The following is a 57,671-nucleotide window of genomic DNA, read 5'->3' on the forward strand; positions in this document are numbered from 1 at the left end:
ACTCACTTCATCATCGCTCAAAGGTTGAGGCATAAATTCCTCAAGCACAGTGATTTCTGCTTTTTCCACATCAGCTAAGTCTTGACGACCTGCTGCTTCATATTGGCTTACAGAGTCGCGACGTTGTTTGACCATTTTGGTTAACACGCCAACAATGTCGTCATCGCTCAGAGTGATCTGCTCATCGACTTCACGTTGTTTAATTGCGGCCAACACTAAACGGATAGCGCCAAGGCGTTGTTTATCCTTGGCTTTCATCGCTAGTTTTTGCTCTTCTTTGAGATTATCAATCAGAGCCATAACAAATTCCTTAGTTTAGGAAATTGTTATTAGTACAGACGAACGCGACGTGCGTTTTCGCGAGCCAGCTTCTTAGCGTGACGCTTTTGAGCAGCTGCTTTAGCGCGTTTGCGAACGGTAGTTGGCTTTTCGTAGTGCTCACGACGACGCACTTCAGAAAGGATACCTGCTTTTTCGCAAGAGCGTTTGAAACGACGCAGAGCTACGTCGAACGGTTCGTTTTCACGTACTTTAACTACTGGCATATGCCTTTCACCTCAGGGGTTAATTCGTTAATGCTGATATTTTGGTGACCCGAGCAGCAAGAACTCTTGTGCGCCAAGTCGATAATCAGCCAGATCAAAATGGTGCGGAATTTTAATCCGATCGTCCTTCCTTTGTAAAGCACTTTGTCGCTTACATTCTGGACAAGGTTTGTTTGTCGCGCCAAGGCGAGGTAACATGACGCCATATTTGATTTTTAATGGCAGCGTGCTGAGAAAACTATGCGCATTATTGGTATTGAAACCTCTTGTGATGAAACGGGTGTAGCGATTTACGATGACGAAAAAGGACTGCTGTCTCATAAGCTCTACAGTCAGGTAAAACTTCACGCCGATTACGGTGGTGTCGTGCCGGAGTTGGCATCACGTGACCATGTTAAAAAGACCATTCCACTTATCAAGGCGGCGATGGAAGAGGCGAATGTGACGCCACAGGATTTAGACGGTGTTGCTTTTACCGCAGGTCCCGGTTTGGTTGGTGCTTTGTTGGTTGGAGCAACGATCGGACGTAGTTTAGCTTACGCATGGAATGTACCAGCAGTACCCGTTCATCATATGGAAGGGCATTTGCTTGCCCCTATGTTGGAAGATAATCCACCGCCATTTCCTTTTGTCGCTTTACTGGTATCGGGTGGCCACACCATGCTGGTGGAAGTAAAAAACATTGGTGAATACCGTATTTTGGGTGAGTCAATTGATGATGCCGCAGGCGAAGCCTTTGATAAAACGGCTAAGTTGATGGGGCTGGATTACCCTGGCGGACCTCTACTGGCGAAGTTGGCGGAAAAAGGAACCGCTGGGCGCTTTAAATTCCCTCGTCCAATGACTGATAGACCAGGACTTGATATGAGTTTCTCTGGTTTAAAAACGTTTACTGCTAACACGATTGCTGCCAATGGTGATGATGAACAGACGCGCGCGGATATTGCTTATGCGTTCCAAGAAGCGGTATGTGACACGTTAGTGATTAAGTGTAAGCGTGCGTTGGAAGAGACTGGCTTAAAACGAGTAGTGATTGCAGGTGGTGTGAGTGCCAATAAGCAGCTGCGTGCTGATTTGGAAAAGCTTGCGAAAAAAATCGGCGGCGAAGTCTATTATCCACGCACTGAGTTTTGTACCGATAACGGTGCAATGATCGCTTATGCGGGAATGCAGCGTTTGAAGAATGGCGATGTATCAGAGCTTGGTTTACAAGCTCGCCCACGTTGGCCGATTGATCAATTAACCCCCATTCAAAAGTAAGTACTACGAAGTTGTATTGAAACGGTCGCATTTGCGGCCGTTTTTTCTAAACAAAATAATGAATTAGCTAATACTTACATTCTGCTCAGACTTGTCAGTTGAGTTCTTCATGATAGATTCATTATCTGTTTTATTGATGGATGTATAACTAAAATGAATTCGTTGTTTATTGATGGCCAAAAAATGGCTTACCTTGATGCTGGGGAAGGGGATGTGCTGGTATTTGGGCACAGTTATTTGTGGGATCACCAGATGTGGGCTCCCCAAATTGCTGAATTGAGTCAACACTATCGCTGTATCGTGCCGGATTTTTGGGCACATGGTGATTCAGATGCTGCACCAGCCGCGATGAGTAATCTCAAAGATTATGCTCAACATATTCTGGCACTGATGGATCATTTACAGATTGAGCAATTTTCAATCGTAGGTTTGTCTGTGGGCGGTATGTGGGGAGCTGAGCTGGCTGTGCTGGCCCCGGAACGCGTTAAATCATTGGTGATGATGGATACCTTTGTTGGCCTTGAACCAGAAGTGACGCATAAAAAGTACTTCTCTATGTTAGATGCCATTACACAACTTCAAGCCGTACCTGCGCCAATCGTTGATGCTGTAGTGCCGATGTTTTTTGCATCAGGCACCCTGAAAAATGAGTTGCCTGTGGTTACGCAGTTCCGTTCTACACTTCAAAAGTTATCCGGTGAGCGCGCAGTTGAAGTAGCGCGTTTAGGGCGAATGATTTTTGGGCGTCGTGATTTGATGGATGAGATTGAAAGCTTAACTTTGCCTGTACTCATCATGGTGGGTAGTGAAGACACACCTCGTCCCGTGCTGGAATCCTATCTGATGAAAGATGCGATTCGCGGAAGTCGACTCGAAGTCATTGAGGGGGCAGGACATATCAGCAGCCTAGAGCAAGCTGATCAAGTCACGCATCATCTGAGTACATTCTTCGCAATGGTGTATTAATTAACCCATTTTTGAAAAGCCGCTGAGTATTTACGCTTATGCGGCTTTCTTTTTTACACTTTGGAAATCAGCGTTAGGATTGGTGGCTTTTTTTCTCACCCACCTTTGGCTCAGTGCCTGCAAACAGACGCTTTACGTTTTGGTGGTGACGTAGCACGATTAAGCAGCACAACATAGCAACAGGAAGTGTGTATTGTGGCTTAATGAGCCAAGTGTAGAAAGGTGCAAGCAGCACAGTTACCAATGCAGCGAGCGAAGAGTATCGAAACAGAACAACCACGACTAACCACGTCGCCATCACCATTCCAGTTAAATCGAGTCCAATCGGAGCGATTGCCCCTAAAGCCGTGGCAACCCCTTTTCCGCCTTTAAAGTGAAAGAAAATCGGGTACATATGGCCAAGACAGGCTGCGATAGCGACCAAACCCAGCATGAAAGGTTCGATGTTGAGAAAGTAACCGCCCCACACAGGAATGGTGCCTTTGAGCATGTCACACAACAAAACGGAGATTGCCGCTTTTTTCCCGCCAATACGCAGCACATTGGTTGCACCGGGGTTTTGTGATCCTACATCGCGCGGATCGGGCAGACGCAGTACACGACAGATCAACACCGCACTGGAAATCGACCCCAGTAGATAGGCAAAAATGATCATGCTGAGCGCCAGTGGAGTCATAACAGCCTCAAAGTGCGTGTTTCGAAAAGGAATCTCGAATAAGTGTTTGTATTCCCTGCCTAATAAGAAAAAATCTTTTAGGATTTAGCATCTTGAACAGGTTTGGGTATATCATATCGCGATTGAGTGGATAGTACGATTTTTTCATTGGTTTGGGTATCCGACCTGTGAGTAGGAAGTCATTGAGCATGGATAAAGTCTTTATTGAGCAGTTGGAAGTGATCACCACGATCGGTGTCTACGACTGGGAACAGCAGATCAAGCAGAAATTAGTGCTGGATTTGGAAATGGCGCACGACAACCGTCCTGCGGGTAAAAGTGATGACGTGGTAGATGCTTTGGATTATGCCCAAGTCAGCCAAGCGGTGATTGAGCATATTGAGCAAGGTCGTTTTCTGCTGGTTGAGCGAGTTGCTGAAGAAGTCGCAGAACTGATCATGACGCGTTTCTCTGTGCCTTGGATCCGTATCCGTTTGACTAAACCGGGTGCGGTGCCACAAGCCAAAGGTGTGGGTGTGATCATCGAGCGAGCGCGTGGATGATCACCGCTTATATTGGTGTGGGATCAAATCAAGATCGCCATCAGTCGATTGAAGCTGGAGTGCGAGCGCTGACTCAGCTTGCGAGCACTTCACGCATCTCAACCATTTATGAGTGCCCGTCAGTAGGTTTTGCCAGTCATCCCTTTTTTAATTTGATGGTAGAGATAGAAACGAAATTATCTCTATCAGAGCTTATTGCACATTTGAAAGCGATAGAACTGCAGTATGGTCGTTTGCCAAATGCGCAAAAGTATCAAGATCGAACACTGGATCTTGATATTGTGTTGTACGGAGATTGTGTATCGGAGAGGGCCCCCGTGTTACCTCGCCCAGATATCTATCGTTACCCATTTGTGATTCAACCTTTATACGAGCTCTGTCCACAGCGAGTGATTGCTGGCGATGGTCGAACTGTTGAACAGATTTGGCAGCAAGCGCAGGATTTAGCTTCACTCACCCCAGTACCCATCTGGTTTTCTATTAATGAGAAGAAACAATCATGAGTTATTTTGAGTCGTTCATTCTGGCTTTAATTCAAGGCTTTACCGAGTTTTTACCAATTTCTAGCTCAGCTCATCTTATCTTGCCTTCGGCGATTTTAGGTTGGGCAGATCAAGGCTTAGCCTTTGATGTGGCGGTGCATGTCGGGACTTTAGCGGCAGTCGTTATCTATTTCCGTAAAGAAGTGGTCTCTTTGCTGAGCGCCTTTTTTGCCTCGATTTTCAAAGGTGATCGTAGTAAAGAAGCCAAATTGGCATGGTTGATTGTATTAGCAACCATCCCAGCTTGCGTATTTGGTTTCCTTATGAAAGACATTGTCGAGCTGTATTTGCGTAGTGCTTGGGTTATCGCAACAACGACCATCGTGTTTGGCCTGTTGCTGTGGTACGTCGATAAAAACTCCGAACTTAAAGCTGATGAATATCAAGCGGATTGGAAAAAAGCGCTGTTTATTGGTCTTGCTCAAGCGGTGGCGATCATTCCGGGTACATCGCGCTCTGGTGCAACCATTACGGCGGCGCTTTATCTTGGCTTTACTCGTGAAGCTGCGGCGCGTTTTTCGTTCTTAATGTCGATCCCAATCATTGTTTTGGCGGGCAGTTATCTTGGCCTTAAACTGGTTACGAGCGGTGAGCCTGTTCATATGGGATTCCTGCTGACAGGAATTATTACTTCATTTATTAGTGCTTATATCTGTATTCACTTCTTCTTGAAGCTGATTTCGCGTATGGGCATGACCCCATTTGTGATTTACCGTTTACTGCTAGGTGCAGGTCTGTTTGCATTTTTATTGACTCAATAATCACGCCATGCGGCGCTCATTTTCCGGGCTTTATGGTATAAATGGGCAGCATTAAAATGAGTAACCAGCGTTACGATAGCGTTACGCCGGGTGTGATTGAAAGATGGATAGGTTATGCGAGTGTTTGCTTTGACCCTGAGCCTATTATTGGTCTGGCTGCTTTACACCCTGATGTGGGGTAAAAACGGTGTGATGGATTTTCGGGCTGTGAACGCAGAAATTGAGGTACAACAACAGGTGAATGCCAATCTTCATCTGCGTAACCAAGAAATGTTTGCCGAAATAGACGATCTGCGCCAAGGGTTAGATGCGATTGAAGAACGTGCCCGTAATGAACTGGGTATGGTCAAAGAAGGGGAAACCTTTTATCGCATTATTGGTGAGGAGTCGCGCCAATGAAAAAGATGATAGCGATAGTGCCAGCTGCTGGTGTTGGCAGTCGTATGAAAGCGGATCGTCCTAAGCAGTATTTAACCTTGCTGGGTAAAACAGTGCTGGAGCACACGATCGAGCATCTTTTGGCTCACCCGCAGATTGAGCAAGTCGTGGTCGCCCTAAGTGTGGATGATCCTTACTTTTCAACCTTATCACTCGCCCATAATCCACGAGTGATTCGTGTGGATGGTGGAAAAGAGCGTGCTGACTCCGTCTTATCTGCGCTCAACTATATTTGCCAGCATCAGCTTAGCGAATGGGTGCTCGTGCATGATGCCGCGCGCCCTTGTGTGACCAATGCCGATATTACTCAATTGATCTCGACGGCTTTAGATCACCCCGTTGGGGCGATTCTCGCAGCCCCAGTGCGTGACACCATGAAGCGAGGTGATAGTACACAGCAGATTGATCACACGGTCGATCGTACCGCATTGTGGCATGCACTCACGCCACAAATGTTTCGTGCTGCGCCACTGCGTAGTGCCTTGTTTGAAGCTTTACAGAATCAGGTGACGATTACCGATGAAGCTTCAGCTTTTGAATGGCGAGGCGAAAAGCCAGCCTTGGTGACGGGTCGCGCTGATAACCTCAAAATCACTCAACCTGAAGATCTCGCGTTGGCCGAGTTCTATTTAAGTCGCAATAAGGAAAAATCATGATCAGAATTGGCCACGGCTTTGATGTGCACCGTTTTGGCGGCGAAGGCCCAATCATTATTGGTGGGGTGAAGGTACCTTACGAACAAGGTTTAATTGCACATTCCGATGGTGATGTCGCACTGCATGCCTTAAGTGATGCTTTGCTTGGTGCAATTGCAGCGGGTGATATTGGTCGCCATTTTCCAGATACGGACGATAAATGGAAAGGGGCAGACAGCCGCGAGCTACTCAAAGATGTTTACCGTCGTGTGAAGCAGCAAGGCTATGTGCTGGGTAATGCTGACGTCACCATTATTGCGCAAGCGCCGAAAATGGCACCTTATATTCAGGCTATGTGTGCAGCGATTGCCGAAGATCTGGAAACCGATCTGAGCAACATCAACGTCAAAGCCACGACAACAGAAAAATTAGGTTTTACCGGACGTAAAGAAGGTATTGCCTGTGAAGCGGTTGTACTTTTGCTCAAAGCTTAACTCAACCAATAAAAATTTTTGGAATTAAGATGACTGATATTCTCTCTCCTCTGGCTTATTTGTGCGGTAAACCGACTGCAAAAGCCAAACTCAAAGCGCTGCCAGAACACTTCCAAGTGAATGAAGTATTGGGCTATTCCTTGACGGGACACGGCGAACACTTGATGGTGCGTATTCGTAAGACAGGGGAGAACACCAGCTTTGTGGCGAATGAATTAGCCAAAGCTTGTGGTGTGCCTTCACGTGCTGTGAGCTGGGCTGGCTTAAAAGATCGACACGCAGTCACCGAACAGTGGTTGAGTGTGCACCTGCCAAATGGTGAAACACCGGATTTCTCCGCTTTTCTCGCGCAATACCCCAGCATCGAAATTCTCGATGTCACACGTCACGATAAAAAGCTGCGCCCGGGTGATTTGCAAGGCAATGAGTTTATCGTCACCTTATCGGAAGTTACCGATGTTCCTGCTGTATTAAGCCGTTTAGAAACGGTCGCTGAACTGGGCGTTCCCAATTATTTTGGTAGCCAACGTTTTGGACGTCATGGCAATAACCTCAGTGAAGCACGTCGTTGGGGGCGTGATAATGTACGTTCACGTAACCAGAATCAGCGCAGTCTGTATCTTTCTGCAGCTCGTTCATGGATTTTCAACCAGATTGTCTCTAAGCGAATTGAGCAAGGCTGCTTTGCTCGCTTTATTGAGGGTGACATTGCTTTAGCAGAACAGCAAATGTTCAACGTTGAAGGCGATCTAGCGGTTTGGGATCAGCGCTTGCTGGCTGGAGAAGTGTCCATTTCTGCCGCTTTGGCTGGAGATAATGCACTACCGACTCTTGGAGCTGCTTTGCAGCTTGAGCAAGCAGAATTGGATGCCGAGCCAAATTTAATGGCATTGATTCGTGGTAATCGTATGCGCCATGATCGCCGTGCGATCGCTCTCAAAGCACAAAACTTAAGCTGGCAAGTGCAAGAGGATCAAATCACTCTGCGCTTCTCATTGGATGCAGGCAGTTTTGCGACTTCGCTAGTGCGCGAATTGGTCGAGGAGATCCCTGTCGTTCGTCATTACGAGCAAGGGAATGAGCAAGAAAGCCGCGATTCTGAGAGTGAAGATTAAGATGAAAATTCTACTCAGTAATGATGATGGGGTTTACGCACAAGGCATTCATACTCTGGCAGATGCACTGTGCGATTTGGCGGAGATTGTGATCGTCGCACCGGATCGTAACCGCAGTGGCGCTTCCAACTCGTTGACGTTGGAGCACCCATTGCGTGTGTCTCAAATTGCGGCCAATACCTACTCGGTACAAGGAACACCAACAGACTGCGTGCATTTCGCACTGAACGAACTAATGAAAGATGATTTACCTGATTTGGTGCTGAGTGGGATCAACCACGGTGCCAACTTGGGTGATGATGTGCTTTATTCGGGAACGGTTGCCGCTGCGATGGAAGGGCATTTTCTTGGCGTACAGTCGATCGCGTTTTCTCTGACAGGGTCGACTCATTTTGCCAGCGCTGCTCATTTTGTTCGTCAATTTGTAGAGCAACATTTGGCCAAGCCAATTCCGACCAATCGCTTACTCAACGTTAACATTCCGGATCTGCCTTTAGAGCAAATTCAAGGTATTGAAGTGACTCGCTTAGGTGCTCGTCATCACGCAGAAAGCATGATAAAGCAGAAAGATCCGCGTGGGCATGATATTTATTGGCTTGGTCCTCCGGGCAAAGAGCAAGATGCAGGTCCGGGAACCGATTTTCATGCTATCGAACGTGGTTTGGTGTCACTGACGCCGCTGCAGGTTGACTTAACCGCGCATGAGTCACTGCGCAGCATGGATCACTGGTTAAAGGAAAAGGTGAATGGCTAACCCAAAAGCCGACAGACTGATTCAATTCTTAACTGAGCAAGGGATCACCTCTCAACCTGTGTTGACGGCAATCCATGCACTGCCACGCGAATTTTTCGTGGCTCCCGCTATGATGCACCAAGCCTATGACAACAATGCGTTGCCGATCGGCCAAGGCCAAACCATTTCGCAGCCTTACATCGTGGCGAAGATGACAGAGTTGCTGGCTTTGACCCCGGAAACCAAGGTGTTGGAAATCGGGACAGGTTCTGGATATCAAACTGCGGTTCTCGCAAAACTGGTAAACCATGTTTTTACTGTAGAGCGGATCAAAACCCTGCAATGGGATGCGAAGCGACGCCTCAAGCAGCTCGACATCTACAATGTATCGACTAAGCATGGTGATGGTTGGCAAGGATGGCCTGCCCGCGGCCCATTTGATGCGATTTTGGTCACGGCAGCGGCGGCGAAAGTGCCACAAGGACTATTGGAACAGCTTGCAGATGGTGGTCGCATGGTGATCCCTGTGGGTGAGGATGAGCAGCATCTCTACAAAATTGTGCGCCAAGGTGATCAGTTTATCTCTGAGCGGGTTGAAGCGGTTCGCTTTGTTCCTCTCGTTGCCGGGGATTTAGCCTGATGACACCTTACTCTTTCCGTCTGGTACTCTTGTTGCTCAGCAGCCTTTTATTTGGCTGTGCGGCACAATCACCTGCGCCAGTTTCCGGATTGGGTAAAGATTACAACACGATAGAGCGTGGCAGTTATCGTGGAAGTTACTACGAAGTAAAAAAAGGCGACACGCTCTATTTCATCGCTTATCTCACAGATAGAGATGTAAATGATCTGATCAGTTACAACGATCTCGCTCCACCTTATACCATTCATCCTGGGCAAAAACTCAAACTCTGGTTACCGAATTATACTCCACCAGCCTATGGCGGCACTGGCGGTGCCGCTACTGTGGCTGCGGCTTCAAGCTAGGTTCTGCGGCTGGCAAAACGGCTGCAGCGACCACTGCAGCTCAGTCTGTGAGTAAAAGCTCTAATGCCAAAAATGCACAAAAAGGCTCAAACAATAGTCAAAATATGACTAAAAAAGATCCAGTTAAGGCGGTTGATCAAACAAAAACAAAGGAGTATGTTGAACCTGTCGGTAAACAAAATGTTAATGTTAATGTAGCAAATGCTAAACCTTCGAATGAGAAGATAGCGAAGTGGCTATGGCCGACAAAGGGTAGAGTCATAAAGAATTTTTCTACGGGTGATCAAGGCAACAAAGGGATAGACATCGCTGGTCAACGTGGTCAGGCTGTCGTTGCTACTGCAGAAGGAACCGTAGTGTATTCGGGCAATGCATTACGTGGTTATGGCAACCTAATAATCATAAAACATAATGAGCACTATCTAAGTGCCTATGCCCACAATGATCAGCTGCTAGCAAAGGAAGGACAAACAGTGCAAGCAGGCCAGAAAATCGCCACCATGGGAAGCTCTGGAACCAATAGTGTACGCTTGCACTTTGAGATCCGTTATCAAGGAAAGTCAGTGAATCCAAAACGCTACTTACCTTAACTCATATTGCTTAGGTCATACTGCAAAGGTTGTATCTCGCAATGACTCGCAAAGTTGCCAGGGGGAGGCCGCTATGAGTGTCAGCAATACCGTAACCAAAGTAGAAGAGTTCGATTTTGAAGATGAAGCACTGGAAGTGCTAGAAGCGGATGATGAGCTCTCGAGTGATGAAGAATTAGTGACCGCTGAAGGGGCAAGTGATGAAGTTCGCGAAGAGTTTGATGCTTCTGCGAAAAGTCTCGATGCCACACAAATGTATCTCAGTGAAATTGGTTTCTCACCTCTACTGACTGCCGAAGAAGAAGTGCTTTATGCTCGTCGTGCTTTACGTGGCGATGAAGCTGCACGTAAACGCATGATTGAAAGTAACTTGCGTTTAGTCGTTAAAATTTCACGTCGTTACAGTAACCGTGGATTAGCACTGCTCGATCTGATTGAAGAAGGTAACCTGGGTTTAATTCGTGCGGTTGAAAAATTCGACCCAGAACGCGGTTTCCGTTTTTCAACTTACGCGACATGGTGGATCCGTCAAACCATCGAACGTGCGCTGATGAATCAAACGCGCACCATCCGTCTACCGATACATGTTGTCAAAGAGCTGAACATTTATCTGCGCACTGCGCGTGAATTGTCACAACGTCTTGACCACGAACCTACGCCAGAAGAAATCGCGCTTGAGCTCGATAAACCGGTTGATGATGTAACGAAGATGCTGCGTCTCAACGAACGTATCAGCTCTGTTGATACACCGATTGGTGGCGATGGTGATAAAGCACTGCTGGATATCTTGCCGGACTCCAATAATGCGGATCCTGAGTTTTCGACTCAAGATGATGACATTCGTGAATCTCTGCTCAACTGGCTTGATGAACTCAATCCAAAACAGAAAGAAGTCCTTGCTCGTCGTTTTGGTCTGTTGGGTTATGAGCCATCCACTTTGGAAGAAGTGGGACGTGAGATCAATCTGACTCGTGAGCGTGTACGCCAAATTCAGGTAGAAGGATTACGACGTCTGCGTGAGATCTTGGTGAAACAAGGTTTGAATATGGAAGCACTGTTTAACGTCGAATACGACGTCAACTAACCCTTTTTATTCCTTATTTGAACATAAAGGCACTCCTAAGAGTGCCTTTAGTTTTTCTGGTGCAGAGAAAAGCAGGATCAAAGCATTTTTTTCAAGCGATACAGCGCATCGAGTGCCTGACGTGGCGTGAGTTCATCTGGATCCAGTTCTGCTAATGCTTGTTCAACAACACTTGGTTCCGGAATTAAGCTCAGTTGGTTGGCAATATCCACTCGGCTTGGTTTACGAGTCTCGGCAGGTTGTGAGCTTAGCAGCTCAAGTTGCTGAAGTTTGGCTCGCGCATTTTTGATCACAGGTTTTGGTACACCCGCTAGCCCAGCTACCGCCAAACCGAATGATTTGCTGGCTGCACCTTCTTGCACCGCGTGCATAAAGGCGATGCTGTCGCCATGTTCCGCCGCATCAAGGTGAACATTCGCTAAATGTGGCAAGCTGTTAGGCAATTCTGTCAGCTCAAAGTAGTGAGTCGCGAATAGGGTGAGTGCACCAATTTCACGAGCTAACCATTCCGCACTAGCCCAAGCCAGTGACAGGCCATCATAGGTACTGGTTCCTCGGCCGATCTCATCCATTAACACCAAACTGTGACTGGTGGCGTTGTGCAGTATGTTGGCGGTTTCCGTCATTTCCACCATGAAGGTTGAGCGACCAGAGGCGAGATCATCCGAAGCACCGATACGGGTAAAAATGCGATCCAAAGGACCAATTTGCGCGGATTCTGCAGGTACATAGCTGCCGATATGCGCCATGAGTGCAATCAACGCAGTTTGACGCATGTAAGTCGATTTACCGCCCATGTTGGGGCCAGTGATGATCAGCATGCGTCGCTGTGGATTAAGCTCAATCGGGTTGGCGATAAATGGTTCATTCATCACTTGCTCAACCACTGGGTGACGCCCGCCAAGAATACGGATTCCAGCCTCTTTCACCAAAGTGGGGCGGCAGTATTCCAAGTTTTCCGCGCGTTCCGCGAGGTTTTGCAGTACATCCAATTGGGCAATGGAAGCGGCCAGTTGTTGTAATTGCTCAAGATGAGGCAACAGCAAATCGAACAACTCTTCCCATAACTGTTTTTCCACCGCTAAAGCACGAGATTTAGAGTTGAGTACTTTATCCTCATGCTGTTTGAGTTCTTCGATGATGTAACGTTCGGCATTCTTTAAGGTTTGCCGACGCACATAATGTGGCGGCACTAAGTGGCTTTGACCACGGCTAACCTGAATGTAGAAGCCATGCACATTGTTATAGCCAACTTTTAGGGTGTCGATCCCGTGGCGATCGCGCTCTTCGGCTTCCAAGCGCTCAAGAAACTCGGTCGCACCATTGGCTAAATCGCGCCATTCATCAAGTTCCGCACTATAACCATCGGCAATTACACCACCATCACGAATTACGACAGGTGGGTTTTCTTTAATCGCGCGCTCTAATAAATCGCACAGCTCATCCATAGGTTGAGCATGAGTGCGCAGTTGGGTGAGGCGAGGCTGCTCAAGCTCAGTCAACAAACTATGCAGTTCTGGCAACTGCTGCATGGCGTGGCGTAGGCGTGCTAAATCTCGCGGACGAGCCGAGCGCAGGGCTAAACGGGCGAGAATACGTTCAATATCGCCAATTTGTTTGAGCACGGGATGCAGCTCGGCGTACAAAGCGGCTTCTTTCAGCTCGCCAATTGCATCTAAGCGCTGATTGAGTGTCGCAGTATCGCGCATGGGTTGGTGGATCCAACGTTTGAGCATGCGGCTGCCCATTGGCGTTGCACAATGATCAAGTACATCAGCGAGCGTGTTATCCGTTCCACCAGCTAAGTTATAAGTGAGCTCAAGATTGCGACGCGTAGCAGCATCCAAAATCACCGATTGATCTTGGCGATCCCAAGTCAGTGAGCGGATATGCGGTAGAGCCGTGCGCTGAGTATCTTTGACGTATTGGATCAAACAGCCTGCCGAGCATAAGCCTAATTGTGCTTGCTCAACGCCAAAGCCGACTAAATCACGAGTACCAAATTGTTGATTGAGCTGCTGTTTCGCGGTAGCTAATTCAAATTCCCAAATTGGACGACGGCGGTTGCCTTGGCGATTCGCCATTAGATGCACAGGTGCGAAATCTTCAGGGAACAAGAGTTCACGAGGCGAAGTGCGTTGCAGTTCGGCGGCCATCTCTTCTTCGGTTTGCGGTTCACTGAGCTGGAAACGGCCGGAGGTGATATCCATGGTCGCATAACCAAAGCGGCCATTGTGATGATAAATCGCGGCGATCAGGTTATCGACCCGCTCTGAGAGCAGGGCTTCATCGGTGACAGTGCCTGGTGTGACAATGCGTACCACTTTACGCTCAACCGGACCTTTGCTGGTGGCTGGATCGCCGATCTGTTCGCAAATCGCGACCGATTCGCCCATTTGTACCAATTTTGCTAAGTAACCTTCTACCGCATGAAATGGCACACCCGCCATCGGGATGGGTTCACCCGCTGAAGCGCCGCGCTTGGTTAAGGAAATATCCAGCAGTTCAGACGCGCGTTTTGCATCGTCATAAAACAGTTCGTAAAAGTCACCCATGCGATAAAACAGCAGAATGTCTGGGTTTTCCGCTTTGAGTCTTAAATATTGCTGCATCATCGGGGTGTGGTGCGAAAGAGACTCGCTTGGTGAAGCGTTCGAATTCATCATAGTGTTATATCGCTGGTTATCATCATCTGCGGGTTGCTTTATCGAGTTACAAGGCGAGTAAAGCGCTGCATGGGTCACTTAAAAACGGTTACAGAGAATAGCAAACCTGACTAGGACGGGGCAATTGAGCTGTTAATTCCTGTTCGGTTTAACTTTCTGCTCAATTTGAAGTGTGAAAAAGGTGTTCCCTAGTAAGGAAGAAGAGATGACCTTACTTGCCACCGAGTTAAGGCGGCAAGTGATCTGTACCTAAGCTAAATGAAGAACGTGATATCGATACCAAGGCGGCATTTACTTCGCTCGCCTTTGTTGTTCAGGGAGATTAGGAAAATAATCCCGAGGAGAGATAACGATCGCCGCGATCGCAAATAATGGCCACTACGATCGACCCCGGATTCTGCTGTGCAATTTGTAAGGCAGCAAATACGGCACCGCCAGAGCTGACGCCTGCGCAAATGCCTTCTTCTTTGGCTAAGGCGCGAGCGGTCTGTTCTGCATCGAGCTGAGTGATATCGAGTACCTGATCGACACGAGCGGCTTCAAAAATCCCTGGCAAATAGGCTTGTGGCCAACGTCGAATGCCGGGTATTGCACTGCCTTCCGCGGGTTGTAAACCTATGATTTGGATGTGTGGGTTTTGCTGCTTCAGGTAGCGAGATACGCCCATGATGGTTCCAGTGGTGCCCATACTAGAGACAAAATGAGTGATCTTGCCTTGGCTTTGCTGCCAAATTTCCGGCCCTGTCGAGCGAAAGTGCGCGTCTGGATTATCCAAATTGTTGAACTGATCCAATACCTTGCCTTTACCTTCTTGTTGCATCTGTAACGCTAAATCGCGTGCACCTTCCATCCCTTGTTCTTTGCTGACCAAGATAAGCTCAGCACCATACGCTTGCATCGAATCTTTGCGCTCTTGGGTTGCGTTATCGGGCATGATCAGAATCATCTTGTAGCCTTTGATGGCGGCAGCCATGGCCAATGCTATGCCAGTATTGCCACTGGTTGCTTCGATGATGGTATCTCCGGGCTGCAAAGTGCCACGTGCTTCAGCCTGCACAATCATATTTAGGGCGGGACGATCTTTGACTGAACCTGCTGGGTTATTTCCTTCCAGCTTGACCAATACAGTGGAACTTCCAGTGTTTAAACGCTGCAAGCGTACTAGTGGTGTTTGGCCGACATAATCTTCAAGGGTTGGAAAATCAGACACGAGGCGATCCTTCTACGTAATTTCAACAGGGTCATTTAAACAGGTAGCCAAACAGGCGGTGACGCTTGTTTGAAGGTTGATTGCGTGAGCTTTAAGCAAATTTGGGTCAGGCTCATCTTTTCTATGCCAGCAGTATAAGAATGACTCAATCGGAGGCATACAATTTATTGCTAGAAATTATTCCAAAACGTTCTATTAATGTTCTTTTTTATAAACGAAATTCCTCATAATCTAGCGTCAAAAGGAAGCCGTATTGGCACTAATGATTTTGGAGTAGATCAACATGAACCGAATTAAATCGACCTTAACCGCTTTGTTGCTGGCAGGCTCATTCCAAGCTTCAGCCGCTGATCAAACCATTCTTAATTCATCTTATGACATCGCTCGTGAGTTGTTTGCGGCTTATAACCCAGTGTTTGCAGAACATTGGCAACAAAAAACAGGGAAGACGGTCGAAATTAAGCAATCGCATGCTGGCTCATCGGCTCAGGCTCGTTCTATTCTGCAAGGCTTAGCGGCTGATGTGGTGACGTTTAACCAAGTAACGGATGTGCAAATTTTGCACGACAAAGGCAAGTTGCTCCCAGAAAACTGGCAAACCTTGCTGCCTAACGCCAGTTCACCTTACTACTCAACCACGGCATTTTTAGTGCGTAAGGGGAACCCAAAGAACATCCAAGATTGGAATGATCTGGTGCGTGATGATGTGAAAAGTGTGTTCCCAAACCCGAAAACCTCAGGTAATGCTCGTTATACCTACCTTGCAGCGCTCGGCTATGCTCAAAAATCTTTTGGTAAAGATAACCAAGCTCAGCAAGATGAGTTTTTGAAAAAGTTTCTGGCTAACGTCGCGGTATTTGATACTGGCGGCCGTGGTGCAACCACTTCATTCGTTGAGCGTGGTATTGGCGATGTGCTGATCACGTTTGAATCTGAAGTGAATAACATTCGTCAACAATATGGTGTGGATGACTACCAAGTTGTGGTACCAAAAACCTCGATCTTGGCTGAGTTTCCTGTGGCTGTGGTTGAGAAAAACGCCAAACGTAATGGTACGACTGAAGTGGCAAACGAGTATGTTTCTTACCTGTATAGTGAGCCGGCACAGCGTCTATTGGCGAAGTTTAACTACCGTATTCACGATGCCAAAGTACAGGCAGAGTTTGCAGATCAATTCCCGACTGTTGAGTTGTTGACCGTTGAACAGATCATCGGTGATTGGGATCAAGCGATGAAAACTCAGTTCGCCAATGGCGCTAAGCTGGATCAACTGCAACGCCGCTAATCTTCTCTAGGTTGTCCAATGGATGGACAACCTTTGCTTTTCTTTGATGTATCGAAAGAGGTTTTATGGGTCAAACGCTTGCACACTCTCGCCCGCGCCAGCAACGGGTTTTACCCGGCTTCGCTTTGAGTTTGGGTGTCTCTTTGCTGTTTGTCAGCCTAATTCTGTTGTTGCCAGCAACCGGACTCATCATGCAAACCAGTAACATGACCTTTAGCGAATATTGGCAAGTGATTGCTGATCCTCGCGTGGTGGCGAGTTACAAAGTGACTGTTGGCTCGGCTTTAGTGGCTTCACTGTTTAATGGCTTATTTGGTTTGTTGCTTGCGTGGGTATTGGTGCGTTATAGCTTTCCTGGTAAGCGTATTCTGGATGCTTTAGTCGATCTTCCTTTTGCTCTACCTACTGCAGTTGCAGGGATTACCTTGGCAACGCTGTACTCTAGCAATGGCTGGATTGGTAGCGTACTCGCTGAGTTAGGAATCAAGGTCGCTTATACGCCACTGGGTATTATTGTCGCGATGGCTTTTACCAGCATTCCGTTTGTCGTTCGAACTGTTCAACCTGTTTTGGAAGAGATTTCCCGTGAGGAAGAAGAAGCAGGCATGACCTTGGGCGCTTCCGATGCCGCCGTGTTTTGGAGGGTGATTTTACCCTCATTAAAGCCTGCGTTATTGGTAGGAACTGCGTTGTCATTTACTCGCAGTTTAGGTGAATTCGGTGCGGTGATCTTCATCGCAGGCAACATGCCTTATATCAGTGAAATTACTTCACTGATGATCTTTGTTCGTCTGCAAGAGTTTGATTTCCCAGCCGCGAGTGCGATTGCTTCTGTTGTGCTGCTGACCTCACTCTTGTTACTGCTGATGATTAACCTTTGGCAAGGCGCTTATCTGCGTCGCATTCACGGACGATAAGGAATCAGTTTATGGCGCATTCTCAGCCTTTACGCGTAGGTGAAAAGCCGTGGGTGAAATGGAGTTTGATCTCATTGGCTCTGTTGTTGGTGGCAGTACTGCTGCTTATTCCACTGCTGAGTATTTTCCAACAAGCGTTTGCCAATGGTATCAGCGCTTATTTTAGTTACTTTAATGACCCCGATACGCGCCACGCGATTGGGTTAACGCTGGTGGTGGCTCTACTGACTGTGCCAATCAATCTAGTGTTTGGTGTTCTTTTGTCATGGTTGGTCACTCGTTTTGAATTTGTAGGCCGCAAATTTTTGATCACCTTGATTGATATTCCGTTTGCCGTTTCTCCGGTCGTTGCGGGTCTACTTTACCTGCTGCTCTACGGGACTAGTGGTTGGTTGGGTGAATGGTTGTATGAACGCGATCTGCAAATCATGTTTGCTTGGCCGGGAATTGTACTGGTTACAGTCTTTGTGACGTGTCCGTTTGTGGCGCGTGAGTTGATTCCATTGATGCAGCAGCAAGGACGTTCGGATGAAGAAGCCGCAGTGATTTTAGGTGCATCATGGTGGCAGTTGTTTCGTCGTGTCACACTGCCCAATATTAAATGGGCGCTGATTTATGGCGTGATCCTCACCAATGCCCGTGCAGTGGGGGAGTTTGGTGCGGTAGCGGTTGTTTCAGGCAACATTCGTGGTGAAACCAATACCTTACCTTTGCATGTACAGCTCTTGTACGAGGATTATCAGTCGCAAGCTGCCTTTGCTAGCGCTTCGCTACTGGCATTTATCGCACTATTAACACTATTACTGAAAGCTTTGGTCGAGTGGCGTCAAGAACGTCTTCAGGCGGTCGAGCATAATGAGCAGGGAACCTTATGAGCATTCGTCTAGATAATATCTCTAAACATTTCGGCCAATTTCAGGCGCTCGCCCCGCTTTCTCTCAAAATTGAAGATGGCGAAATGATTGGTTTGTTGGGGCCATCTGGCTCAGGAAAAACCACTTTGCTGCGTATTATTGCGGGGTTGGAAGGTGCGGATTCCGGCACAATCCATTTCCGTGATCGTGATGTGACCAATGTGCATGTGCGCGATCGCCGAGTCGGCTTTGTGTTTCAAAACTATGCGCTGTTTCGCCATATGACGGTGGCGGATAACGTGGCGTTTGGCTTGCAAGTGATGGATCGCGCTCAGCGCCCTAATTCAGCGGAAATTCAACGACGAGTAAAGCAACTGCTTGAAATCGTACAGCTTGGTCATTTAGCGCATCGTTATCCCGAGCAGCTTTCTGGTGGTCAAAAACAGCGTATTGCTCTAGCCCGTGCGCTGGCAACTCAACCGGAAGTATTGCTGTTGGATGAACCGTTTGGGGCTCTGGATGCCAAAGTGCGTAAAGAGCTGCGTCGTTGGTTACGTAGTCTGCATGACGAGTTGGGCTTTACCAGCGTATTTGTGACTCACGATCAGGATGAAGCGTTGGAATTGTCGGATCGCGTGGTAGTGATGAGTAATGGACGAATTGAGCAGATCGATTCGCCCGTTGAGCTTTACGCTCAGCCCAATAGCCGCTTTGTGTTTGATTTCTTCGGTAACGTCAATCAGTTTGCGGGCGAGTGGCAAAATGGCCAGTGGGTCAATGGTTCTGCTTTTATTCAGCCGCCAGAAAGTGAAGCTACGCGTCAAAGCGGTTTGCTCTATGTGCGTAGCATGAGTTGGCGCTTTCTGATAAAGAGAACAGCCAAGCTTCTTTACCGTTTGAAGTAGTCTCAATTAACCCGGTTGGGGCTGAAGTACGCGTTGAGTTAGCGCCCGTTGGCTGGCAAAGTGAAGAGCTGTGGGAAGCTAAACTCTCCCATCGCTCCCTAAGCGAAAGACGTTTGAACCGTGGCGATCAAGTCTTTGCGACACCTCAAGTCGGATATTTTTTTGCTAGTGAAGGGCAAAAAAGCCCAAGCGTACTGCGCTGGCCATTCTTGGCGCCGGGCAGTTTGATGTTTGAAATTTGATTGAGAAAGAGTGCCAAAGGGCACTTTTTCTGTTTGGGGTGATTGCAATTACAGCCTAATTCGGTAGTTTAGCCAGCAGTTTTAGCGAGCAAAATGCAATACAAATGAGAGGCTAGCGCATGAATACACTGCACTCCATGAGTCAACAGTTGGGGCTTTTATTGGCCAAGGAACAACAGATCCTGACTACTGCCGAATCTTGTACTGGTGGTGGTGTGGCTTATCTGGTGACTGAGATTGCGGGAAGTTCAGCATGGTTTGATCGCAGTTTCGTGACTTACAGTAATGAAGCGAAGCAAGAGATGCTCGGTGTTCGGCAAGCGACATTAGAAAAGTTTGGTGCTGTGTCCGAACCGACAGTCGAAGAGATGGCTGCTGGGGGCACTATTGCATTCACGCGCAACACTGTCTGTTGCAATCAGCGGCATTGCAGGCCCGGGTGGCGGCAGCGCAGAGAAGCCTGTCGGTACGGTCTGTTTTGGTTTTGCCAGTGTGCAAGGTTGGTTAAAAGTTGAAACATGTCATTTTGCAGGAGAGCGAGACAAAGTTCGTCAGCAAGCCATCGAACATGTGTTGCAAAACCTAATCCAGCACCTCACTTTGCGTGACGTTCAAAACGTTAACTGATACAAACTTTTTTCTATACAGGGGTGGACACTGTACAAATCAACAGTATAATGAGCCCCAATATGACAAATCAGCGTCGACCCGATTTCGACACAATTACCTATCACCTGAGAGTGACTATCCGGAGAGAGTAATGGACGAGAACAAACAGAAGGCACTAGCGGCCGCCCTCGGTCAAATTGAAAAGCAATTTGGTAAAGGTTCCATCATGCGCCTAGGCGACAACCGTGCCATGGACGTAGAAACCATTTCGACCGGTTCTCTATCTCTTGATATCGCTTTGGGAGCGGGTGGCCTGCCAATGGGACGTATCGTTGAGATCTTCGGCCCAGAATCTTCAGGTAAAACAACGTTAACTCTTGAGCTGATTGCCGCTGCGCAGCGTGAAGGTAAAACCTGTGCCTTTATCGATGCTGAGCACGCGCTGGATCCGGTTTATGCCAAGAAACTGGGTGTTAATATCGATGAGCTACTGGTTTCTCAGCCAGATACCGGCGAACAAGCACTAGAAATTTGTGATGCACTGGCTCGCTCTGGTGCGGTAGATGTGATTGTTGTCGACTCTGTTGCGGCTTTGACACCAAAAGCAGAAATTGAAGGCGAAATGGGCGACAGCCACATGGGTCTGCAAGCGCGTATGTTGTCGCAAGCGATGCGTAAACTGACGGGTAACCTGAAGCAATCCAACTGTATGTGTATCTTCATCAACCAAATTCGTATGAAGATTGGTGTGATGTTTGGTAACCCTGAAACCACAACGGGTGGTAACGCACTGAAATTCTATGCTTCTGTTCGTCTTGATATTCGTCGTACTGGCGCAATCAAAGAAGGCGAAGAAGTCGTGGGTAACGAAACCCGCATCAAAGTAGTGAAGAACAAGATTGCTGCACCGTTTAAAGAAGCCAACACTCAAATTATGTACGGCCAAGGTTTCAACCGCGAAGGTGAGTTGATCGATCTTGGTGTGAAACACAAAATGGTTGAAAAGTCAGGCGCTTGGTACAGCTACAACGGTGATAAAATCGGCCAAGGCAAAGCGAATGCATGCAAGTATCTGAAAGAAAATACAGAAATTGCTAAAACGCTAGATAAAAAACTGCGTGAAATGCTGCTTAACCCAGAGAACATGCAACTGACTGGTGAAACTTCTTCTGCCGCTGATGATGTAGAATTTGGCGCAGTACCAGAAGAGTTTTAATCGACTGGCTGAACTCAGAGAGTTTCAGCGTCTAAATATCGATTTTAATGAAGCCCTGCAATGCAGGGCTTCTTTTTGGCAACAAGTCGAGTGACTCCCAAAGGCCGAAATCTCGATAAATAGGAGAGAGTGTTGAATTTGGATTTAGCAGCTTGTCGACAAAGTGCCTTGCAACTACTTAGTCGTCGTGATCATAGCGAGTATGAGTTGCAACAAAAATTAGCGCTCAAAGGCCACCAAGCTGAAGTGATTGATGAGGTAGTGAAATACTGCTTAGAACTGGGATATTTGAGCGATGTTCGTTACGCAGCAAGTCAGGCTCGGCAAATGGTTCACAAAGGTTACGGTGAGCAGCGCTTGCGCCAGCAACTCAAAGAGAAGCGAGTCGCTGAAGACGTGATTGAGCAAGTGCTTGCGGAACAAACAATAGATTGGTTTGAGCTAGCTAAAGAAGTGGTACACAAGAAATTTAAAAGCGGCATCAGCCTTGAACGCTCACAATACGCCAAGCAAGTACGTTACTTGCAGTACCGTGGTTTCAACTTTGACCAAATACGATATGCACTTCAAGCCAGTGAGAGCGATGAGTAATCGCTTTCACCCCTCCACATTCCCCTTGTTAATCCCGATCTAGATTTTATGCATCTTAGTTGAGCTGTCGCTCGACACACATTCAGTTTGCGGAAGAGAAGAAACTAGGCGAACTCTTATCCTTGCTTTACAATAGCGCAAAATTCTAACTTGAGTATTTCAGGAAGAGCTGCATGTTTATGAGCACGGATGAGGTGCGCCGCGCGTTCCTCTCATTCTTTGAAAGCAAAGGTCACCAAATTGTAGAAAGTTCTTCTCTGGTGCCTGCTAACGATCCGACCCTGCTGTTTACCAACGCAGGGATGAACCAATTTAAAGACTGTTTCTTGGGCTTGGAAAAGCGCGCCTACACTCGTGCGACGACGGCTCAACGTTGTGTCCGCGCTGGCGGTAAGCACAACGACCTGGAAAACGTCGGTTTCACCGCGCGTCACCACACTTTCTTCGAAATGCTGGGTAACTTCAGCTTCGGTGACTATTTCAAAGAAGATGCGATCCAGTATGCATGGGAGTTTCTGACTGGCGTACTGCAACTGCCGAAAGAGCGCTTGCTTGTGACGGTTTATGAAACCGATGATGAAGCATTTGATATTTGGAATAAAAAAGTCGGCATTCCTGCGGATCGCATTATTCGTATTGGTGATAAAAAAGGTGGCAAGAAGTTCGACTCTGACAACTTCTGGCAGATGGGTGACACTGGTCCTTGCGGCCCATGTACCGAAATCTTCTATGACCACGGCGACCACATTTGGGGCGGACCTCCGGGTTCACCTGAAGAGGATGGCGATCGTTTCATCGAAATTTGGAACAACGTTTTCATGCAATTCAACCGTCATGCTGATGGCACGATGGAGCCGTTACCTAAGCCGTCTGTAGATACGGGTATGGGTATTGAGCGTATCTCTGCGATCATGCAGGGTGTGCATTCAAACTACGAAATCGATGTATTCCAAACTCTGATCAAAGCGGCAGCTGACGCGATTGGTTACCAATATTTGACCAATCAATCACTGCGTGTTGTGGCTGACCACATTCGCTCTTGCGCATTTTTGATCGTTGATGGTGTGATGCCTTCTAACGAAGGTCGTGGTTATGTACTACGCCGCATCATCCGTCGTGCTGTCCGTCATGGTAACAAGCTGGGCGCACAGGGTGCTTTCTTCCACAAATTGGTAGGTCCATTGGCGGAAGTGATGGGCACTGCTGGTGTTGAGCTGAAGAAACAGCAAGCACTGGTTGAAAAAGTACTACGTATCGAAGAAGAGAACTTTGGTCGTACTCTTGATCGCGGTATGAGCATTCTGAATGAAGCTCTGGATCAATTGTCAGGTCAAATGCTAGATGGCGAAACCGTCTTTAAACTGTACGACACCTACGGCTTCCCAGCAGATTTAACCAATGATGTAGCGCGTGAGCGTGGCTTTAGCATTGATGAAACTGGCTTCGAACAAGCGATGGAAGAGCAGCGCCAACGTGCTCGTGAAGCAGGCCAGTTTGGTACTGACTATAACTCACTGATCAAGTCAGCAACCAATACTGAATTCTGTGGTTACACTGCTAGCCGTGGCCAAAGTGTGGTGCGTGAGATCTTTGTTGAAGGCGCGGAAGTTTCTGCACTTTCAGCGGGTGATAAAGCGATCATCGTATTGGACAATACCCCATTCTATGCTGAATCAGGCGGTCAATGTGGTGATACTGGCGTTTTGAAGACTGAAGCGGGTGTTTTCCATGTGGAAGATACTCACAAGTTGGGTAACGCGATTGCTCATCACGGCGTTTTAGCACAAGGCGTGTTAGCGAAAGGCGATCAAGTTGACGCGATTGTTGATGAACAGCGCCGTGCCGCGATTTCACTCAACCACTCAGCCACTCACTTGTTGCATGCAGCACTCCGTAAAGTGTTGGGTGAACATGTTGCACAGAAAGGCTCTCTGGTTCGTGCTGAAACACTGCGTTTTGACTTCTCACATCTGGAAGCGATGACCGCTGCAGAGATCAAAGAAGTTGAGCGTTTAGTGAACCAAGAAATTCGTCGTAACCACAGTATCGAAACCAACATCATGAATATTGATGAAGCGAAAGCGAAAGGTGCGATGGCTCTGTTTGGTGAGAAATATGACGACCAAGTTCGTGTGCTCTCGATGGGGAATTTCTCAACTGAACTGTGTGGTGGTATTCATGCGAGCAACACAGGTGATATTGGCCTGTTCAAAATCACCTCTGAAGGTGGTATCGCAGCAGGTATTCGCCGTATTGAAGCGGTGACTGGTGAAGGTGCGCTTGATTATATCGAAGCACAGCAAGCACAGCATGACGCCAAAGTTGTTGAGATGGCCGCTAAAGCCAAATTGCTAGAGAAAGAAATTCAGCAACTGAAAGATAAACTGGCCGCCAAAGAGAGTGCTGGTCTTATCAATCAAGTTAAGCAAATTTCTGGTGTGAATGTGTTGGTTGCGGAACTGAATGGCGCTGATAATAAAGCACTGCGCGGTATGGTTGACGATCTTAAAAATCAGCTAGGCAGTGGCATTATCATGCTGGGTAATGTTGCAGAAGGTAAAGTTGGTCTAATTGCTGGTGTGACTAGTGATTTAACCAACAAAGTGAAAGCCGGTGAGTTGGTGAATATGGTCGCTCTACAAGTCGGTGGCAAGGGCGGTGGTCGCCCTGATATGGCTCAAGCAGGAGGGACAGACGCTCACGCTCTGCCGTCTGCCTTAGAGTCAGTTGACGCTTGGATTACCGAGCGTCTATAACAGCGATAAATAGTTTACGCTCAATCAATATTTGTTGATTGAGCGTAACTTTATCTAGTCAACCAAGTGGTTTAATTGGCGCAAATATAGACTAAGCCAATTAGCCGCTTGGTTTTGTTTTAGTAACGATCAAATGTTGTCCGACAAATTAGTCAGATGGTTTTGATCCCAATAAGACTTTGGTCTTGGGAAGGTGAATACTGGTGAAAAAGCCCCTTATCGTGCAAAAGTTCGGCGGAACTTCGGTGGGTTCAATTGAAAGAATGCAAACCGTAGCCGAACACATCATTAAGGCGAAAAATGATGGCAATCAAGTTGTCGTAGTGGTCTCTGCCATGGCAGGGGAAACCAATCGACTGGTGGGTTTAGCTCAACAAGTAGATAGCGTGCCAAACGCTAGAGAACTTGATGTTTTGCTCTCTGCTGGTGAGCAAGTGTCTATGGCCTTAGTGGCAATGACACTGCACAAAATGGGCTATGCAGCCCGCTCACTAACCGGAGCTCAAGCGAACATTGTGACGGATAATCAACACAATGACGCGACGATTAAGCATATTGATACTCGAACGATTACTGAGCTACTAGAACAAGATTTCATTGTGATAGTCGCTGGTTTTCAAGGGATCAATGAAAATGGGGATATCACTACTTTAGGCCGTGGTGGTTCAGATACCAGTGCTGTGGCATTGGCTGGAGCCTTGAATGCCGACGAATGCCAAATATTTACGGATGTCGATGGTGTATATACTTGTGACCCACGCGTTGTGCCAACTGCTCGAAAATTGGATGTGATTGACTTCCCATCCATGGAAGAGATGGCGCGTAAAGGGGCAAAAGTGCTGCACTTGCCTTGCGTACAATATGCTTGGAAAAACGCAGTGCCATTACGTGTACTCTCAACCTTTGAAAAGAATCAAGGTAGCTTGATTAAGGGCGATACAAGTACGCACGCTGTATGCGGTATCGCAATTCAAAGAGACATGACTCTGGTTGCGGTAGCAAGCGAATCTTTGCTTGGCATTATCAAGCAGTGTCAAATGCTCGGTGTTGAAGTCTGCACTACACTGGAAGAGCCTGAAAATAGTGCACTGGTCATTAAGCGAGATGCTTATGCCAAGCTACAATTGGTCTGCGCCGATAAAATCCGTGGCTCAGAATCAATAAGCCTGATCACTAAGGTCGGTTTACAAGCTGGAGCACTCGTGACTCATGCTCGCACAACCTTAGCTGAACATGGCATCGGTGTGCGTTATGTCTCGGCCTCGGAACAATCATCTATGCTAATGTTGGATCCTGCAAATGTGGATCGTGCTGCTAATATTTTGCACGACACCTATGTGGCATCGGAAATCCCTCAAGAGTTTGGTGTAAAACAAACCTTTTTAGGTTAAACGGGCACCATTGAGAGTTTACGATGTCATAACTTTTGATGGATAATAGTGTGGTTGCAAGAAAATACAGAGATTACTCAAGGAGCTAAGAATGCTTATTTTGACTCGCCGCGTTGGCGAAACCCTGATGATCGGTGATGAAGTGACCGTGACAGTATTGGGCGTAAAAGGTAACCAAGTCCGTATCGGTGTAAATGCACCGAAAGAAGTGTCTGTGCACCGTGAAGAAATCTACATGCGCATTCAAGCTGAGAAAGGTAATGGTGGCGTTGCATCTGGCAACTACTAATTATCGAAGAAAGGTCGGCTGTTAAGGCCGACCTTTTTGTTTATCCCCGTGTTTTTATTTAGAAAGTGCAAATTCTCATCGCTTTGGTCAATTTGCCAACGGTTGAGTTGTTTTGCCGAGTTTTCTCCAAGAAAGTGTTTGACATATTTTTGGTAAATCGTAATATGTGCCTCCGCAAGACGGTGAGGTGGCCGAGAGGCTGAAGGCGCTCCCCTGCTAAGGAGTATACGGTTTATAGCCGTATCGAGGGTTCGAATCCCTCCTTCACCGCCATTTCTTGCAATGCTTATTTCGATAAGCCACAGCGCGTCCGTAGCTCAGCTGGATAGAGTACCTGGCTACGAACCAGGCGGTCAGAGGTTCGAATCCTCTCGGACGCGCCATATTCTTCTGGAATATGTAAGTGGTGAGGTGGCCGAGAGGCTGAAGGCGCTCCCCTGCTAAGGGAGTATACGGTTTATAGCCGTATCGAGGGTTCGAATCCCTCCCTCACCGCCATTTATTGGCCTATGGTCAATTTTTTTGTTCTAGAAGAAATTAATTGTGATATAGTTCACAACCTGCGCGCTCGTAGCTCAGCTGGATAGAGTACCTGGCTACGAACCAGGCGGTCAGAGGTTCGAATCCTCTCGAGCGCGCCATTATTTAAAACTCCTGAAGTTTCGGGAGTTGATTGTGAAAGCAATCAAAGCCTGCGCGTCCGTAGCTCAGCTGGATAGAGTACCTGGCTACGAACCAGGCGGTCAGAGGTTCGAATCCTCTCGGACGCGCCACTCTTATCTCGTCAAGAGAGAAGGGTAATACCCTGATACTGAATATTTCGGTATCGAATCATTAAAAAATTGCGCGCTCGTAGCTCAGCTGGATAGAGTACCTGGCTACGAACCAGGCGGTCAGAGGTTCGAATCCTCTCGAGCGCGCCATATTTTTAAGCCCTGCATGAGAATGCAGGGCCTTTTTACATCTCTCGATCATAATATTCACTCTTGATTTACAACTTGTTGTTTTTCTAAGAATATTTGCCGCTATATTAACCTCCTCGCAATTTTTACTCTTTTTTCGCAGTAACTTAATTGAAATGGATGAAAAAGTAGCCTCTTTTTGTTGTTCTTGAGCTTTTGAGGTAATTGGAACTGGTGGTTTATTGTTCCAGTTTGTGTTCGACCTAAAAGAGTGCTTGTAACCAAATTGACAATTATTGTTCAGTCGAGATAATCCCTGTTCTTCTGTGAGACGAACAAAAATTGTGCGTCGCATGAAGAATGTCAGGATGACACGCAAAGGAAGCAACATGACACATATTGGAAGTCTACTTATGGATGCCGCCACTCTGATGGTCACCGGAATGGCTGTGGTATTCCTATTTCTTACTCTTCTCGTTTATCTCGTTCGGCTAATGTCCCGTGTGATACCTCAAGAGGTACCTGAGGCGGCTGCAACGCCCAAGAAAAGTCAAAAAGTTCAACCAGCAACTGATTCAGTGAGCCCACAAGTCGTGGCGGCCATTTCTGCAGCGGTGCATCAGTACCGTACAGCGACAGTGAAACAGTAAGTCTGGATTACAAGGATTAAAAGGAGTTAATGAGCATGTCTAAACCACTAGCAATCACAGATGTGGTCCTTCGTGACGCCCATCAATCACTCTTTGCTACGCGTATGCGTATTGAAGATATGCTGCCGATTGCCGCTGAATTGGATAAGGTTGGTTACTGGTCTTTGGAAACTTGGGGCGGAGCAACATTTGATGCTTGTATTCGTTTCCTTGGCGAAGATCCGTGGGAACGCCTACGCGCTTTGAAAAAGGCTATGCCGAATACCCCGATGCAGATGTTACTGCGCGGGCAAAACTTGCTAGGTTATCGCCATTATGCTGATGACGTAGTAGAAAAGTTTGTTGAGCGTGCCCATGCCAATGGTATGGATGTATTCCGCATCTTTGATGCGATGAACGATGTACGCAATTTTGAAAAAGCCGTTAAAGCAACGATTGATGTTGGCGCGCATGCGCAAGGTACCCTCTCATACACCACGAGCCCGGTTCACAATACTCAAACATGGGTAGATTTGGCGAAACGCTTGGAAGATCTTGGCTGCCACTCCTTGTGTATCAAGGACATGTCTGGGCTACTAAAACCGTACGAAGCAGAAGAGTTAATCACACGCATCAAGCAATCTTGTGCCGTGCCTCTAGCTTTGCATTGCCATGCGACAACTGGACTCTCTACGGCAACAGCAGTTAAAGCGGTTGAAGCGGGTATTGATATCCTCGATACGGCGATTTCGTCGATGAGTCAAACGTATGGCCATACGCCAACGGAAACTGTGGTTGCAATGTTGCAAGGCACGCCTCGTGATACTCAGCTTAAACTTGAACAGTTAGAGCCTATTGCGGCGTACTTCCGTGAAGTACGCAAGAAATACGCGAAGTTTGAAGGTCAATTGAAAGGTGTTGATTCGCGGATCCTGATCGCGCAAGTGCCTGGTGGGATGCTGACAAATATGGAAAGTCAGTTGAAAGAGCAAGGCGCAGCACATCGAATTGATGAAGTGTTGGAAGAGATCCCACGTGTTCGTCAGGATCTTGGTTATATCCCATTAGTCACACCGACCTCCCAGATTGTTGGTACTCAGGCGGTCATTAACGTTTTAACTGGTGAGCGTTATAAGAGCATCACCAAAGAAACGGCCGGAGTGCTGAAAGGTGAATATGGCGCCACGCCAGCTAGCGTAAATGCACAGTTACAAGGTCGTGTTTTAGATGGTTCGCAAGCCATTACTTGCCGTCCTGCCGATCTACTGCAAGCTGAACTTGATCATTTGACCAAAGAATTGATCGAAAAAGCGAAGTCAGAAAACATCGCATTAGCGGATGAGCAAGTGGATGATGTACTGACTTATGCACTGTTCCCACAAGTTGGGCTGAAATTTCTGAAAAATCGCCATAACCCAGATGCGTTTGAGCCTGCTCCAGGTAAAGAACCGGCACCTGTTGCTGCACCTGTTCCAGTTGCAGCCCAAACAGCAGCAGGTATTGAGACTTACAGTGTGAAAGTGGATGGCGTTGTTTATGACGTTGAAGTTGGTCCACAAGGTCAACTGACATCCGTTGTGCCAGCAGCACAAAAAGCTGCCCCTCAAGCTGTCGCAGCTACAAATTCTCAATCAGCAGAAGCGGTTGCTGCGCCATTAGCGGGCACCATTTTCAAAATTGAAGTTGAGCAAGGCACTGAAGTTGCAGAAGGGGATGTGCTGATCGTTTTGGAAGCGATGAAAATGGAAACAGAAATCCGTGCCGCTCGTGGCGGGGTTGTCCATGAATTGCATGTGAAAGAAGGTGACAGCGTTCGAGTTGGCGCATCACTGTTAAGCTTGGCGTAAGGGAAAATCATGGACGGATTGATCACCTTATGGTCGGAAACGGGTATTGCCAACTTTGAGCTTGGACAGATCATTATGATCTTGGTGGGCTGTTTGCTGCTGTTTTTGGCTATTCGTAAAGGCTTTGAACCTCTGCTTCTATTGCCGATTGGTTTCGGTGCTGTATTGGCGAATATCCCCAATGCAGGTTTTACCGAACCAGGCGGTTTGCTGTATTACGTGTACCACATAGGTATTGAGTCGGGTGTTTTCCCACTGCTGATTTTTATGGGCGTGGGAGCAATGACTGACTTTGGCGCATTGATTGCTAACCCGAAAACCTTATGGTTGGGAGCGGCTGCACAGCTAGGTATTTTCGCCACTTTATTTGGTGCGATTTTGCTGAACTTTGTACCGGGTATGGAGTTTTCCATGGCCGATGCATCATCCATTGCGATTATTGGTGGTGCGGATGGCCCAACGGCAATTTTCCTTGCCAGCCAGTTGTCTCCAGATCTACTGGGTGCAATTGCAGTAGCCGCATATAGCTATATGGCGCTAGTGCCGATTATTCAGCCGCCAATCATGAAAGCGTTAACCACTCCGGAAGAGCGCAAAATCAAAATGGCTCAACTACGTCATGTTGGAAAAACGGAGAAGATCGTTTTTCCTCTCGTAGTGTTATTGATGACTATTCTGTTTTTGCCAGCAGCAACACCTTTGGTGGGAATGTTCTGTTTGGGGAATTTGATGCGTGAAGCGGGAGTGGTGGATCGTTTGTCAAAAACCGCACAAAACGAGCTGATCAACATTGTGACCATCTTTCTTGGGTTGGGTGTCGGTTCAAAATTGCAGGCCGATACATTCCTCAACTTGGAAACCTTGGGTATTTTGGCGTTAGGCGCAGCGGCTTTCAGTATTGGTACTGCTGGCGGCGTTATCATGGCTAAAATTCTCAATAAGTTTTCTAAAGAAGACATCAACCCATTGATTGGTGCTGCTGGGGTTTCTGCAGTACCTATGGCGGCTCGTGTGGTGAACAAAGTTGGCTTAGAAGCGAATCCACAGAACTTTTTGCTGATGCATGCAATGGGACCAAACGTTGCTGGCGTTTTAGGTTCAGCCGTTGCTGCGGGCGTGTTGTTGGCCTTAGTTGGTTAATCTCTGCTCAAAATAGCAACGCAAAGTTAACGAGTTAAAAGAAATTGGTATATATTCAAAGGGATGCTTCGGCATCCCTTTTTTATTCGCGCGATAGGGATAGTGGAAATGGAAAACAAACAAATCGTCATTACCCAATTTGGTACACCGGAGGTGTTGGCTATACAAACTTCACCAATCCCAACGCCAAAACCGGGTGAGGTAGTCGTGAAAGTCGCTTTCGCTGGTGTGAACCCTATCGATGTGAAAACCCGAGCCGGTTTAGGCTGGGCGGCAGCACAAAACAAAGACAAGTTGCCGTGGACGCCGGGTTACGATATCTCCGGACGAGTTGTTGCTTTGGGGGAGGGCGTTACTCGCCTCAAAGAGCGTGATAACGTAGCCGGGTTTATTGGTTTTCCACTGCGTGGTGGTGGTTATAGTCAATATGTTTGTGTACCAGAACAAGAACTGAGTTTAGTGCCTGATGCGGTGACTTTAGAAGCTGCCGCAGCTTTACCCTTGGCGGGACAAACCGCGGCACAAGCACTAAGTAAAGCGCAAGTTCAGGAAGGTGAGCGAGTATTGATATTGGCAGGAGCAGGTGGTGTGGGTCATATCGCGGTACAAATCGCGCTTGCTGCCAAAGCGGAAGTGTTTACCACCTGTAGTGAAGCAAACTTAGATTATCTTGCGACCTTAGGCGCTCATGCGATTAACTACCAGTTTGCTCCCGTATCACAGCGTCTGGAAGAGGTGGATGTGCTGATTGATTTGGTTGGTGGAGATGCCGCATTAGACGCACTCAAATGCCTAAAAGACAATGCTCGAGTCATTACCGTACCTACTTTAACTGCCGAGTTGATCTGTGAAAAAGCGAAGTTACTGGGATTTGATGCAACAGGCATGTTAGTTGACCCAAATCCAGAGCAGCTCGATACCATGCTCTACATGGTTAGCGTAGGTTTGCTGAAATTAGAGATCCAGCAGATCTACCCGATGACAGAAGTGATATTGGCACATCAACAAATTGAATCTGGGCACACGCGGGGCAAGTTGCTTCTTGATATGAAATGCTAGAGTGGTTCAATGATTTTTTCCAACCACTGACCTCTCTATTAGCCGAATCGCCACTCACTTTGTTGTTTTGGAGTGGCTTTCTCAGTGCCACTTTACTGCCTGGTGGGTCTGAAGCGGCATTGCTGGCCAGTTTATCCCTTGCTCAGCACCCCGTTTGGTGGATAGTCACGGTTTCAACGGCAGGTAATACTTTAGGTGGCATGACCAATTATTGGTTAGGTTTATGGCTTCCACATCGAACTCATACGCAAAAACAAGGTCATAAAGCCAGACTCTGGTTGCAGCGTTATGGTTATTGGGCGCTGCTAGGCAGCTGGTTGCCCATTATTGGCGATCCGCTCTGTTTAGCGGCAGGTTGGCTACGTTTGAAGGCGTTTCCTGCATTTTTAATGATTTTAGTTGGTAAGGCGCTGCGCTATACATTGCTCGCCGCACTCTATTACGGTTTGTTTTAAGGAGATGTAATGAGAAAAATCGGGTTGTATGGATTTTCTCTGTGGTTATTGGTCGGATGCAGTGCTTCTGACTCATCGCTACCTCTGTTTTCTTCTCTGCCGAAAGGCGTCACCTTAGTTGAAGAAGTGCCTGCAGTGCCGGGCAAGGTGATGATTCCTTATTCCAAATATCGCCTCGATAATGGCCTGACAGTGATCCTTTCACCTGACAAGTCAGATCCTCTTGTACATCTCGATGTGACTTATCATGTCGGTTCCGCTCGTGAAGAGATTGGTAAATCAGGTTTTGCGCATTTCTTTGAGCACATGATGTTTCAAGGATCTAAACATGTCGGTGATCAGCAACATTTCCGTTTGATTACTGAAGCAGGAGGTTCATTGAATGGAACCACGAACCGCGATCGCACCAATTATTTTGAAACGGTTCCAGCCAACCAATTGGAAAAAATGTTATGGCTAGAATCGGATCGGATGGGCTTTTTGCTCGATGCCGTATCGCAGCGTAAATTTGAGATCCAACGCGACACAGTAAAAAATGAGCGAGCTCAGAATTACGATAATCGTCCTTATGGTTTGATGTGGGAGAAAATGGGTGAGGCGCTTTATCCTGAAGGCCATCCTTATTCTTGGCAAACTATTGGCTATGTCAGTGATTTAGATCGTGTAGATGTGAATGATCTGAAAGCCTTTTTCTTACGCTGGTATGGCCCGAACAATGCGGTGTTAACCATAGGTGGTGATCTAGATGTTCAGCAGACTTTAACTTGGGTACAAAAATACTTCGGTTCGATTCCCAAAGGCCCAGAAGTTGTCGATGCACCTAAACAGCCTGCGCGTTTGACGGAAGATCGCTATATCACCTTAGAAGATCGTGTGCAGCAGCCGATGCTGCTGATCGGATGGCCGACTCAGTATTTAGGCTCGGATGATGAAGTGGCGCTTGATGCTCTGGCAAGCGTATTGGGCAGCGGCAATAACAGCTTCTTGTACCAAGAGTTAGTCAAAACACAAAAGGCAGTCGATGCTGGCGCATTCCAAGATTGCGCGGAGCTTGCCTGTACGTTTTATGTTTATGCCATGGCACCCTCTGGTTCGGAAGGAAAGTTAGCACCTCTCTACCAAGAGACAATGCAAGTGCTGGAGAAATTTAAGCAGCAAGGCGTTTCAGCACAACGCTTAGAACAAATCACTGGTTCAGAAGAAGCCAATGCAGTATTTGCATTAGAAAGTGTGAAAGGCAAGGTTACTCAATTGGCCGCCAATCAAACTTTCTTTGATAACCCCGATCGTATTGAAAGTCAGTTAGAAAAAATCCGTGCAGTGACGCCACAGTCGGTGCAGCAGGTGTTTACGCGTTATCTTGATAATCAGCCGAAAGTCACTTTAAGTGTGGTTGCTAAAGGCAAAACCGATTTTGCCGTTCGTCCAGCAACGTTCACCACGCCTGAACGCCAGTTGCCAGAGTACCAAAAAATTGGTGATGAACAGTTGGCCTATCGGGAAGTGAAAGATAATTTTGATCGTTCACAAATGCCACAAGTGGCCGAAGCTGTTCAGGCTCGTTCCCCTAAACTGTACGATGTCTATTTTGATAATGGTGCTCAGTTGCTGGGTACCCAGACCAGTGAAACCCCGACCGTACTGCTTGAAATCGAATTGCCTGCGGGTGAACGCCAAGTCACGGTAGGGAAAGAGGGACTCGCGAATTTAACCGCTAGCCTGTTGCAAGAAGGTAGCCAAAGCCGCAGTGCAGAAGAAATTCAAGCTCAGTTAGATAAGTTAGGCTCGAGTATTCAAGTGGCAGCGGGGTCTTATTCGACCAGCATAGTTGTATCGAGCTTGAAGAAAAACTTACCGGAAACGCTAAAAGTCGTGCAAGAGGTGCTTTTAACTCCGGCATTCAGTAAAAAAGATTTTTCTCGTTTACAGCAGCAAATGTTGCAAGGCTTGGTGTATCAACATCAGCAACCCAGTTGGTTAGCGTCGCAAGCAACTCGACAAGTTTTGTGGGGAGAGAGCTTATTTGCTCGCTCCGGTGATGGCACTCAAGCTTCCGTCTCTTCATTAACTCTCAAAGATGTAAAGCAGTTCTATCGTCAACATTACACGCCGCACGGAGCGCAAATTGCTGTTGTGGGTGATATCAGTGCGCGAGAAATTCGCCAGCAATTGCAGTTTATTGCCGATTGGAAAGGTGAAGCTGCTCCGTTGATAAACCCTCAAGTTGTGCCCAATTTAACGAAACAAAAAATCTATTTGGTGGATAAGCCAGGAGCACCACAAAGCATAGTGCGTATGGTGCGAAAAGGACTTCCATTTGATGCAACAGGTGAGCTTTATTTGACTCAGCTAGCGAACTTTAATTTGGCAGGAAACTTCAACAGTCGGATTAACCAAAATTTGCGTGAGGAGAAAGGCTACACCTATGGCGCAGGGAGCTATTTTGCTAGCAACCGTGAAATTGGTGCGATTGTCTTTAATGCGCCAGTGCGTGCGGATGTGACCATCGAAGCGATTCAAGAAATGATCAAAGAGATGCGTCATTTCAGCCAAGCTGGCATTACCGATGAAGAGATGAAATTTTTACGTCTCGCAGTCGGTCAACAAGATGCGCTGATGTACGAAACACCAGCGCAGAAAGCTCAGCTTGTTTCAAGTATTCTGACTTACAGCTTAGATCGTGACTATTTACAGCAGCGTAATGAGATAGTGAAAAGTGTCGATCGCGCAACACTTAACAAATTAGCTGCCAAATGGTTCAATCCAGATGATTATCAAATCATTGTTGTTGGTGATGCTAAACAACTTAAACCACAGTTGGAAAAGTTAGGCATCGCGCTAGAAGAGCTTGAAATCATCCGCTAGAGTACACATTTATTAATGGGGCGTTTTACGCCCCAAACTCGCTATGCTGCTTAGGCTATCAGCTTAAGAGGCGGCATTCGATTATAACCACCGACATAAGCGAAGCGTATTTTGAGTAAATTTGCCGAGCGACTAAAAACAGTTGCAGATAAACCAGAAGTATTTCAAAACTTTAGCCGTGGATTGGAGCGCGAATCTCTGCGTTACACGCCGGAAGGCGCGCTCACGCAGACGCCACACCCGAAAGAACTGGGAGCGGCATTAACCCACCGTTTGATCACGACTGATTTTGCGGAGTCCTTGCTCGAATTCATTACCCCAGTTTCCCACGATGTGGATACGCTCATCGCACAGATGTCGGATATTCATCATTTCGCACAGACCAAGCTTGGTGATGAAAAATTATGGCCACTATCTATGCCTTGCTACGTGGGTAGTGAAGAGGGCATAGAGCTGGCGCAATACGGCTCATCGAATACTGGGAAAATGAAAACCTTGTATCGTGAAGGCCTTAAACGTCGCTACGGCAGCCTGATGCAGATCATCTCTGGAGTGCATTTTAACTTTTCATTCCCTGATAGCTTTTGGGATGCACTGTATGGTGAGCAAGAGCAGCAAGCACGCCAAGTAAGCAAATCTGCTGCTTATTTTGGGGTGATTCGTAACTACTACCGCTTTGGTTGGTTGATCCCATATCTATTTGGCGCTTCACCAGCACTGTGTTCTTCCTTCTTGCAGGGTCGTAAAACCGACCTGCCTTTTGAGTCGATTGGTAAAACACTTTACCTGCCTTACGCAACTTCACTGCGTTTAAGTGATTTGGGTTATACCAACAGTGCGCAAAGTGTGCTGCAAATTGGTTTCAACAGCATTGAGCAATACCTGCAAGGGTTGAATGAAGCGATTCGTACACCATCGAAAGAGTTCGCCAAACTCGGAGTGAAAGTTGATGGTGAATATCGTCAGCTCAACAGCAATGTGCTGCAGATTGAAAACGAACTTTATGCGCCGATCCGTCCGAAACGCGTGACACAAAGTGGCGAACGCCCTTCGCAAGCTTTGGCTCGTGCTGGGGTTGAGTATATTGAAGTTCGCTCACTTGATGTGAACCCGTTTAGCCCAATCGGTATTACCGAAGATCAGGTGCGTTTCCTAGATCTGTTCTTGGCTTGGACGGCATTGTCGGATTCTGACCCTATGGATAGCTGTGAACTGGGATGTTGGCGTGACAACTGGCGCAAAGTTGTGCTGGAAGGTCGCAAGCCTGGCTTAGAGCTGCAAATTGGTTGTCATGGCGAAGTGCTGACTTTGCAAGCATGGGCGAAACGCGTATTTGCGGACTTGCGTATGATTGCTGAAATTATGGATGAAACACAAGGCAGCAGGGCATACCAAGAAGTGTGTGAAAAGCTGGAAAGCTGGATTGACAATCCTGAACTGACCTTATCAGCTCAAATCCTTGCTGAAATTAAACAGCACGGTGGCTTAGGTAAAACGGGTTGTGCACTGGGCAACGAGTATCGAGCCGCCAATTTACAGCATCAATACCAATTTTATTCACAAGAAGAAATGGAACAGGAAGTCCGTCGCTCGATAGAAGCTCAAGCACAGATTGAAGCGCAAGAAACGCTCAGCTTTGATGCTTACTTAACGCAGTATTTTGCGTACTTACAGGCGACGGTTTAACGTTAAGTCATCAAGTGGCACGTATTAAGACGAGCCAGAAAGGGAGAAAGGAAATGCCATTATTAGACAGCTTCACCGTCGATCATACTCGTATGAATGCGCCTGCAGTGCGTGTTGCGAAGACCATGCAAACCCCAAAAGGCGATACCATTACGGTATTTGATTTGCGTTTTACTCTGCCAAACAAAGATATTTTGTCTGAGCGCGGTATTCACACTCTGGAGCATCTGTACGCGGGTTTTATGCGTGCTCACCTTAATGGAAGCCAAGTTGAGATCATCGATATTTCTCCTATGGGCTGCCGTACTGGCTTCTATATGAGTTTGATCGGTGCTCCAACTGAGCAGCAAGTGGCACAAGCTTGGTTAGCGGCAATGCAAGATGTGTTGAAAGTGGAAAGCCAAGATAAGATCCCAGAGCTAAACGAATACCAGTGCGGTACAGCAGCGATGCATTCTCTGGAAGAAGCCAAAGCGATTGCGCAGAAAGTGATTGCGGCAGGTATTTCAGTTAACCGTAATGACGACTTGGCACTGCCTGAGTCAATGCTGAATGAGCTCAAGGTTCACTAAGTTCATATTCGCAAATCTCGATGATAAACAACTAAAAGGCCCGAACAGAAGTTCGGGCCTTTGTTTTTCATCACTCTCGGAAAATTGGCCGGCAGTTAAATCAAACAAGTTTTACTTTTTTGGGGTAAACCTTCACCAACTTAATTCGGTTTTCTTCCAGCTCTAAGATCTCCATCTTGTGCTGTGCTACTTTCACGCTCAGGTGGCTGGCCGGGATCTCTTCAAGGTGCTCCAAGATTAAACCGTTCAGTGTTCTAGGACCATCGGTGGGCAATTTCCATTTCAGGCTCTTGTTGATATCACGAATATTGGCACTTCCTTCAATCAAGAAGCTACCATCACTTTGTGGAGTTATTTCGTCGGCCAAGCTCGGTGACATGGAAGTCGTAAATTCACCGACAATCTCTTCCAATATATCTTCCAACGTAGTTAGACCGATGATTTCGCCATACTCATCTACGATCAAACCAATTCGTTCCTTATTACGTTGGAATTTAAGAAGCTGAACGTTGAGTGGAGTACCTTCAGGGATAAAGTAGATCTCATCTGCAGCACGCAGCAGCATTTCTTTATTAAAGTCGTTCTTCTCAAGCATAAAGCGCGAAGCTTCACGCAAACGCAGGATCCCCACCACTTCATCGATTTTGTCACGGTACAACACCACACGTCCGTGCGGTGAGTGAGCTAACTGACGAGTGATAGATTTCCAATCATCGTTGATGTTGATCCCGGTGATCTCATTACGTGGGATCATGATGTCGTTCACCGTGACATGCTCAAGATCGAGGATCGACAGCAGCATATCTTGGTGACGGCGAGGGATAAGGCCGCCAGCCTCATTCACCACAGTACGCAACTCTTCTGAACTTAAATGGTCACCTTTGCCATGCTTGGGTGAAATACCAAGTATGCGGATCAAACCATTAGTGATGAAATTGACGAACAAAACTAAAGGCGAGAGCACTTTCATTAAAATGGTCAGGAGAATGCTGCTCGCGTATGAAACTCGCTCTGGATAAAGTGCGGCCAAAGTTTTGGGTGTCACTTCTGCAAAGACCAAAATGACAAGAGTTAACGCACCTGTTGCGATGGCGACCCCTAGATCACCATACAAACGCATCCCAATAATGGTCGCAATAGCGGAAGCAAGGATGTTGACGAGGTTGTTACCAATCAGGATTAAGCCAATCAAACGATCTGGACGATCCAGTAGCTTCTCAACTCGTTTTGCACCTTTATGGCCACTGTTGGCTAAATGCTTTAAGCGGTAACGGTTAAGAGCCATCATGCCGGTTTCAGAACCGGAGAAATAGGCAGAAATAACAATGAGACACGCGAGTAGCGCAAATAAGATACCCGTTGATATGTCGTCCAAAACGCGAATTTTCCTTATGACAGTTTTCTAATTAAAGGCCGAACTGATCCACAGTGTCAAATGACGGCTCTGTGAATCTGGCTCAACGCAGAATGATTTCTCGAACAAAGCGGCTACCGAAGTAAGCCAAGGTAAGTAAAGTGGCACCGGCGACAGCAAACCAAGTCACTTTTTTGCCACGCCAACCTTTATGGTAGTGACCCCAAAGTAAAATGGAATACACGATCCAAGCCACAAAGGAGAGGATAGCTTTGTGTGCTTTGCCTTGGGCAAACATATCTTGAACAAAGACAAAACCGCTGACTAATGTGCCTGTGAGCAGTAAGTTTCCAATCAAAATAATCTTGAATAGCTGACGTTCAACCATCAAAAGTGGTGGCAAGTTAGGATTGATTGAAAAGACTTTTTTGCTCTTTAGCTTATAGTCGAGCCAAGCCAATTGAAGCGCATACAAGGCACCGATGCTCAAGGTAGAGTAAGAGAATAGTGCTAAAGAAATATGCAAGAGCAGCTTAGGGTCATTCTCTAAGTGGGTAATGAAGGTGCCCGGTAGAAAAGTGGCCGCAGAAAGGTTGATCGCGGAAAAGCTGTAGGCAACAGGTAACAGGAACCATAACCGAGTTTTGAACATGGACAAGCTCATCACGAAAGAGATGATGAAACTGATCAGAGAAGCCACATTAAGGATGCTCAGATTCTGTCCGCCACTGTGCAGAATCAAATCACTCAGTAGCCAACCATGAAAAAGCAGCGCTATCGCAGCACTGATAAACACAGTTTTTGCTCGGATCCCGGTTTGATTGACAAGCCCGGGTACGATAGTCGCAATCGACAAGAGATATAACATCGCCGCGGCAATCGCGATTAAGTTGTCCATACCTGCCACATAGATAAGGGTTAAGTGGGCGAATTATACCTTGCTCTCGATTAATGGGCTACTTTGGATCGACTCCGTTTTTGAGAGCTAGGAATACAAAAAGCGTTTCATTTCGACTTTCGTGAATGCCAGCAATGAGCAACGGGTATGCCTGTCCGTTTGTCTAAGGTATACTCACGCCAATTTATCGCCGCTTAGCGAAGAGAAAAAAGATGTTTGAGAATTTAACCGATCGATTGTCCAAAACGCTGAAGAATATCAGCGGCAAAGGTCGTCTTACTGAAGACAACATTAAAGATACCCTGCGCGAAGTGCGCATGGCGCTGTTAGAGGCGGATGTTGCCCTGCCTGTAGTACGTGATTTTGTGAATCGCGTTAAAGAAGGTGCCGTTGGTGTTGAAGTTTCTAAATCTCTGACTCCGGGGCAAGAGTTCATTAAAATTGTCCGTCAGCAACTAGAAGCCGTGATGGGCGAATCCAACGAAGCGCTGAATCTGGCTGCGCAGCCACCCGCTGTTATTTTGATGGCAGGTTTGCAAGGTGCGGGTAAAACCACTTCGGTTGGTAAACTCTCTAAGCTCTTAAAAGAGCGTGATAAGAAAAAAGTGCTGGTGGTTTCTGCGGACGTTTACCGTCCGGCGGCGATCAAGCAGTTGGAAACGTTGGCTAATGATTTAGGCGTCGATTTCTTTCCATCAACACCTGACCAAAAGCCTATTGATATCGCTAATGCAGCGATTGATCACGCCAAGAAGAAATTCTACGACGTACTGATTGTCGATACTGCAGGTCGTTTGGCGATCGATGAACAGATGATGGCCGAAATTCAGGCGCTGCATAAAGCGATCACTCCGGTCGAAACCCTGTTTGTTGTTGATGCAATGACTGGCCAAGATGCAGCCAATACGGCGAAAGCGTTTGGTGATGCACTGCCACTAACGGGTGTCATTCTGACGAAAGTGGATGGTGATGCGCGTGGTGGTGCGGCACTGTCCGTTCGTCATATCACTGGCAAACCGATCAAATTTCTTGGTGTTGGTGAGAAAACCGATGCTTTAGAACCGTTCCATCCTGATCGTATTGCTTCACGTATTCTCGGAATGGGTGATGTACTGTCGCTGATCGAAGATTTACAGCGTAACGTCGATCAAGAGAAAGCAGAGAAACTGGCGAAAAAATTCAAAGAGAAGAAAGGCTTTGATTTAGAAGATTTTCGTGAGCAGTTAGGTCAGATGAAAAACATGGGTGGCATGATGGGTATGCTCGACAAACTGCCCGGTATGTCTCAGCTACCAGCTGATATGAAAGATAAAGTCGATGATCGTGTCTTCAAACAAATGGAAGCCATCATCAACTCTATGACCATGAAAGAGCGTCAAAACCCTGATCTCATTAAAGGCTCTCGTAAAAAGCGTATTGCCGCAGGTTCCGGCACCCAAGTGCAGGATGTAAACCGCCTGCTGAAACAATTTACCCAAATGCAGAAGATGATGAAGAAAATGCAACAGGGTGGCATGAAAGGTATGATGCGTAATATGCAAGGCCTAATGGGTGGCGGTGGCCGTGGTGGTTTTGGCGGTGGTTTCTTTGGCCGCTAACGGGCGAACACTTGAACATCTTAATGATAAGTTAACTTTTCAATCTGTTAGCTGAATCACGGTAATTTCTAGCGCTTTTTGCTGGTGAAAAAGTAGCTAAACCCCTTGCAAAGCCTCGGAATAAGAGTAAAATTCCGGGGCTTTATTTTGGCACGAGACCCCAAACTGTTTTTGCGAAATAATTTTTGCAAGGTAGTTTTCGGGGTTAATTTTATTTTTGAAAAGCAAAGAGGACGACATGGTAACCATTCGTTTGGCACGTCACGGCGCGAAAAAGCGTCCATTCTATCAAATCGTTGTAGCTGACAGCCGCAACTCAGCAACTGGCCGTTTCATCGAGAAAGTAGGTTTCTTTAACCCTACAGCTACTGGTCAAGAAGAAGGCCTGCGTCTGGACCTAGATCGCGTGAACCATTGGGTTTCACAAGGCGCATCTCTGTCTGATCGCGTAGCACAGCTAGTTAAAACCGCTCAAAAAGCGGCTTAATTATTACTGTTAAGTAGTAACTAGTTTATGTCGATGAAAGGTAAAGAAACGATGAGCAAGCAAAACGAAAAATTGGTTGTGGGAAAATTAGGTTCTTCTTACGGCATTCGTGGCTGGCTTAAAGTTTTTTCCTACACAGACAATCCAGAAAGTATTTTTGATTACAGCCCTTGGTTCATTGAACAAAAGGGTGAGTGGGTGGAATACAAAGTAGAAGGCTGGAAACGCCACAACAAAGGTTGGGTAGTGAAACTTCAAGGGCTTGACGTTCGTGAAGATGCACACCTGCTGACTAACTTTGAAATTGCCATTGACCCCGAATCACTACCAGAATTGTCAGAAGATGAATTCTACTGGCGTGAATTGTTTGGTATGCAAGTGGTGACCACTAGCGGCTACGACCTTGGCGTTGTAACCGACATGATGGAAACTGGCTCCAACGATGTTCTCGTGGTGAAAGCGAATCTGAAAGATGCTTTCGGCCAAAAGGAACGGTTAATTCCGTTTCTTGAAGAGCAAGTGATCAAAGTTGTTGATCGCCAAGCTCAACGGATCGAAGTTGACTGGGATCCTGCGTTTTAACTCTTAAAATCGAATAAGCGAGGAAACATGTGGGTTGGCATAGTTAGCCTATTTCCTGAAATGTTCCGCAGCGTTACCGATTTTGGAGTAACAGGTCAGGCGGTTAAAAAAGGGTTGTTGTCAGTTGAAGCATGGAATCCACGTGATTTCGCTCATGACAAACGTCGCACTGTTGATGATAAACCCTACGGTGGCGGTCCCGGCATGTTGATGATGGTGCAACCTTTGCGCGATGCCATCCATGCTGCGAAACAAGCGTCACCGGGAAAGACGAAAGTGATTTACCTCTCTCCGCAAGGTCGAAAACTCGACCAACAAGGTGTGGAAGAGCTAGCCCAAAACCAGAATCTGATTCTGATTTGTGGCCGCTATGAAGGGGTAGATGAGCGCATTATTGAATCTGAGGTTGACGAAGAATGGTCAATTGGAGATTTCGTAATGACGGGTGGGGAACTCCCAGCCATGACGCTGATTGATTCTGTCTCGCGGTTTATTCCGGGAGTATTAGGGGATTTCGCGTCAGCAGAAGAAGACTCTTTTGCAAATGGTTTGTTGGATTGTCCGCACTACACGCGTCCTGAAGTATTGGATGGAAAAGAGGTACCAACGGTACTGAAATCCGGCAATCATGAGGACATTCGTCGTTGGCGACTCAAGCAGTCGCTTGGCCGTACCTGGCTTAGAAGACCGGAGCTCCTGGAAAACCTAGCTCTGACTGACGAACAGGAACAATTACTGACCGAGTACATTAAAGAGACTCACCATCAGTAACCTATTAAATTTAGTATCAGTTTATTCTAGGAATTTAGACAATGAGTAACATCATCAAGGCTCTAGAACAAGAGCAAATGAAACAAGACCTGCCTCAATTTGCACCAGGCGACACTGTTGTGGTTCAAGTTAAGGTAAAAGAAGGTGACCGTGAGCGTCTACAGGCTTTCGAAGGCATCGTAATCGCAATCCGTAACCGTGGTCTGCACTCAGCATTCACCGTTCGTAAAATCTCTAACGGCGAAGGTGTTGAGCGTACGTTCCAAACTCACTCTCCAGTAGTTGATAGCATCGAAGTTAAGCGTCGCGGTGCAGTACGTCGTGCCAAACTGTACTACCTGCGTGACCTATCTGGTAAAGCTGCTCGTATCAAAGAGAAGCTGGCTAAGAAGTAATGCTAGAACTCTCGTTCTCGTAGTAAAAAGCGGAGCCCAAGGGCTCCGCTTTTTTGTGTCCATTTTTTGTATTCTTTCATCGCTATAAACCGCGTTATAGCAAATGCTACACAGTTACTCGCGACTATCTTCCCCGATGGTTACTGGTAGAACAATCTCTTCGCCTTTACGCAGTAAGGTGAAATCGACCACGGTGCCGGGGCGTAGGTCAGTGACGGTATCGGTCACATTTTGGCGGCCATTCACTTTCTTGCCATCAATTTTCAGCAAAATATCTTGTTCTAGGAAGCCCGCTCGTGCCGCGGGACCATTTGGGTCAACACCTAAAACAATGATCCCTCCAACATGCTCGTTACCCAGTAGGCGTGAGGTCATAGAATTAATATCTTGGCCATCAACACCGATATAGCCGCGAATCACGCGTCCATCTGCGATGATTTTGGCCATAATTTTACTGGCGAGTGAATACGGAATAGCAAATGAAATACCATAGGTTTCGAGATCGGTGGCTTGCTGGAAAGAAGCGGTATTGATACCGACGAGTTCACCTTGAGTGTTAACCAAGGCACCACCAGAATTACCGTCATTGATCGCCGCATCGGTTTGAATGAAGGCTTGACGACCGTCTGCACTGATCGATGAGCGACCTGTCGCCGAAATAATGCCGAAAGTGGTGGTTTGTCCTAAGTTATATGGATTGCCGATGGCCAATACCACATCGCCGACCTTAGGGTGGTAATCAGGATTGAGTGGAATGATGGGTAAGCCGGTGCCTTCTACTCTTAATATTGCAATATCAGTACGTCGATCTTTCCCCACTAATTGAGCCGCCGCTGCCCGCCCATCTTGCAGAGCAACTACAATTTGATCGGCTTGGGCAACCACGTGGTAGTTAGTGATGATATACCCTTTTTCACTGACAATAACGCCTGAGCCTAAGCCTTGAACAGACAGTTTCCGACGATCATTCTCGCTGTATTTACGGTTGTAAATATTAACAACCGCAGGTGCAGCTCTACGCACCGCTTCATTAAATGATATCTGCAATGCACCGATATTATTGGGTTGAGAATCGGCAACTGGAAGTAATTTTGCGCGTAGTGAGGGAGTCAGCAGAATGATAACAACCGCGGCTAACAGCCCGAGGCTGATTGAGCGAACCCAAAATTTCAGCATACTTTCCCCAACTCAATATTGAATTAATTCCTCACTTCGAGTGGGAGAGAATAACACCGGAACGGTATTTAGCCAAAGTGGCATCTCAGGTGTTATTTATAACTTTTTGAGAGATTAGTTGAATTTACGCGGTTTGATTGTGACTGATGGAATGAGTGTTGCTGCCAAATAGGCAGCAACACTGGATAAGTGATTAACGAACGACAAGATAAATCGTGCGATCACCGCGTTGGATGTTTAATGCCAAAATATTAGGTGTTTTTTCCATAATCGCGCGAAGTTCAGCAAGGTTTTTCACGCGTTTGCGGTTAACACCAATGATGATGTCGTCTTTCTGCAGTTGGTAAGATTCAGCAGCCGAGCCTTTTTGTACCTCTGTTACCTTAACCCCTTGAATACGATCACTGTCAGTCGTGTTGCTCAACTCTGCACCACTAAGACCTTGATGTAGGGATTCGGCTTTGGTTTTTGCATTTTGCTGTTCGCCAAGAGTGACATCAAAATTCTTGTTTTGCCCATCACGAAGCACGCCAAGCGTGATAGTTTTGCCCGCTCCGAGTGTGGCGACTTTTGCACGCAGCTCAGCAAACGTATCCACTTTTTTTCCATTGAGTGAGGTGATGATATCACCCGCTTTGATGCCTGCTTTATCCGCAGCACTATCTGGAACCACTTGGCTGACAAAAGCCCCTTTGGAAGATTCGTAACCCAGAGCATCGGCAAGCTCAGAAGTGATCTCTCCTCCTTGGACTCCAAGCATTCCGCGTTTTACTTCGCCAAATTCCAGAATCTGGTCAGCAAGGTTTTTCATCATATTGGAGGGGATTGCAAAACCAATCCCGACGTTGCCGCCATTAGGGCCTAGAATCGCAGTGTTGATACCAATTAATTCGCCATTCAGATTGACTAATGCGCCACCTGAGTTGCCGCTATTGATTGCAGCGTCGGTTTGAATGAAGTTTTCGAAGTTTTCGATGTTAAGTCCACTGCGCCCCAATGCGGAGACGATCCCGGAAGTGACGGTTTGCCCCAAACCAAATGGGTTACCGATTGCAACCGCAAAGTCACCGACACGCAAAGTGTCAGAATCAGCAATTTTAATTTCTGTGAGGTTTTTTGCTTTGTTGAGTTTTAACAACGCCACATCAGACATCTCATCCCCACCGACGAGCTCGGCATCAATCTCTCTCCCATCGTGCAGCTTGACGCGAATTTTTTCTGCACCATTAATCACATGGTAGTTAGTAACAACATAACCTTTATCTGCATTAATAATCACCCCAGATCCAAGTCCTCTGAAAGGGCGCTCTTGGATTTGTTCGGTTGGAAAATCAGGGCCGAAGAAAAAACGAAACTGGTCTGGAAGGCGTTGCCTTGAAACCTGTGTACCTTCAACAGCAATGCTCACAACCGATGGGGTTACTTTTTCGAGCATAGGTGCAAGGCTTGGAACTTGTTCTCCATTCACGGAGAGTGGGATGGCTGCGGTTGCAGGTAAAGGCGCGAGAATAGAGCTCAAACTTAGTGACAGAGCAGTTAAAACAAGCAAAGGTTTTTTCATCATAAACTCCTCAACAAATTAACGTCTGGTTGAAGTAGAACATATGTCCATTTAAAAAAACTTCAACTGACAGTCTGCGAGTTATGACTCAAAAACCTTTGCAAAGTTCACCGCATTACGGTGCAAATTAATTAGCTGGCTTTGGCATTAACCAAATCAGCAGATCGGATGATAGCTTTTTCTTCACCACGTAAAAGCCCGGTAGCTCCGGTAGCATAATCTTTAGGTGGCTGTTCTAGCATCTCTTCCGGTTTGTTTTCTTCCTCTTTTTGCTGAGCAATTTTGCTGATAAACGGGTTATCTTGCTCAGGTAGGTTAGGAATTAGATCGGTGGCCGTTTTAGCCATGTGTTGATAGAGTTTGGTGTAATCTTTTCCTAGGGTATCGAGCATTTCGGCTGTCTGGGCAAAGTGGTCAGACAGTTCTTGACGCTGTTGCTCTAGGGTAAATTTGGCGCTTTCGAGTTCTTTCTGCAGATTCTTCTGTGTCTTGTATTGAGGGGTAGTCAAACGAGCAATCAGCATCCCGACAACAATCCCCACTAGCAATCCAGCAATGGCATAGATCCAAGGCATAACAGCTCCTTATTGTTGTTATTTAACATGTTTTTTACCCATCGGTTACACATGTACGGGGGACATGTTACTATGAGAGTCAGGTTGGATAAAGCAAAATGCATACACGTGATTTTGCGTTTATGGCTCTCATTGTAACTGTAGTAGACCAGTATGACACCGAAGCAGCGATACGAAAAAGATTTACAACGCACTGATTTTTATAGCGATGAAGCACAGGCGCGTGCCGTAGAGGCATTGGATAATCTGTACCACCAGTGGATAGAGTATCTAAACCAGCCAGTGGTACGACCTTCTGTGTGGCAGAAATTATTGGGTAAGAAAACACACGTTTCTCAGCCTCCCAAAGGGCTCTATATGGTGGGGGGGGGTTGGGCGAGGAAAAACCTACCTGATGGACACTTTTTTTGAAGCATTACCGACTGAGAAAAAGCTGCGGGTTCATTTTCATCGTTTCATGTATCGAGTTCATGATGAGTTACGCACGTTATCTGATGTAAGTGATCCCTTGGAAATCGTTGCTGATCGCTTCTGTGCCGAAGCCAATATTATCTGCTTTGATGAGTTCTTTGTTTCGGATATTACGGATGCGATGATCTTAGGGACTTTGTTTGAAGCTCTATTTAGACGAGGCGTAGTGTTGGTTGCGACCTCCAATATTCCCCCCAAAGATCTGTACCGTAATGGGTTACAGCGAGCTCGCTTTTTACCCGCGATTGCCTTGGTGGAAACCCACTGCCACGTATTGAATGTCGATAGCGGGGTTGATTACCGCTTACGGACATTGCAGCAAGCCGAAATCTATCATTACCCTCTTGATGCACAAGCGACTGAAAATCTCCAGCGTTATTTCCAACAGTTGATCAGCTCGGATCAACAGCCTGAGAACCAAATAGAAGTAAATCATCGTCTTGTGCCCGTGAACGCCGCCTGTGATGGTGTGTTGTATGCGACCTTTGCTCAGCTATGCCAAACGGCCCGTAGCCAGAATGACTACATTGAATTGTCGAAGATTTATCACACAGTGCTTTTAGCTGATGTGAAACAGATGGATAAAAGTAACGATGATGCAGCAAGGCGGTTCATCGCGTTGGTAGATGAATTTTATGAGCGGCATGTAAAATTAATTATTTCAGCCGAAGTCAGCATGGCAGAGTTATATTTGCAGGGTTTGCTAGAGTTCGAGTTTAAACGTTGCCAATCAAGACTTGTTGAGATGCAAAGCCATGAATATTTGGCGAAACAACATTTAGCTTAACGGTGCAAACAAGGTATCAACAAGAGGTGGGATTTTTTTATCTTTTTCTTCAAAAAAAGGTGATTTTTTCTGCGCCCTTCTCTATAATCCTGCGACCCACCGTTACTGCAGGTCCTTTGTGACCGAGAGTGCCACCCACTCGAAGGGGTGATGACTGGGCTCTTAGACAGTGGGAGCGAAAGCTCCTTGAAGTGTAAATTTAAATTAACGGGTTATTATTAGCATGAAAACTTTCGTTGCTAAACCAGAAACTGTAAAACGCGACTGGTACGTTGTAGACGCTGAAGGTAAAACTCTTGGCCGTCTAGCAAGTGAAATTGCATCTCGCCTACGTGGCAAACACAAAGCTGAATACACTCCACACGTTGACACTGGTGATTACATCATCGTTGTTAACGCGGAGAAAGTTACTGTTACAGGTAACAAGGCTAAGAACAAAATGTACCACCGTCACTCTGAGTTCCCAGGTGGCCTGAAGTCATTCAGCTTCGAGAAGCTGATTGAGCGTAAGCCAGAAATGGTACTTGAGTTAGCGGTTAAAGGTATGTTGCCAAAAGGTCCTCTAGGCCGTGCTATGTACCGTAAGCTAAAAGTTTACGCTGGCGCTGAGCACAACCATGCTGCTCAACAACCAAAAGTACTGGACATCTAATCGGGGATTTCGGAAATGGCAGAGAATCAATACTACGGCACTGGCCGTCGCAAAAGCTCAGCTGCTCGTGTTTTTATTAAACCAGGCAGCGGCAACATCGTAATCAACAAGCGTAGCCTTGAAGAGTACTTCGGTCGTCCAACTTCTTGTATGGTTGTTAAACAACCTCTAGAACTGGTTGACATGGTAGAAAAACTGGATCTGTACATCACTGTTAAAGGTGGTGGTATTTCTGGTCAAGCAGGTGCTATCCGTCACGGTATCACTCGCGCTCTGATGGAATACGATGAGTCTCTACGTCCTGTTCTACGTGCTGCTGGCTACGTTACTCGTGACGCTCGTCGCGTTGAACGTAAGAAAGTGGGTCTACGTAAAGCACGTCGTCGTCCACAGTTCTCTAAGCGTTAATTTTCCTTTTTGGAAAAATGCGCTCCAGTGTTACTGGATGTGGTTCAAAAACCCGGCTTTTCAGCCGGGTTTTTTACATTCTAAAATCAAGAAACAAACCCCCGTACCATTATCCTTTCTATACGCCATAAATAACTTGTTCCTTTTGTGATGTCGCGAGCGATTTGAATTGACAAATGTTACAGAAAGGTAGCTTTATCTTGTCAAAAAGTAGGGTTTTATTTATCATTTGCTATCAAATAAATACAAAATAAACTCGTGTTTGTTAGCCTTGCTCTTTAAACGGAATATGCAGGATCCATAAGGAGCAAATGGGAGAATGTCTGGATGAGTAATGCGCCTCTAAATCAAGGTCGCAGACGATTTCTTACTGCCACAACTGCAGTTGTGGGTGGTTTAGGAGCTGTCGCGGTCGCTGTACCTTTTATTAAATCATGGAATCCTAGTGCTAAAGCGAAAGCTGCTGGAGCCCCCGTCGAGGTTGATGTCAGCAAACTCGAAGAGGGGCAAATGGTTCGTGTTGAATGGCGAGGCAAGCTGTATGGGTTGTACGCCGAGCACAATCAGTAGTGGATGGTCTTAAGGAGCATGATAACCAACTTCGTGATCCAAACTCTGATGAAGAACAACAGCCTAACTATGCACAAAATGGCTATCGTTCTATTAAGCCTGAATATTTTATTGCCGTCGGTATCTGTACTCACCTTGGGTGCTCTCCAACTTATCTTCCTGACTCTTTCAGTGAGCAAGTTCAAGGGGTGAAATCCGGCTTCTTCTGTCCATGTCATGGTTCTAAGTTTGATATGGCTGGCCGTGTATTCCAAGGCGTTCCAGCTCCACTTAACTTGGTAATTCCGAAACATATGTATCTCACTGATACCAAAATTGTCATCGGTCTCGATGAGACAGGGGAGGCATAATGCAAGCTCTACTTGACTGGGTAGAAAAACGCCTACCTGCAATGAATGCGTATAAAAAGCACCTTTCTGAGTATCCGATGCCAAAGAATTTTAACTTTTGGTATCTGTTTGGCTCACTTGCTATGTTGGTGCTGGTTAACCAAATCCTGACCGGTATTTGGCTAACGATGAACTACGTTCCTTCTGGTGAAGGCGCATTTGCCTCTATTGAATACATCATGCGTGATGTTGAGTATGGTTGGTTGCTGCGTTATATGCACTCAACCGGTGCATCTGCATTTTTCGTGGTGGTTTACCTACACATGTTCCGTGGTTTGATTTACGGCTCATATCAGAAACCTCGTGAGTTGCTGTGGCTTTTCGGTATGTTGATTTTCCTCGTGCTGATGGCTGAAGCTTTTATGGGGTACTTGCTACCTTGGGGACAAATGTCTTACTGGGGTGCACAGGTAATCATTTCGCTGTTCGGTGCAATTCCTGTTATCGGCGATGATTTAACTCTATGGATTCGTGGTGACTACGTTATTTCTGGCGCAACATTGAACCGTTTCTTTGCGTTGCACGTAATTGCATTGCCAATTGTGTTATTGCTGCTGATTGTATTGCATGTTTTGGCACTGCATGAAGTTGGCTCAAACAACCCAGACGGTATTGATACTAAACTACCGAAAGGGTCTATGGGTGAAGGCTATGAGACTCAGTTCAAGTTTCATGGTTACTACACCAAAAAATACGACATTATCGACTCTATCCCATTCCATCCTTATGGAACGGTTAAAGACTTAGTGGGTGTGGCGGGCTTCTTGTTCTTATTCTGTTATGTATTGTTCTTCAATCCAGAAATGGGTGGATATTTCCTTGAGCCGCCCAACTTTGAAGCTGCTAACCCACTGAAAACACCTGCTCATATTGCTCCTGTTTGGTATTTCACACCGTTTTACGCGATCTTGCGTGCGGTTCCAGATAAGTTACTAGGTGTTATTGCGATGGGGGCGTCAATTGTCGTTCTGTTCCTATTGCCTTGGTTAGATCGTTGTAAAGTACGTTCTTATCGTTATCGTAGTAAGTTGCATCTCATTAACATTGCACAATTTACCGTTTGTTTCATTGCATTAGGTGTACTGGGTGCTTTACCAGCAACATCAACATATACCTTACTGGCTCGAATCTTTAGTTTGGGTTACTTCATGTTCTTTGTGCTGCTTTTCATCTACAGCAAAAATGAAGCGACCAAGCCATTACCAACAAGGGTGACATACAAATGAAAAAATGGATTGTAGTTTTGTTTGCTATGCTGCCATCACTGGCTATGGCGGCTGGTGCTAATGTGCATTTAGATAAAGCGAATAACGATTTAACGGATCAAGCATCACTGCAAAATGGTGCTAAGTTATTCATGAACTACTGCTTTGGCTGTCATTCTACGCAGTATCAACGCTATGAACGAGTGGCTAACGATCTCGGTATTCCAGTTGACCTGATGAAGGAAAACCTGATTTTCAATCCTGAAACCAAAGTTGGTGAATTGATGGAGAATGCGATTCCGGATAAATCATCTGCGAAATGGTTTGGGGCTCCACCGCCAGATTTAACTCTGGTGGCTCGTGTACGTGGAACGGACTGGTTATACACCTATTTGCGTTCTTTCTACACAGATCCATCACGTCCATTCGGTGTGAACAACATTGTGTTCCCAAGTGTTGGTATGCCACATGTATTGGAAGAGCTTCAAGGTACACCAGAACCTATCTATGAAACTAAAGTTATCGATGGTGTTGAGGTTCAACATGTTGTTGGCGTTAAGTCGCGTGGTAACGGTGAATTGAGTGAAGGTGAGTACAATCAAGCCGTACGTGACTTGGTTAACTTTCTTGAATATTCAGGTGAGCCGATGAAGCTTGAGCGTCAAAGCTTAGGCTGGTGGACCATGGCCTTCCTAGTCATTTTCACTATTGTGGTAGTAGCGCTTAAGAAAGAGTATTGGCGTGATGTGCACTAATTGTGCTATTATGCTGCGCTAATTCCCGATTGTTAACTCATCAGTGGAGGCTTTAGCCTCCATTGATTTTTTGTACCCGTATATGTACTGGAGGGCTCCATGGCTGTAGCTGCCAACAAACGTTCTGTGATGACTCTGTTTTCAAGTGCATCTGACATGTATAGCCATCAGGTTCGCATTGTGCTAGCTGAAAAAGGCGTCAGTTTTGAAGTAGAGTTGGTTGATGAAAACAACCTTCCAGCGGAACTGATTGAGCTGAATCCTTATAAAACGGTTCCTACATTGGTTGATCGTGAGCTTGCTCTGTATGACTCAAAGATCATCATGGAATACTTGGACGAGCGTTTCCCTCATCCGCCACTGATGCCAGTTTACCCAGTTGCGCGTGGTAATAGCCGTTTGATGATCTACCGTATCGAAAGAAACTGGTATTCATTGGCGGAAAAAGTGGTTAATGGCTCACCTGAAGTTGCTGAAAATGCGCGTAATAAACTGCGTAATGACTTGCTGACTCTTGGTCCTGTTTTTGCTGAGTTTGAATACTTTATGAGTGAAGAGTTCAGCTTGATCGACTGCTATTTAGCACCATTACTGTGGCGTTTACCAGTTCTTGGTATTGATTTAATTGGTCCAGGATCTAAAGAGCTAAAAGTGTATATGAACCGTGTATTTGAACGTGATTCATTCCTTGCTTCTCTTACAGAAGCAGAACGCGAGATGCGTCTGGCTCGTTAATGGATGCCGGAATGGATATTGGTCAAATGACACCACGCCGACCTTATTTGCTACGTGCATTTTATGATTGGCTGTTGGAAAACGAACTTACACCACACCTAGTGGTTGATGCAACGCTGCCAGGAGTGAAAGTACCGCTTGAATACGTTCAAGATGGTCAAATCATTCTTAATGTGGCACCGCGTGCGGTTGGGCACTTAGAACTGGGCAATGAAGAAGTCACTTTCAATGCTCGTTTTGGTGGTCGCCCTCATTTGGTTATTGTGCCGATTTATGCTGTTCAGGCGATTTATGCCCGTGAAAACGGTGCAGGCACCATGTTTGAACCAGAGCCAGCTTATCTTGATACGATGGAGTTTTCTGAAGAATTAGATTTAGAGGAACCTCTAGTTGAGCTGGAGAATGGTTCAGATGATGAGCATTCTGATGAGGAAGCACCAGCGTCTCGCCCGAAAGGTAGACCAAGTTTGCGAGTAGTTAAGTAAGCACGTTTTTATAATGCAAAAAAGGCAGCGTTCATCGCTGCCTTTTTCATAATATGTTAATGAACAAGTTATTGAGCGTACTCAAAGGCTTTTACTACTTGTTTTACCCCAATGATGTTTCTTGCTACATCAATTGCGATATCCGCGTGCTCTGCTGAAACATAGCCAAACAAGTAGACAACACGATCTTCTGTTACAACCTTAATTTTTATCCCATTAAGTTCCGACTTCGTCAGTAATGCGGATTTCACTTTAGTTGTGATCCAACTGTCATTGCTGATTTCTCCCACAGAAAGCGGTGCTTTGATCTGTACTTGGTTATGCAGCTCTTTCACACCTTTTAGTTGGCGAGCTTGGGAGATGAACTGTTCTAAAATCGCTTCGTTACGTGATTGACCCAGTAAGACGACCGTTCCTCGATAAGAAACTGCAGAAATACGGGTATCTTTGCGGTAGGGCTCTTTATTGGCAAGACCCGCCACTTCCAATTCCACATTATTATCTTGCCAGATTTCTTGGGTACTGCGCGGATCGATGACAATATTGGCAGTCGTTGCTGCACCAGCGATAAAAAGTCCTGCACATCCACTCAAGGTGACTAGCAAGCCAGAAAGGATAAGAAGTCTAATACTTTTCATGATCACTCTTCATGGGCTGGGAATAACACTTGGTCAATCAAATCACACAGGCAGTGCAGTGTCACCATGTGAACTTCATGAATGCGAGCTGTGCGGTGTGATGGAATGCGAATTTCCACATCATTTTCGCCAAGCAAACCTGCCATCTCACCACCATCTTTGCCTGTCAGTGCAATGATTGTCATATCACGGGTTACGGCAGCTTCCATCGCTTTAATAATATTTTTGCTGTTGCCGCTGGTGGATATAGCCAGCAAGATATCTCCAGGTTGCCCAAATGCTCGTACCTGCTTGGAGAAAATCTCCTGATAGTGGTAGTCGTTAGCGACAGCGGTTAGAGTGGTGTTGTCTGCAGTGAGAGCCATACCGGGTAGGCTTGGACGTTCAGTTTCAAAGCGGTTAAGAAGGCAAGACACAAATTGTTGCGCATTGACTGATGACCCACCATTACCACAGCAGAGAATTTTGTGGCCGTTGAGCAGGCTAGCGACCATTGCTTGTGCTGCGTGCATAATAGCATCTGGTAGTGCTTCGGCAGCGGCGATCTGAATTTGAATGCTTTCGGTAAAACTGTCTTTAATGCTATCGAGCATCGTTTATCCTTCAGTAATAGCGTTTTTTAACCATTCGATATGCTGCCCTTGCTGGTGTATGGCAACTACATCAAAGCGAAAATCCGCACTGTGACTATTAATCTTGTTGGCGAGCATCCAACAATTTGCTGCTTTGATCAAGCGAGCTCGTTTACTTGGGGTCACAGTTTCTGCTGCATGACCATAGCTTGTACTGGCTCGGTATCGTACTTCTACAAATACTAGTGTTGAACCATCGCGCATGACTAAATCTAATTCGCCAAGGCGATAGTTTACATTTTGAGTAACGAGTGAAAGCCCTTGGCGGCAAAGATAATCCGCCGCCATTTGTTCATAGTGATTGCCTTGATGTCGAGAGTTAGCGAACACCATGCTCCGCCCAACTGATTTCACGTTGAACCACACATTGGTCATCAATGCTTAACACACCAGTTTGACCGTCAATCGTATAACCTTCGACGATTTTCATTTGTGGAAGTTCAACCATCAACTGATAAGCATCCATACCAAGAGCTTGTAAACGGCGTTCTGCATTTGAGCTTTCGGGCCAGATTTGAGCCATTTGCTGTTTGATGCTTGGTGTTGGGTGAACAAGCAGAGGAATATCACTGTAAGTTACGCCAGACAAATCTTCGTACTGACGGCCACCAGTGTTACTGTTGGAGTTAGAAAACAGCTTAGGTGGACGGGTATCTGGATTAATAGCCACTTCGATAAAAGGTTTGATCAGAGTCAGTTCGGAACTGTTAGCAACAATATAAACCGCATCAATATCACGGCGACTACGTGGCTGGCTTTCTAACCCCATACCTACCAGTGATTCCATCTGCGCGATGTTTTGCTGGCTATCTTGCAAGCCGAAAATAGAGTTGATGTTGCGTTGTAATTGGCGTTTGTCACCAAACAAATTTACCGCAACTTTATTCTTGCTAAAGCGACGCCATTCTTCATTAAACGCTTCAACCACACGCTCACCATAGCTGTTTTGCGGTGCAAGGATTAGTGGATAACGGTAGCCTTGGCTGAACAAATGTTTTGCTGCTTGAGCGACTTCTTGTTCTGGTGATAAAGCGAGATAACAAGTGCCAGCTGCCGTATCAATTTGATCTGGGATGTTGAGTGCCAATGTTGGGAGCGTTTGCCCACGACTTTGTTGGAACTGCTGCAATTTTTCGATGTTGCCTTTGATGAGTGGTCCTACGACAAAATCGATTTGCTTGTTGGTCAGGATAGCATCAACAGATTCAAGCGTTTCTGCATTGGTATCAATGATAGTCAGCGTTGCTTCTGGTTGACGATCTGCATCGTTCATCATCGCAAACACAAATCCATCACGAATAAATTGTGCTTGTTTCGCAAATTTACCCGTTAACGGCAATAACAAGGCAGTGTTGGTCGGTTTTACAATTTCTAAAGCCAGAATATCTGAGATGGCTTTCGGGGTATAAATGGCAGCAGGATGCTGAGGATTTTCAGCCAACCATTTTTCTAGGGTGTTTTTCAACTGTGGCAGATCGCTACCTAGTGTTTTCATGTAGATCGCAAGCTGTAACCAACCATCCAGTTGTACTTCATCGGGTTCAGCAGACAGCTTGATAATTTTACTGGCTGAATAGTGATTCAGATTAGCCAGATCTGATCTGCCAAAGCTTCCTGCTCTTTAGTGGAAGTCATGTCATACAGTGCAATCAGCTCTCGGGTTGAATCGAAAGAGCGATCAAGCGCGGTAAAAATGTCGGCGCGTAACTGGTGATATTGTTGCCATTGAACCTGTGGCAATGACCAGTTGGCTTGGAAACTAAGTTGATCGAGTGCTTCTTGATACTGCTCTGCATTAACCAGCAATTGAGCGCGCAAGAGTTGCCACTGTGCCTGTTGAGTCGGTGTTAGTGGCTGCTTGGCAAGGCGCATGATCAGGAGTTGAGCTTGATCTGGATTGTTTTCTTCAATGGCCGCTTTCAGAGCCATGATCAACCAATCATTTTGCTGAGTGCCTTGGCTTGCGTCGGCACGCATCAAGTAAGTTTGCGCTGTGAGCAGCGGCTGAGCGGTAATATCGACCATATCCGGAGAAGAAGGTTGGGTCGAACAGGCCGATAACACGATTGATAATGCAATCGGAGTGAGTAAGCGTGGTACACTGCGTCGCTGATGGTGGTTCATAGCCATGAGTTCTTTCGTTAGTCCGTGTAAAATTGTCTCTATATTAATCGTTGATGTGATGGTAAACAAATGACAGATAATAAAACTGCACCAAATGGTGCTCCAACTCTTTATATTGTCCCAACCCCAATTGGTAATCTGGGAGACATCACGCAACGAGCATTAGACGTGTTAGCCAGTGTCGATATGATTGCGGCCGAAGATACACGTCATACGGGCAAGTTATTAGCCCATTTTAATATCACCACCAAAACCTTTGCTTTGCATGATCACAATGAGCAACAAAAAGCGCAGGTATTGGTTGATAAACTTTTGTCAGGGCTATCGATTGCGCTTGTGTCTGACGCAGGAACGCCGCTGATTAGCGACCCAGGTTACCATCTGGTTACACAATGTCGTCAAGCGGGCGTTAAAGTTGTGCCACTTCCTGGACCATGTGCAGTAATCACGGCACTCAGTGCATCGGGTCTGCCTTCTGATTGCTTTAGTTTTGAAGGCTTTTTGCCGGCTAAAAGCAAAGCACGTAAAGATAAGTTCTTAGAAATAGCGAAAGTAGCGCGCACGTGTATTTTTTATGAATCACCACATCGAATCTGCGAGTCACTGCAAGATATGCTTGAAGTACTGGGTGCAGAACGTGAGGTGGTTTTGGCACGTGAATTGACCAAGACTTTCGAAACGATTCAAGGCATGCCTTTGGCTGAGTTGATTGAATGGATCGCTGAAGACGATAACCGTAAGAAAGGTGAAATGGTGCTGCTAGTGCATGGTTATCGTGATGCAGGTGAGCAAGAACTGCCGGATGATGCTTTGCGTACCTTAGCGATTTTGACTAAAGAACTACCATTGAAAAAAGCAGCTGCTCTTGTTGCTGAAATTCATCAATTGAAGAAGAACGCTTTGTATAAGTGGGGATTAGAAAACTTAGGCGAATAACCTACCGACTGAAGCTGCTGCGGTGTGGGCTGCAAC

At 46.5% G+C, this 57,671-nt stretch carries 53 protein-coding genes, 6 tRNA genes and 6 pseudogenes (1 of these 65 only partly in view); 51 read left to right on the plus strand and 14 right to left on the minus strand.

What is annotated here, in order from left to right; translation table 11 throughout:
* Positions 1 to 300, minus strand: partial view of a GatB/YqeY domain-containing protein gene (locus tag D908_RS03255; protein WP_001173863.1) — the 5' portion only. It extends 144 nt beyond the left edge of the window; the window shows 300 of its 444 coding nt (coding positions 1-300); it begins with the start codon at positions 298 to 300; its stop codon lies off the left edge, out of view.
* 29 nt (positions 301 to 329) lie between these two features.
* Entirely contained in the window at positions 330 to 545 is a 216-nt protein-coding gene (gene rpsU, locus D908_RS03250; protein WP_001145625.1) for a 30S ribosomal protein S21, read from the minus strand.
* A gap of 240 nt (positions 546 to 785) precedes the next feature.
* Here rpsU and tsaD point away from each other — a divergent pair, with 240 nt between their 5' ends.
* Complete coding sequence (gene tsaD, locus D908_RS03245) at positions 786 to 1,805, plus strand: tRNA (adenosine(37)-N6)-threonylcarbamoyltransferase complex transferase subunit TsaD (protein WP_001220132.1); 1,020 nt, start codon at positions 786 to 788, stop codon at positions 1,803 to 1,805.
* A gap of 153 nt (positions 1,806 to 1,958) precedes the next feature.
* A complete protein-coding gene (locus D908_RS03240; protein WP_005526798.1) occupies positions 1,959 to 2,771 on the plus strand; it encodes an alpha/beta fold hydrolase in 813 nt (270 codons plus the stop codon).
* A gap of 73 nt (positions 2,772 to 2,844) precedes the next feature.
* Here D908_RS03240 and plsY read toward each other — a convergent pair whose 3' ends face one another.
* The gene (gene plsY, locus D908_RS03235; protein ID WP_000188016.1) at positions 2,845 to 3,447 is read right to left on the minus strand and encodes a glycerol-3-phosphate 1-O-acyltransferase PlsY; all 603 of its coding nucleotides are present in this window, start codon (positions 3,445 to 3,447) and stop codon (positions 2,845 to 2,847) included.
* Between the two features lie 188 nt (positions 3,448 to 3,635).
* On the opposite strand from plsY, the gene folB reads away from it, so the two are divergent.
* From folB to rpoS, 11 genes and pseudogenes are all read left to right on the plus strand, one after another.
* The gene (gene folB / locus D908_RS03230; RefSeq protein WP_005526802.1) at positions 3,636 to 3,989 is read left to right on the plus strand and encodes a bifunctional dihydroneopterin aldolase/7,8-dihydroneopterin epimerase; all 354 of its coding nucleotides are present in this window, start codon (positions 3,636 to 3,638) and stop codon (positions 3,987 to 3,989) included.
* On the plus strand, positions 3,986 to 4,492 hold the full coding sequence (gene folK / locus D908_RS03225) for a 2-amino-4-hydroxy-6-hydroxymethyldihydropteridine diphosphokinase (protein ID WP_005526804.1): 507 nt from the start codon (positions 3,986 to 3,988) through the stop codon (positions 4,490 to 4,492). The genes folB and folK overlap by 4 nt, the downstream gene beginning before the upstream one ends.
* Positions 4,489 to 5,292: an undecaprenyl-diphosphate phosphatase gene (locus tag D908_RS03220; protein ID WP_000119805.1), complete on the plus strand. Its 804-nt coding sequence runs from the start codon at positions 4,489 to 4,491 to the stop codon at positions 5,290 to 5,292. The genes folK and D908_RS03220 overlap by 4 nt, the downstream gene beginning before the upstream one ends.
* Positions 5,293 to 5,406: 114 nt before the next feature.
* Entirely contained in the window at positions 5,407 to 5,691 is a 285-nt protein-coding gene (gene ftsB / locus D908_RS03215) for a cell division protein FtsB (RefSeq protein WP_001263188.1), read from the plus strand.
* The gene (gene ispD / locus D908_RS03210) at positions 5,688 to 6,386 is read left to right on the plus strand and encodes a 2-C-methyl-D-erythritol 4-phosphate cytidylyltransferase (protein ID WP_005526806.1); all 699 of its coding nucleotides are present in this window, start codon (positions 5,688 to 5,690) and stop codon (positions 6,384 to 6,386) included. The genes ftsB and ispD overlap by 4 nt, the downstream gene beginning before the upstream one ends.
* A complete protein-coding gene (gene ispF / locus D908_RS03205; RefSeq protein WP_000619214.1) occupies positions 6,383 to 6,859 on the plus strand; it encodes a 2-C-methyl-D-erythritol 2,4-cyclodiphosphate synthase in 477 nt (158 codons plus the stop codon). Before ispD ends, ispF begins: the two co-directional genes overlap by 4 nt.
* A gap of 29 nt (positions 6,860 to 6,888) precedes the next feature.
* Positions 6,889 to 7,974: a tRNA pseudouridine(13) synthase TruD gene (gene truD / locus D908_RS03200; RefSeq protein WP_000129749.1), complete on the plus strand. Its 1,086-nt coding sequence runs from the start codon at positions 6,889 to 6,891 to the stop codon at positions 7,972 to 7,974.
* Position 7,975: 1 nt separating this feature from the next.
* Positions 7,976 to 8,728, plus strand: coding sequence for a 5'/3'-nucleotidase SurE (surE, locus tag D908_RS03195; protein WP_005517147.1), 753 nt, complete (start codon positions 7,976 to 7,978; stop codon positions 8,726 to 8,728).
* Positions 8,721 to 9,347, plus strand: coding sequence for a protein-L-isoaspartate(D-aspartate) O-methyltransferase (locus tag D908_RS03190; protein ID WP_000002984.1), 627 nt, complete (start codon positions 8,721 to 8,723; stop codon positions 9,345 to 9,347). Before surE ends, D908_RS03190 begins: the two co-directional genes overlap by 8 nt.
* Positions 9,347 to 10,281: pseudogene (nlpD, locus tag D908_RS0119870) on the plus strand (murein hydrolase activator NlpD). Before D908_RS03190 ends, nlpD begins: the two are co-directional and overlap by 1 nt.
* 73 nt (positions 10,282 to 10,354) lie before the next feature.
* Positions 10,355 to 11,365, plus strand: coding sequence for an RNA polymerase sigma factor RpoS (gene rpoS, locus D908_RS03185; protein ID WP_000116730.1), 1,011 nt, complete (start codon positions 10,355 to 10,357; stop codon positions 11,363 to 11,365).
* A 77-nt stretch (positions 11,366 to 11,442) separates the two neighbouring features.
* Here the strand turns inward: rpoS and mutS are convergent, their stop codons facing one another.
* Positions 11,443 to 14,031, minus strand: coding sequence for a DNA mismatch repair protein MutS (gene mutS, locus D908_RS03180; RefSeq protein ID WP_005526809.1), 2,589 nt, complete (start codon positions 14,029 to 14,031; stop codon positions 11,443 to 11,445).
* 322 nt (positions 14,032 to 14,353) lie between these two features.
* On the minus strand, positions 14,354 to 15,241 hold the full coding sequence (gene cysM, locus D908_RS03175) for a cysteine synthase CysM (protein ID WP_005526810.1): 888 nt from the start codon (positions 15,239 to 15,241) through the stop codon (positions 14,354 to 14,356).
* Positions 15,242 to 15,524: 283 nt separating this feature from the next.
* Here cysM and cysP point away from each other — a divergent pair, with 283 nt between their 5' ends.
* The 24 genes and pseudogenes from cysP to luxS all read left to right on the plus strand — a co-directional run bounded on the left by cysP (position 15,525) and on the right by luxS (position 37,451).
* Positions 15,525 to 16,526 carry a thiosulfate ABC transporter substrate-binding protein CysP gene (gene cysP / locus D908_RS03170; protein WP_001079826.1) on the plus strand — a complete coding sequence of 334 codons (1,002 nt, stop codon included), beginning with the start codon at positions 15,525 to 15,527 and terminating at the stop codon, positions 16,524 to 16,526.
* A 65-nt stretch (positions 16,527 to 16,591) separates the two neighbouring features.
* Positions 16,592 to 17,443 carry a sulfate/thiosulfate ABC transporter permease CysT gene (gene cysT, locus D908_RS03165; protein WP_005526813.1) on the plus strand — a complete coding sequence of 284 codons (852 nt, stop codon included), beginning with the start codon at positions 16,592 to 16,594 and terminating at the stop codon, positions 17,441 to 17,443.
* An 11-nt stretch (positions 17,444 to 17,454) separates the two neighbouring features.
* On the plus strand, positions 17,455 to 18,318 hold the full coding sequence (gene cysW, locus D908_RS03160) for a sulfate ABC transporter permease subunit CysW (protein WP_000951364.1): 864 nt from the start codon (positions 17,455 to 17,457) through the stop codon (positions 18,316 to 18,318).
* Positions 18,315 to 19,444, plus strand: a pseudogene (locus tag D908_RS0119875) (sulfate/molybdate ABC transporter ATP-binding protein). The gene cysW and the pseudogene D908_RS0119875 overlap by 4 nt, the downstream one beginning before the upstream one ends.
* Before the next feature lie 119 nt (positions 19,445 to 19,563).
* Positions 19,564 to 20,071, plus strand: a pseudogene (gene pncC, locus D908_RS0119880) (nicotinamide-nucleotide amidase).
* Between the two features lie 133 nt (positions 20,072 to 20,204).
* On the plus strand, positions 20,205 to 21,269 hold the full coding sequence (gene recA, locus D908_RS03155) for a recombinase RecA (RefSeq protein ID WP_000344159.1): 1,065 nt from the start codon (positions 20,205 to 20,207) through the stop codon (positions 21,267 to 21,269).
* A gap of 132 nt (positions 21,270 to 21,401) precedes the next feature.
* The gene (recX, locus tag D908_RS03150) at positions 21,402 to 21,860 is read left to right on the plus strand and encodes a recombination regulator RecX (RefSeq protein WP_001046964.1); all 459 of its coding nucleotides are present in this window, start codon (positions 21,402 to 21,404) and stop codon (positions 21,858 to 21,860) included.
* A gap of 173 nt (positions 21,861 to 22,033) precedes the next feature.
* Entirely contained in the window at positions 22,034 to 24,616 is a 2,583-nt protein-coding gene (gene alaS, locus D908_RS03145; protein WP_005526816.1) for an alanine--tRNA ligase, read from the plus strand.
* 203 nt (positions 24,617 to 24,819) lie between these two features.
* Entirely contained in the window at positions 24,820 to 26,007 is a 1,188-nt protein-coding gene (locus D908_RS03140; protein WP_005526818.1) for an aspartate kinase, read from the plus strand.
* A gap of 91 nt (positions 26,008 to 26,098) precedes the next feature.
* A complete protein-coding gene (csrA, locus tag D908_RS03135) occupies positions 26,099 to 26,296 on the plus strand; it encodes a carbon storage regulator CsrA (protein WP_000906485.1) in 198 nt (65 codons plus the stop codon).
* A 181-nt stretch (positions 26,297 to 26,477) separates the two neighbouring features.
* Positions 26,478 to 26,569 (plus strand) — tRNA-OTHER (locus D908_RS03130).
* 33 nt (positions 26,570 to 26,602) lie between these two features.
* Positions 26,603 to 26,679, plus strand: a tRNA-Arg gene (locus D908_RS03125).
* A gap of 22 nt (positions 26,680 to 26,701) precedes the next feature.
* Positions 26,702 to 26,794: transfer RNA gene (locus D908_RS03120), tRNA-Ser, on the plus strand.
* Between the two features lie 66 nt (positions 26,795 to 26,860).
* A tRNA-Arg gene (locus D908_RS03115) sits at positions 26,861 to 26,937 on the plus strand.
* A gap of 55 nt (positions 26,938 to 26,992) precedes the next feature.
* A tRNA-Arg gene (locus D908_RS03110) sits at positions 26,993 to 27,069 on the plus strand.
* 73 nt (positions 27,070 to 27,142) lie between these two features.
* Positions 27,143 to 27,219: transfer RNA gene (locus tag D908_RS03105), tRNA-Arg, on the plus strand.
* Between the two features lie 368 nt (positions 27,220 to 27,587).
* Positions 27,588 to 27,848: an oxaloacetate decarboxylase subunit gamma gene (locus D908_RS03100; RefSeq protein WP_005526820.1), complete on the plus strand. Its 261-nt coding sequence runs from the start codon at positions 27,588 to 27,590 to the stop codon at positions 27,846 to 27,848.
* 35 nt (positions 27,849 to 27,883) lie between these two features.
* Positions 27,884 to 29,674 carry a sodium-extruding oxaloacetate decarboxylase subunit alpha gene (gene oadA / locus D908_RS03095; RefSeq protein ID WP_005526821.1) on the plus strand — a complete coding sequence of 597 codons (1,791 nt, stop codon included), beginning with the start codon at positions 27,884 to 27,886 and terminating at the stop codon, positions 29,672 to 29,674.
* Positions 29,675 to 29,683: 9 nt separating this feature from the next.
* A complete protein-coding gene (locus D908_RS03090; protein ID WP_000348851.1) occupies positions 29,684 to 30,814 on the plus strand; it encodes a sodium ion-translocating decarboxylase subunit beta in 1,131 nt (376 codons plus the stop codon).
* Between the two features lie 108 nt (positions 30,815 to 30,922).
* Positions 30,923 to 31,873, plus strand: coding sequence for an NADP-dependent oxidoreductase (locus D908_RS03085; RefSeq protein ID WP_005526824.1), 951 nt, complete (start codon positions 30,923 to 30,925; stop codon positions 31,871 to 31,873).
* Complete coding sequence (locus D908_RS03080; protein ID WP_005526826.1) at positions 31,867 to 32,328, plus strand: YqaA family protein; 462 nt, start codon at positions 31,867 to 31,869, stop codon at positions 32,326 to 32,328. Before D908_RS03085 ends, D908_RS03080 begins: the two co-directional genes overlap by 7 nt.
* Before the next feature lie 9 nt (positions 32,329 to 32,337).
* Positions 32,338 to 35,193 (plus strand): M16 family metallopeptidase, encoded by a 2,856-nt coding sequence (locus D908_RS03075; protein WP_005526828.1) that lies wholly within the window; start codon positions 32,338 to 32,340, stop codon positions 35,191 to 35,193.
* 111 nt (positions 35,194 to 35,304) lie between these two features.
* Positions 35,305 to 36,879 (plus strand): glutamate--cysteine ligase, encoded by a 1,575-nt coding sequence (gene gshA, locus D908_RS03070; RefSeq protein WP_005526829.1) that lies wholly within the window; start codon positions 35,305 to 35,307, stop codon positions 36,877 to 36,879.
* A 53-nt stretch (positions 36,880 to 36,932) separates the two neighbouring features.
* Positions 36,933 to 37,451 carry an S-ribosylhomocysteine lyase gene (gene luxS, locus D908_RS03065; protein ID WP_001130224.1) on the plus strand — a complete coding sequence of 173 codons (519 nt, stop codon included), beginning with the start codon at positions 36,933 to 36,935 and terminating at the stop codon, positions 37,449 to 37,451.
* 100 nt (positions 37,452 to 37,551) lie between these two features.
* Here the strand turns inward: luxS and D908_RS03060 are convergent, their stop codons facing one another.
* Positions 37,552 to 38,826, minus strand: a complete 1,275-nt coding sequence (locus D908_RS03060) for an HlyC/CorC family transporter (protein WP_000340995.1) — start codon at positions 38,824 to 38,826, stop codon at positions 37,552 to 37,554.
* Between the two features lie 82 nt (positions 38,827 to 38,908).
* Positions 38,909 to 39,703 carry a cytochrome C assembly family protein gene (locus D908_RS03055; protein ID WP_005526832.1) on the minus strand — a complete coding sequence of 265 codons (795 nt, stop codon included), beginning with the start codon at positions 39,701 to 39,703 and terminating at the stop codon, positions 38,909 to 38,911.
* A 212-nt stretch (positions 39,704 to 39,915) separates the two neighbouring features.
* Here D908_RS03055 and ffh point away from each other — a divergent pair, with 212 nt between their 5' ends.
* From ffh to rplS, 5 genes are all read left to right on the plus strand, one after another.
* Positions 39,916 to 41,301 carry a signal recognition particle protein gene (ffh, locus tag D908_RS03050; RefSeq protein ID WP_000462723.1) on the plus strand — a complete coding sequence of 462 codons (1,386 nt, stop codon included), beginning with the start codon at positions 39,916 to 39,918 and terminating at the stop codon, positions 41,299 to 41,301.
* A 238-nt stretch (positions 41,302 to 41,539) separates the two neighbouring features.
* A complete protein-coding gene (gene rpsP / locus D908_RS03045; RefSeq protein WP_000256449.1) occupies positions 41,540 to 41,788 on the plus strand; it encodes a 30S ribosomal protein S16 in 249 nt (82 codons plus the stop codon).
* A 27-nt stretch (positions 41,789 to 41,815) separates the two neighbouring features.
* Positions 41,816 to 42,370 carry a ribosome maturation factor RimM gene (rimM, locus tag D908_RS03040; RefSeq protein ID WP_000061902.1) on the plus strand — a complete coding sequence of 185 codons (555 nt, stop codon included), beginning with the start codon at positions 41,816 to 41,818 and terminating at the stop codon, positions 42,368 to 42,370.
* A 27-nt stretch (positions 42,371 to 42,397) separates the two neighbouring features.
* The gene (gene trmD, locus D908_RS03035; RefSeq protein ID WP_005526837.1) at positions 42,398 to 43,141 is read left to right on the plus strand and encodes a tRNA (guanosine(37)-N1)-methyltransferase TrmD; all 744 of its coding nucleotides are present in this window, start codon (positions 42,398 to 42,400) and stop codon (positions 43,139 to 43,141) included.
* Positions 43,142 to 43,182: 41 nt separating this feature from the next.
* Entirely contained in the window at positions 43,183 to 43,536 is a 354-nt protein-coding gene (rplS, locus tag D908_RS03030; RefSeq protein ID WP_000065250.1) for a 50S ribosomal protein L19, read from the plus strand.
* 114 nt (positions 43,537 to 43,650) lie between these two features.
* Here rplS and degS read toward each other — a convergent pair whose 3' ends face one another.
* From degS to zapG, 3 genes are all read right to left on the minus strand, one after another.
* Positions 43,651 to 44,712, minus strand: a complete 1,062-nt coding sequence (gene degS, locus D908_RS03025; protein WP_000911608.1) for an outer membrane-stress sensor serine endopeptidase DegS — start codon at positions 44,710 to 44,712, stop codon at positions 43,651 to 43,653.
* A gap of 193 nt (positions 44,713 to 44,905) precedes the next feature.
* Entirely contained in the window at positions 44,906 to 46,273 is a 1,368-nt protein-coding gene (locus D908_RS03020) for a DegQ family serine endoprotease (protein ID WP_000743140.1), read from the minus strand.
* 131 nt (positions 46,274 to 46,404) lie between these two features.
* Positions 46,405 to 46,848, minus strand: a complete 444-nt coding sequence (zapG, locus tag D908_RS03015; RefSeq protein WP_001145866.1) for a Z-ring associated protein ZapG — start codon at positions 46,846 to 46,848, stop codon at positions 46,405 to 46,407.
* 153 nt (positions 46,849 to 47,001) lie between these two features.
* Between zapG and zapE the strand changes: the two are divergent.
* From zapE to sspB, 8 genes and pseudogenes are all read left to right on the plus strand, one after another.
* A pseudogene (zapE, locus tag D908_RS0119890) lies at positions 47,002 to 48,106 on the plus strand (cell division protein ZapE).
* 223 nt (positions 48,107 to 48,329) lie between these two features.
* The gene (rplM, locus tag D908_RS03010) at positions 48,330 to 48,758 is read left to right on the plus strand and encodes a 50S ribosomal protein L13 (protein ID WP_000847599.1); all 429 of its coding nucleotides are present in this window, start codon (positions 48,330 to 48,332) and stop codon (positions 48,756 to 48,758) included.
* Between the two features lie 15 nt (positions 48,759 to 48,773).
* A complete protein-coding gene (rpsI, locus tag D908_RS03005) occupies positions 48,774 to 49,166 on the plus strand; it encodes a 30S ribosomal protein S9 (protein ID WP_000829823.1) in 393 nt (130 codons plus the stop codon).
* A gap of 327 nt (positions 49,167 to 49,493) precedes the next feature.
* Positions 49,494 to 50,086 (plus strand): annotated as a pseudogene (petA, locus tag D908_RS0119900) (ubiquinol-cytochrome c reductase iron-sulfur subunit).
* Entirely contained in the window at positions 50,086 to 51,351 is a 1,266-nt protein-coding gene (locus D908_RS03000; protein WP_005526842.1) for a cytochrome b, read from the plus strand. The pseudogene petA and the gene D908_RS03000 overlap by 1 nt, the downstream one beginning before the upstream one ends.
* Positions 51,348 to 52,085: a cytochrome c1 gene (locus tag D908_RS02995; protein WP_005526845.1), complete on the plus strand. Its 738-nt coding sequence runs from the start codon at positions 51,348 to 51,350 to the stop codon at positions 52,083 to 52,085. Before D908_RS03000 ends, D908_RS02995 begins: the two co-directional genes overlap by 4 nt.
* 99 nt (positions 52,086 to 52,184) lie before the next feature.
* Positions 52,185 to 52,820: a stringent starvation protein SspA gene (gene sspA, locus D908_RS02990; protein WP_000257304.1), complete on the plus strand. Its 636-nt coding sequence runs from the start codon at positions 52,185 to 52,187 to the stop codon at positions 52,818 to 52,820.
* An 11-nt stretch (positions 52,821 to 52,831) separates the two neighbouring features.
* Complete coding sequence (sspB, locus tag D908_RS02985; RefSeq protein ID WP_000351078.1) at positions 52,832 to 53,305, plus strand: ClpXP protease specificity-enhancing factor; 474 nt, start codon at positions 52,832 to 52,834, stop codon at positions 53,303 to 53,305.
* Positions 53,306 to 53,373: 68 nt separating this feature from the next.
* Here sspB and D908_RS02980 read toward each other — a convergent pair whose 3' ends face one another.
* From D908_RS02980 to D908_RS0119905, 4 genes and pseudogenes are all read right to left on the minus strand, one after another.
* Positions 53,374 to 53,943, minus strand: coding sequence for a BON domain-containing protein (locus D908_RS02980; RefSeq protein ID WP_000836324.1), 570 nt, complete (start codon positions 53,941 to 53,943; stop codon positions 53,374 to 53,376).
* 2 nt (positions 53,944 to 53,945) lie between these two features.
* Positions 53,946 to 54,536, minus strand: a complete 591-nt coding sequence (locus D908_RS02975) for a phosphoheptose isomerase (RefSeq protein ID WP_000887295.1) — start codon at positions 54,534 to 54,536, stop codon at positions 53,946 to 53,948.
* Between the two features lie 3 nt (positions 54,537 to 54,539).
* Positions 54,540 to 54,908 (minus strand): YraN family protein, encoded by a 369-nt coding sequence (locus D908_RS02970; protein ID WP_005526851.1) that lies wholly within the window; start codon positions 54,906 to 54,908, stop codon positions 54,540 to 54,542.
* A pseudogene (locus D908_RS0119905) lies at positions 54,895 to 56,699 on the minus strand (penicillin-binding protein activator). The gene D908_RS02970 and the pseudogene D908_RS0119905 overlap by 14 nt, the downstream one beginning before the upstream one ends.
* Before the next feature lie 69 nt (positions 56,700 to 56,768).
* On the opposite strand from D908_RS0119905, the gene rsmI reads away from it, so the two are divergent.
* Positions 56,769 to 57,635: a 16S rRNA (cytidine(1402)-2'-O)-methyltransferase gene (gene rsmI / locus D908_RS02965; protein ID WP_000131534.1), complete on the plus strand. Its 867-nt coding sequence runs from the start codon at positions 56,769 to 56,771 to the stop codon at positions 57,633 to 57,635.
* Positions 57,636 to 57,671 lie beyond the last annotated feature (36 nt).

Origin of the sequence: Vibrio mimicus CAIM 602 (genome assembly GCF_000338875.1) — a bacterium.
In the GTDB taxonomy this organism is placed as follows: domain Bacteria; phylum Pseudomonadota; class Gammaproteobacteria; order Enterobacterales; family Vibrionaceae; genus Vibrio; species Vibrio mimicus.

Bases quoted from the DNA above. Each gene is read 5' to 3' on its own strand.
- rpsU (WP_001145625.1), bottom strand. From the start codon at position 545: ATGCCAGTAGTTAAAGTACGTGAAAACGAACCGTTCGACGTAGCTCTG.
- tsaD (WP_001220132.1), top strand. From the start codon at position 786: ATGCGCATTATTGGTATTGAAACCTCTTGTGATGAAACGGGTGTAGCG.
- D908_RS03240 (WP_005526798.1), top strand. From the start codon at position 1,959: ATGAATTCGTTGTTTATTGATGGCCAAAAAATGGCTTACCTTGATGCT.
- plsY (WP_000188016.1), bottom strand. From the start codon at position 3,447: ATGACTCCACTGGCGCTCAGCATGATCATTTTTGCCTATCTACTGGGG.
- folB (WP_005526802.1), top strand. From the start codon at position 3,636: ATGGATAAAGTCTTTATTGAGCAGTTGGAAGTGATCACCACGATCGGT.
- folK (WP_005526804.1), top strand. From the start codon at position 3,986: ATGATCACCGCTTATATTGGTGTGGGATCAAATCAAGATCGCCATCAG.
- D908_RS03220 (WP_000119805.1), top strand. From the start codon at position 4,489: ATGAGTTATTTTGAGTCGTTCATTCTGGCTTTAATTCAAGGCTTTACC.
- ftsB (WP_001263188.1), top strand. From the start codon at position 5,407: ATGCGAGTGTTTGCTTTGACCCTGAGCCTATTATTGGTCTGGCTGCTT.
- ispD (WP_005526806.1), top strand. From the start codon at position 5,688: ATGAAAAAGATGATAGCGATAGTGCCAGCTGCTGGTGTTGGCAGTCGT.
- ispF (WP_000619214.1), top strand. From the start codon at position 6,383: ATGATCAGAATTGGCCACGGCTTTGATGTGCACCGTTTTGGCGGCGAA.
- truD (WP_000129749.1), top strand. From the start codon at position 6,889: ATGACTGATATTCTCTCTCCTCTGGCTTATTTGTGCGGTAAACCGACT.
- surE (WP_005517147.1), top strand. From the start codon at position 7,976: ATGAAAATTCTACTCAGTAATGATGATGGGGTTTACGCACAAGGCATT.
- D908_RS03190 (WP_000002984.1), top strand. From the start codon at position 8,721: ATGGCTAACCCAAAAGCCGACAGACTGATTCAATTCTTAACTGAGCAA.
- rpoS (WP_000116730.1), top strand. From the start codon at position 10,355: ATGAGTGTCAGCAATACCGTAACCAAAGTAGAAGAGTTCGATTTTGAA.
- mutS (WP_005526809.1), bottom strand. From the start codon at position 14,031: ATGATGAATTCGAACGCTTCACCAAGCGAGTCTCTTTCGCACCACACC.
- cysP (WP_001079826.1), top strand. From the start codon at position 15,525: ATGAACCGAATTAAATCGACCTTAACCGCTTTGTTGCTGGCAGGCTCA.
- cysT (WP_005526813.1), top strand. From the start codon at position 16,592: ATGGGTCAAACGCTTGCACACTCTCGCCCGCGCCAGCAACGGGTTTTA.
- cysW (WP_000951364.1), top strand. From the start codon at position 17,455: ATGGCGCATTCTCAGCCTTTACGCGTAGGTGAAAAGCCGTGGGTGAAA.
- recA (WP_000344159.1), top strand. From the start codon at position 20,205: ATGGACGAGAACAAACAGAAGGCACTAGCGGCCGCCCTCGGTCAAATT.
- alaS (WP_005526816.1), top strand. From the start codon at position 22,034: ATGTTTATGAGCACGGATGAGGTGCGCCGCGCGTTCCTCTCATTCTTT.
- csrA (WP_000906485.1), top strand. From the start codon at position 26,099: ATGCTTATTTTGACTCGCCGCGTTGGCGAAACCCTGATGATCGGTGAT.
- D908_RS03100 (WP_005526820.1), top strand. From the start codon at position 27,588: ATGACACATATTGGAAGTCTACTTATGGATGCCGCCACTCTGATGGTC.
- oadA (WP_005526821.1), top strand. From the start codon at position 27,884: ATGTCTAAACCACTAGCAATCACAGATGTGGTCCTTCGTGACGCCCAT.
- D908_RS03090 (WP_000348851.1), top strand. From the start codon at position 29,684: ATGGACGGATTGATCACCTTATGGTCGGAAACGGGTATTGCCAACTTT.
- D908_RS03085 (WP_005526824.1), top strand. From the start codon at position 30,923: ATGGAAAACAAACAAATCGTCATTACCCAATTTGGTACACCGGAGGTG.
- D908_RS03080 (WP_005526826.1), top strand. From the start codon at position 31,867: ATGCTAGAGTGGTTCAATGATTTTTTCCAACCACTGACCTCTCTATTA.
- D908_RS03075 (WP_005526828.1), top strand. From the start codon at position 32,338: ATGAGAAAAATCGGGTTGTATGGATTTTCTCTGTGGTTATTGGTCGGA.
- luxS (WP_001130224.1), top strand. From the start codon at position 36,933: ATGCCATTATTAGACAGCTTCACCGTCGATCATACTCGTATGAATGCG.
- D908_RS03055 (WP_005526832.1), bottom strand. From the start codon at position 39,703: ATGGACAACTTAATCGCGATTGCCGCGGCGATGTTATATCTCTTGTCG.
- ffh (WP_000462723.1), top strand. From the start codon at position 39,916: ATGTTTGAGAATTTAACCGATCGATTGTCCAAAACGCTGAAGAATATC.
- rpsP (WP_000256449.1), top strand. From the start codon at position 41,540: ATGGTAACCATTCGTTTGGCACGTCACGGCGCGAAAAAGCGTCCATTC.
- rimM (WP_000061902.1), top strand. From the start codon at position 41,816: ATGTCGATGAAAGGTAAAGAAACGATGAGCAAGCAAAACGAAAAATTG.
- trmD (WP_005526837.1), top strand. From the start codon at position 42,398: ATGTGGGTTGGCATAGTTAGCCTATTTCCTGAAATGTTCCGCAGCGTT.
- rplS (WP_000065250.1), top strand. From the start codon at position 43,183: ATGAGTAACATCATCAAGGCTCTAGAACAAGAGCAAATGAAACAAGAC.
- degS (WP_000911608.1), bottom strand. From the start codon at position 44,712: ATGCTGAAATTTTGGGTTCGCTCAATCAGCCTCGGGCTGTTAGCCGCG.
- D908_RS03020 (WP_000743140.1), bottom strand. From the start codon at position 46,273: ATGAAAAAACCTTTGCTTGTTTTAACTGCTCTGTCACTAAGTTTGAGC.
- zapG (WP_001145866.1), bottom strand. From the start codon at position 46,848: ATGCCTTGGATCTATGCCATTGCTGGATTGCTAGTGGGGATTGTTGTC.
- rplM (WP_000847599.1), top strand. From the start codon at position 48,330: ATGAAAACTTTCGTTGCTAAACCAGAAACTGTAAAACGCGACTGGTAC.
- rpsI (WP_000829823.1), top strand. From the start codon at position 48,774: ATGGCAGAGAATCAATACTACGGCACTGGCCGTCGCAAAAGCTCAGCT.
- D908_RS03000 (WP_005526842.1), top strand. From the start codon at position 50,086: ATGCAAGCTCTACTTGACTGGGTAGAAAAACGCCTACCTGCAATGAAT.
- D908_RS02995 (WP_005526845.1), top strand. From the start codon at position 51,348: ATGAAAAAATGGATTGTAGTTTTGTTTGCTATGCTGCCATCACTGGCT.
- sspA (WP_000257304.1), top strand. From the start codon at position 52,185: ATGGCTGTAGCTGCCAACAAACGTTCTGTGATGACTCTGTTTTCAAGT.
- sspB (WP_000351078.1), top strand. From the start codon at position 52,832: ATGGATATTGGTCAAATGACACCACGCCGACCTTATTTGCTACGTGCA.
- D908_RS02980 (WP_000836324.1), bottom strand. From the start codon at position 53,943: ATGAAAAGTATTAGACTTCTTATCCTTTCTGGCTTGCTAGTCACCTTG.
- D908_RS02975 (WP_000887295.1), bottom strand. From the start codon at position 54,536: ATGCTCGATAGCATTAAAGACAGTTTTACCGAAAGCATTCAAATTCAG.
- D908_RS02970 (WP_005526851.1), bottom strand. From the start codon at position 54,908: ATGGTGTTCGCTAACTCTCGACATCAAGGCAATCACTATGAACAAATG.
- rsmI (WP_000131534.1), top strand. From the start codon at position 56,769: ATGACAGATAATAAAACTGCACCAAATGGTGCTCCAACTCTTTATATT.